This window comes from Rhizobium sp. CG5, from assembly GCF_023701945.1.
GTDB lineage: Bacteria > Pseudomonadota > Alphaproteobacteria > Rhizobiales > Rhizobiaceae > Allorhizobium.
On the sequence record NZ_JABAEF010000011.1, the window covers coordinates 171,098 to 213,969 of the forward strand.

The following is a 42,872-nucleotide window of genomic DNA, read 5'->3' on the forward strand; positions in this document are numbered from 1 at the left end:
GCACATGATGTCGGCGCGGCCGGTCTTGATCGATTCCACAGTTGCCGACCAAGCCATGATGTTCGGCTCGACACCGAGGCCGAGCTTTTCGGCAATAGCGACAACCATTTCGGCATCGCTGCCAGTGATCTTTCCATCCTTGAAGCCCGTCACAGGCATGGTTCCACTCATGGCGATGGTGATCACGCCTTCCTTAACTGTCTTAAGCTTGGGCTTTTCCAACGCGAATGCGCGGGTGCCGATCATCGAACCGGCAGCGAGGCCTGCGCCATAGGTAAGTAAACGACGGCGGGACAAAGTGAATTGGGAAGGCGCATCGAACATGACTGAACTCCTGGTGCGAGGAACTAGTGATTGCTGCGAATTTTCATTTTACGTCATCATATTTCAATATAATGATTTTGATGTCAACGTTGAGTATCGCGCTATTTCACAGATGAAGCTGCTGAAAACCCTCACTTTTTAGATACTTATGCTGCAAAATAAGGCGGTGATAAAAAAATATGCAGGGGGCCTAAATTTTTGTCGCATTCAAGGATTGCGCGATTGCGGCGCGTAAGCTAACGCTGAGGCCAACAATAAAATGAAATCTTGACGCCGGATTGAATATGATCCGGCTGCGTAGAAGAGCCGGATATACGCATGGGGTCCTCCGCTGCATGGTCTTTGTCACCGGGCGACGCTCGCAAAATGGGCGAGCGCCTCCGCAAATTGCGTGGTGAGCGAGAACTGACAATCCTTGATCTCGCCACCAAGGCAGGCTTATCGGTCGGCATCATCAGCCAGATCGAACGAGGGCTCTCGAATCCCTCCATGAAGACGTTGCAGCGTTTGCGGATTGCGCTTGGAGTAAACCTTTGGGAACTCTTGAGCGCCAATGAGCCCACAACTGACAATGATCCCGTCTATGTACGGCGCAAATCCGATCGTCTGCGCGTGATCATGAACGAAAGCGGGTTGACCAAGGAACTGCTGTCTCCTCAGCCGGATGAGAACCTCCGCTTCATGATCGTGACGATGCCGCCGGGCAGCGAGACCCAGGACGTGCTGATCGGCCAGGGACAGAAGGGTGGCTTCGTGATGACCGGCGAGGTCACGCTGAAGGTCGGCGACACCGTGTCCGTCCTGAGCGAGGGTGACAGTTTTCAATTCAAGAGCGTCCTCCCGCACCAACTCTACAATCGCTCGGACGGCGAAGTGACGCTCATGTGGATCATGAGCGTGCTCGATACGCATCTCTGAGAGCATATCAATGCAGATTTATCGAAAGACAGCAGGACTGAAAGGATAACCCATGTCTCCCCCCGTACAGAAGGTTGTCAGCGACGAACGTCTACCGGCTTCCGCAGATGTCGTGATCATCGGCGGCGGCATCGCGGGCGCGTCAGCTGCATATGCATTGGCCCAGAAGGGCCATTCCGTGGCGCTGCTCGAAAAGGGCGTGATCTGCGGCGAACAGTCGAGCCGCAATTGGGGATGGTGCCGCCAGCAGAACCGTGACTTCAGAGAACTGGACCTCGCCCGGCACAGTCTGGAGATCTGGAACAGGCTGAGTGGCGAACTCGGTGTCGATGTCAGCTTTCGCCAGGCCGGTCTGATCTATGTCACCAAATCTCAATCCGATATGGCACAATGGGGCGAATGGATTGAGAAGGCGCGTAACTATAACGTGCACAGCCGCCTGCTGACGGCGACCGAAGCCAAAAAGATGACGCCGGGCAGCGTCGGTGACTGGATCGGCGGCGTTCATTCCCCGAGCGATGGTCACGCCGAGCCGTCTACCGCAGGCCCCGCCATTGCAGAAGGCGCACGGAGACACGGCGCCACGCTGCATCAGAATTGTGCCGCACGTGGTCTTGAAACCAGCGGCGGGCGCGTCTCGGCGGTGGTCACCGAAAAGGGTGTCATTCGCGCCAATGCGGTCCTGCTGGCCGGCGGCGCATGGTCGTCGTTGTTTTGCCGTCACGAAGGTCTCGGTCTCCAGCAGGCTTGCGTGCGCTCTACGTCCTTCTTTACCGCTCCGACAGCGAACGTCACCGAAGGCGGGCTTTCCATGGACGACGTCACGATCCGACGTCGGCTGGACGGCGGCTACACGGTCGGCCTCAGCGGACGCGGAACCGTTGAAATTTCCCCGCAGGGTTTGCGCTACGCAAAGCCGTTCTGGCCGATGTTCAAGGAGCGCCGCGCCAAGCTGAAGTTTGCGATCGGCCGTTCGTTCTTTGAGGGACCGGAGGCCTTCATGCGCTGGACGAACGACCGCCCTTCCCCCTTTGAGCGCATCCGTACATTGGATCCCTCCGCGGATCCCGCGCTCGTGGACAAGGGGGTGCAATTCCTCCGCAAGGCCTACCCTGAACTCGCCGACCTGAAAGTGATGCAAAGCTGGGGCGGCCTGATCGATTGCACACCGGATGCAATTCCGGTCATCTCGGCTGTCGAATCCATGCCCGGCCTCTATCTGTCGACCGGCTATTCCGGCCATGGCTTTGGCATTGGACCAGGCGCTGGCCGGCTCGCGGCCGATCTGATTGCCGGAGACACACCGATTGTCGACCCACATCCATTTCGATACAGCCGCATGATAGACGGCACAAATCTCGGCGCGCCGGGAATGATGTGAGCCAATCGGTACGATTGGAGGCCGCGGAAAACGCCTTGACGCGTCCTCCTCCACCACATCCTTCATTGGCTTGTGAACCGATATCGGTTTTGGATCGCAAGGCGGCTTGAGCGTCCTGTCTGCGCATAGGCGACGGTCAGCGACAAAGGCTGCAGCGTAGCGAAACGTTCACCTGATCCGGACAGGTCACCCGATTGACTGCGAGGCAAGGGCGAAGAGCGCGGCGCTTTCCTCGCCTGCTTGGCCGTAGTCGACACCCTCGCCAAGCGTCATGGTCGTGACGGTATCAAAGACCGGCAGGCCACATTGCTGGATAAAGCTTGAGAAGGGACCGGATTCGATATGGGTGTCGATACGCAGGAAACGACCGATATGCGCGTCCACGTGCGGCCGCGCAACCGCAATCGCGTCGTCCACAGAGAAGGCAGCGATCGGACCCAGGACATGGCCTCGCCCGAAAGCGCGACTCATCGAATAGGCACGCAACTCCTCGCCCCGAAACAGTCCATAGCAAAGTGAATCCTCGAAAAGACGGATTAGGTGAAGGGGACGAGGAACGGCAAAGCCTGGCGTATCGAATGCGATCACCGCATCAAGGTCGCCTGCATGGAGCGGCCTAAGCGCGTGACCGTCAGCCAGATCGTCCGTTCTTTCCGGTGTGTGCGCCCTTCCCTGGCACTGAAAGACGGTCCGCTGCGCCACAAAATCCAGCGAACGATACAGCCGGCGCGCTGCCCGCGTTGCATTCAGCCGGAACCTGGTGCCCGGGCACCCGGCCAAGACACGCTGCATCAGCCATTTCGCCGTTCCGTTCGTCTGCAGCCGCGGCGACGTGATCAGCATTCCAAGGGTCGCGAAACTCTCGCCGTGCGGGAACCACATGGCCGAACCCATGACTCGGCCGATCTCATCAAGAGCGACGACACCATGTCCGAGTTCCCTCAGACATTGCCAGTCTTCTGCCCGATGCGGCCAGCCGACGGCCATGGACAAGGCATGCAACTGCCCAAGATCGACATCGACAATGTCGGCGATGCGCATCTGGAATGCATCGACATGCAACGTCTCCGGCATCTTCAAATCTATCATCCGCCTCTCCGCTGCCACATGATCCATCCATCGGTGGCACAACGACATCTGTTGAAAGCATCCTAGCCGGCCATTGCAGAACATTCCGCTTCTACGGCTGCCTCCTACACAAGAAATTACCGTATGGCGGCTGCTTTCGGCAGCCATTGGTCTCGTTCACCCCTAATCTTGCAAATCGGAACAGAATCAAGGTCCGAAGCAGGGACCAAAAGCCGCACAAGGGACAACGTAACGGAATGAATGCCACCGACATCCTGACAGCGCTGGTGAGCTTCCCATCGGTCGTCGGCACGCCCAATTCTTCCATCGTAGAATGGATCAGCGCCTATCTCCAGGGCTTCGGCATTCCAGTGCATATTCTTCCCGGACCGGAAGGCGATAGGGCCAATCTCTTCGCCTCTATCGGCCCTTCGGATCAAGCCGGTTATATCCTGTCCGGTCATATGGATGTGGTCCCCGCGCAAGAGACCGGCTGGACCGGTCATCCCTTCACCCTGCGGCGCGAGGGAGAACGGCTTTATGGCCGCGGCAGCACTGATATGAAGGGGTTTCTTGCCGCTGTGCTGGCATCCGTCCCCGCACTTGCCGCCTCGCCCCTTGCCCGGCCCATCCATCTCGCCTTTTCCTATGATGAAGAAGCCGGCTGTCGCGGCGTGCCCCATCTTCTTGCCCGGTTGCCGGAGCTTTGCGCAGCCCCTCTGGGCGCGGTGATCGGCGAGCCCAGCGGCATGCGGCCGATCCTCGCACATAAGGGGAAGGCCGCCGCCCGTATCACGCTTCGGGGCCGCTCCGGTCACTCCTCCCGGCCGGATCTAGGCCTCAATGCGGTGCATGCCATGGCGAGCGTGCTGCAGACAGCGGTATCGACCGCCGACGACATTGCCAACGGACCGTTCGACCGGACCTTCGAACCACCCTATTCCTCGTTGCAGGCCGGCCTGATCCAGGGCGGCCAGGCGCTGAACATCATTCCCGATTTCTGCACACTGGATGTCGAGGCACGCGCCATCTCCGGAGTGGATCCCGCGACCTTGCTGACGCCGGTCCGCTGCGCAGCCGAGGCATTGCGGGCATCCGGGATCGGCGTCGAATGGGAAGACCTGAGCGCCTATCCCGCCCTCTCCCTGGCGCGGCAGACGGCGCTTGCCGACCTCTTGGCGGAACTCACCGGCCAGGAGCCTCTGGCCGCCGTCAGCTACGGCACGGAAGCAGGCCTCTTTCAGGCAGCCGGCATCGACGCCATTATCTGCGGCCCGGGCGATATCGGCCGCGCCCACAAACCCGACGAATACATCCTGGCGGGTGAGCTTTCGTCCTGCCAGTCGATGATCGAGGCGCTCGGCAAGCGCTGCTTTGCATGAATTTTCGACCGATAGCGAATGGATCCCCGCCCATGACCTTCCTCTTTCACTCCGATGCCCGCCGCGGCGCCATCTTCCAGGAGGCGTTTGCACACGATCTGCCGGATCTACCTTTTTCCATGGACCCCGGCGCTGTCGATCCGGAATCGGTGCGTTACCTGATCACATGGACCGTTCCGCAAGACCTGCAACGCTACCGCAATCTCGAGGTGCTGTTTTCCATCGGCGCCGGCGTCGATCAGTTTCACATTGCCGACGTGCCCCCTCATGTGAAGGTCGTCCGCATGGTGGAAGAAGGCATCGTGCGGATGATGCAGGAATATGTGACGCTTGCCGTGCTCTCGCTTCATCGCGACCTGCCTGCCTATTTGATACAGCAGCGAACCGAACTCTGGAAGCCTCTTGCCGCTGTGCAGGCACCCGAGCGCCGTGTCGGCGTGCTCGGACTTGGCATGCTCGGCCAGGCCGTGCTCGAGCGGCTGAAGCCCTTCGGTTTCCAGCTTGCCGGCTGGAGCCGCACGCAGCGCCAGATCGAAGGCGTGACATGCCAAGCCGGAGACGCAGGCCTGAAGAAGATGCTGTCGGCAACCGACATTCTGATCTGCCTGTTGCCCCTGACCGACGAAACGCGCGGTTTCCTCGATGCGGATCTCTTCGCCCGCCTGCCTGAAGGGGCAGGCCTCGTTCATACCGGACGGGGACCACAACTCAACCACGAAGACCTCCTGGCAGCCCTCGATAGTGGTCGGCTCTCCGGTGCCGTGATCGATGTGACGGATCCCGAGCCGCTTCCGCCAGGCCATGCGTTCTGGAGCCACCCCCGCATCCTGCTGACCCCCCATGTGGCCAGTGTCACGCAACCGCAGACCGCCGCCCGCGCCGTCATCGACAACATCAAGCGCCTGCGCTCCGGTCTCGATCCGGTCGGCCTTGTCGATCGCCGTCGCGGATACTGAAGTTTCAACCCGAAAGGAAAACCATGTCGCTTCTGAAAACCATTGAACCCAGCCCTTCCTTTGCCCCGCGCGAAGCCCTGCCGACGCCAGAACGGCTGATCTCCGGGACCCCAAGTTTCAAGACCTGGGCCCAGGACGCTGCCCGCGACGAGACGATCCATACCGGCGTGTGGGAGGCCACCCCGGGCCTTACCCACTCGATCAAAGGCGAGACATTCGAGTTCTGCCATATCCTTTCTGGCCTGGTGGAAATCACGCCGGAAGGCGGCGAGCCGGTGACCTACAAGGCCGGCGACAGCTTTGTCATGAAACCCGGTTTCGTTGGAACCTGGCGGACGATCGAAACGGTCCGCAAGATCTATGTGACGGCCTGAAATGCTGGCAGCGGCGACCATCCCGTCCGCTGCTGCCACGACCAGGCGCCGAACAATAAGCTGCGCGACGATTGTAAAACGGGGTTTTCAGCCGTGGCTCCGGCCGTGATCGGAGCAAGCTACTCCTGCGGATCCGGTAGCGTCGCATCACAGCGATCCGAGGTAATCCGAATGACCCTGAGTTTCGATCCAGACAGCCTGTCCCTTCCCATCGGGCATTTCATCGGGGATAGCCTCATCGAGGCCGATGGCGTCATCCCCATGCAACGGCCCTCCGATGGCAAGGCCTATGCCGGTTGCCCGCTGGCCGACGCCGACATGGTCGATCGTGCGGTCGAGACCGCCAAGGCCGCATTGAAGACAAGTAACTGGGGCGGTGTCCGCCCGCGCGAGCGGCTGAACGTGATGCACCGCTGGGCCGATATGATCCAGCAGGAAGCGACGGCGCTTGCCAGATTGGAGGCGCTGTCCTCGACCCGGCCGGTCGGCCATCTCGTTGACGGGGATATCGCCATATCCGCCGAGCAGATCCGCTTCTTCGCCGAGTTCGCCGACAAGGAAGGCAGCGATCTCGTGCCGACCGATGACGGCAATCTCGGCATGATCCTCACCGAACCTTATGGCGTGGTCGGCGCGATCACGCCATGGAATTTCCCCATCTCCATGGCCGTCTGGAAGCTCGGCCCGGCCCTTGCCGCCGGCAATGCCGTGGTCCTGAAACCCTCCGAGATGACGCCGTTTTCCGCCATCTATCTGGCGGAACTTGCCGTGCGCGCCGGCCTGCCGGCCGGGTTGATCAATGTCGTGCTCGGAGACGGCCAGGTGACCGGCAATGCCATCACCGGCCATCCCGACATCGCCAAGGTCAGCTTCACCGGCTCGACGCGCGCAGGTTCCGCGATCATGGAAAACGTCGCCCGCACCGGAATCAAACCCATGACCCTGGAACTCGGCGGCAAGAGTCCGCAGCTTGTCTTCGCCGATGCCGATCTCGACAAAGCGGCGGCGGCGATCTCCACCAGCATCATCAGCAATGCCGGCCAGGCCTGCGTCGCCGGTTCGCGCCTGATCGTCGAGGAAAGCGTTGCCGCCCCGCTCACCGAAGCGATCCTGCGTCACATGAATGGCGTTCATCCCGTGCCGACCTGGAATGCCAGCGCCCGCTATTCGCCGATCATCTCGGACAAGCAGCGCCAGCGCATCCAGTCGATCGTCTCGGCCACGGTGGCGGCCGGTGGCGAATGCCTGGCCGGCGGCGCGCCCATGGATGCCTCCGGCTACTTCTATGCGCCGACTCTGATTGCCGGGGTCGACGCAACCTCGCCGGCCGTGACCGAAGAGATCTTCGGCCCTGTGCTGACACTCCAGACTTTCCTCGACGAGGAGGAGGCGCTGGCACTGGCCGAGCATCCCACCTATGGGCTGGCCGCCGGCCTCTTCACCCGCGATCTCTCCCGGGCGATCCGGATCACCCGTCGCCTTCAGGCCGGCACGATCTGGGTCAACCGTTACGGCCGCTCGCGCGACCATATCCTGCCGACCGGCGGCTACAAGCAATCGGGCATCGGCAAGGATCTCGGCCGCGAAGCCTTCCACGCCAACCGCAAGAGCAAGAGCGTCTTGATCAGCCTTTGAGGACACAACCGCAATGAAAACCCATAATATTGCCCTCATTCCCGGCGACGGCATCGGAGGCGATGTCACGGCGGCTGCCTGGTCCGTGCTGCAGAAAGCCGCCGGTGCAGCCGGCTTTGGCCTCGAAGGCACCGAGTTCCCGTGGTCCTGCACTTTCTACAGAGAGACCGGCGCGATGATGCCGCAGGACGGTATCGAGACGCTGCGCAGTTTCGACGCCATACTGCTCGGCGCGGTCGGCTGGCCGCAGCAGGTGCCGGATTCGGTTTCGCTGCACGGCCTCCTGCTGCCGATCCGCAAGAGCTTCGTGCAATATGCCAATATCCGCCCCCATCGCCTGCTGCCGGGGGTTCAGGGTCCGCTGAAGGCGGACGCCTTCGACATCCTCTGCATCCGTGAGAACACGGAGGGCGAATATTCCGGCGCCGGCGGCCGCATCCATCAGGGCACAGCCAATGAAGTGGCGGTCGAAACCTCGATCTTCACCCGCACGGGCGTCGAGCGCATTCTGCGTTTCGCCTTCGAACAGGCGCGCAACCGTCGCGGCAAGCTCGCCTCCGTCACCAAGTCGAACGCACAGAAATACTCGATGGTCTTCTGGGACGAGGTCACCCATCAACTCGCGGCCGAGTATCCGGATATCGAGGTCACCAGCTATCACATCGACGCAATGGCCGCGCGCATGGTCATGGCGCCGGAGACCCTCGACGTCGTCGTCGCGTCCAATCTCTTCGGCGATATCCTGACCGACCTCGGCGCCGCCATCCAGGGCGGTTTGGGCTTTGCCGCGTCCGCCAACATCAATCCGGACAGAAGCGCACCCTCGATGTTCGAGCCGGTGCATGGTTCTGCGCCCGACATTGCTCATCTCGGCATCGCCAACCCGATCGCCACCATCTGGTCTGGAGCGATGATGCTCGACCACCTGGGCGAAACCGACGCTGCCGCTGCCATCATGGCGGCCGTCGAGCGCACCACCGCAAGCGGCATGGGCACCATTCCGGGCAAGGACCGGACAGAGGCGATTACCACCGCCGTTCTTGCAGCACTATGATCCAGTTGGGACAGGACAGAAAAATGCAGACCTTGAAAGAACCGGGTCTTTTCCGGCAACACGCTTTGATTGGTGGCCAGTGGACGCCGGCAGTGTCAGGCAACACGATCGACGTGATCGATCCAGCCAGCCAAACCGTGGTCGGCACCGTGCCGGACATGGGCTCTGGCGAGACACGCGCGGCCATCGAGGCGGCCTCCGCCGCCTATGGACCTTGGAAGAAGAAGACCCATGCCGAACGGGCCACCCTGCTCGAAGCCTGGCATGCACTGATGCTTGAGCACATCGAGGACCTTGCGCTGATCCTGACGACGGAACAGGGCAAGCCATTGGACGAGGCCCGCGGCGAAATCCGTTACGGCGCCTCCTTCGTCAAATGGTTCGCCGAGGAAGCCCGGCGCATCGAGGGCCACACCATCCCGTCGCCCACGCCGGACCGGCGGATCGTCGTCCTGAAGGAGCCGGTGGGCGTCTGCGGCATCATCACGCCCTGGAACTTCCCCAATGCGATGATCACCCGCAAGGTCGCGCCTGCCCTTGCCGCCGGCTGTACCGTGGTCATCAAGCCTTCCGAATTCACGCCCTATTCGGCGCTGGCAATCGGCTGGCTTGCAGAAAAGGCCGGCATTCCGGCCGGCGTTGTCAATATCGTCACCGGCATGCCAACCGACATCGGCAACGAGATCATGGCGAACGAAGCGGTCCGCAAGATCTCCTTCACCGGTTCAACCAGGGTCGGTTCGCTGCTGATGCGCGGTGCCGCCGATAGCGTGAAGCGGCTTTCGCTGGAACTTGGCGGCAATGCGCCATTCATCGTCTTCGACGACGCCGACCTTGATCTGGCCGTCGAAGGTGCGATCGCCTCGAAATTCCGCAATGGCGGGCAGACCTGCGTCTGCGCCAACCGCCTGCTCGTGCAGGCCGGTGTCTATGAGACCTTTGCAGAAAAACTCAGCAGCCGTGTCAACGCGATGAAGGTCGGACCCGGCACCGAATCCGGCGTTTCGATCGGGCCAATGATCAACCAGGCCGCCATTGCCAAGATCAACCGCCATGTCGAAGACGCGCTGGCCAAGGGCGCGACGATTGTCACGACCCGCACGGACATGCCGGCCGGCGAACAATATGCCGCCCCCATGGTCCTCACCGGTGCCACGACGGACATGCAGCTTGCCAGCGAAGAGACCTTTGGCCCGGTGGCGCCGCTCTTCCGCTTCGAAACCGAGGAAGAGGCGCTGACCATCGCCAATGGCACGCCCTTTGGCCTTGCCGCCTATTTCTACACCGAGAACCTGAAACGCGCCTGGCGCGTCGGCGAGGCGCTGGAATTCGGTATGGTTGGCCTCAACACCGGTGCCATCTCCACCGAAGTCGCACCGTTCGGCGGTGTCAAACAGTCCGGCCTCGGCCGCGAAGGCGCCAGGGCCGGCATCGACGAATATCTGGAAATGAAGTCTTTCCACATCGGCGGGCTCGCCTGAACCTTCCGCGATCTGCAGGCATAAAAGGGGAGTTGCCAGAACAACTCCCCTTTTTTTGTCTGCCAGCCGGAAACCGGTATGCGCTACTGGAACCGGTCGAGCGCCTTGTAATAAAGCCCCACCAGCGGCAGGAACCACGGCGTCCCGAAATGGCCCGGAACCGCCGGCCAGTCGAGGCCCTTGAGCGGATTGCGATCCGGCCGGCCGAGCATGGCATCGGCCATCGTCATGCCGAGATGGGTGGAAAGCTGTGCGCCATGGCCGGAATAGCCCATCGCGTACCACACTCCATCCTGATAGCCTGCCCGCGGAAAACGGTCCTTGGTCATATCGACCAACCCGCCCCAGCAATAGTCGATCTCGACCTTGGCGAGCTGCGGAAAGAGCCGGACGAGGCTTTCGCGCAGGATCGCGCCGCCCTTGGCGTCGGATCGCTGGTCGGACGTGGCCGAGAAACGCGCCCTGCCGCCGAAGATCAGCCGGTTGTCCGGCGATAGACGCCAGTAATTGCCGATATTCATCGAATTCACGCAGGTGCGGTTGCCCGGCATGGTCGCCGCAACCTCCGCATCCGTCAGCGGTCGGGTGGCGATGATGAAGCTGGCGACCGGGATGATGCGACGCCGGAAGTACCCGAAATTCGGGCTGGTATAGGCGCCGGTGGCAACCAGAACCTGATCTGCCGTCACAATGCCTCTTGCCGTCTTCAGAACATGCCGACCGCCCGTCTGGGTATGCTCCGTGACCGCCGCCTTCTCGGCAATGACCGCACCGCTGCGGCTGGCCGCCCCGGCCAGGCCGACAACATAACGCCCCATATGCATCATCGCGCTCTTCTTCGACAGCATCGCGCCCTGGAAGGGCGATCCGACCTCACGCTTGAGGTCGGCGGACGAAAGCAGCGCGGTGTCGGCATCCACTTCGGCATGCACCGCCTCGAAATTCTTCGCGATGCTGTCGAAATGCGACGGCTTGGAGGCAAGCTTCAGCTTGCCTGCCCGGCGAAAATTGCAGTCGATGCCCTCTTCGGCAATGATGGCCTCCAGGGTGTCGATCGAGGCATCCAGTGCCTGGTAGAGCGCAATGGCGCGCTCCTTGCCGATCTCCGCCTTCGCCGCCAGATAGCTGTGCGCCAGGCCGTTGTTGAGATGGCCGCCGTTGCGTCCCGACGCGCCGTAACCCACGGTTACCGCCTCCAGCACGATCACCTTCGTCCCGGCCTTGGCAAGCTGCCGCGCTGCGCCAAGCCCGGTAAAGCCGCCGCCGATCACCGCAACGTCGTAGTGACCCTCGATCGGGCCCTCGACGGCGCCCGTGAACCCGGGTGCCGTATCGTGCCAGTAAGACAGATATTTCATGGGTTTGTCTTTCCTTAGAGCCCGACGACGCCAGGCAGGTCGAAGATGCCGGCGATCTCCACATAGCCGTAGTAGGGATTGGCGGGTTCATGGCCACGGTTGACCCAGACCTTGTTCTTGATTCCCAGGTCATGGGCGGACATCAGATCGTAGCGGAAGGAGGACGAGCAATGCAGAATGTCTTCCGGACCGCAGCCGAGCATGTCGAACATGTATTCGAATGCCTGGAAGCGTGGCTTGTAGGCCTGGGCCTGTTCGGCCGTATAGACGGCATGGAAGGGCGCCCCGAGTTTCTCCACATTGGACATGATCTGGGAGTTCATGGCATTGGACAGGATGACCAGCGGAATTTCCTTGGCAACCTTGGCAAGGCCCGCCGGCACATCGGCATGCGGTCCCCAGGTTGGCACCCGTTCATAGACCGCTCTGGCATCCTCTTCCGTGAAAGCGATACCATTGCGCTTGCAGGATCGCTCCAGGGAATTGTGAACGACATCCGCGTAGGGCTTCCAGTCGCCCATGATCTCGTCCAGGCGGTAGGCGGAAAAATTCTTGATGAACTCCAGCATCTTCGGCTCATCCATGCGGCTTCCATAGAGGTCGCGCGCCGCTTCCGCCATCTGGAAATTGATCAGAGTACCGTGGCAGTCGAAGGTGATGAATTTCGGGCGGAAGGTCGTCATGCGCGTCGTCCTCGATAGGCGGCCTTGGAGCCGGTCTGATGATGGCAAGATCATAGGTCGGCTTATGGCACCAGCGCCGACTGAATTGGGGGATTTGAAAGCAGAAAGTTCCGTATCACCCTGCCCGAATGGTATTTGGTTGCGCAGGGCGGCCACGATCGCACGGGATGAGGCGCCGTTCCAGCCATGCCTGCGGCGACCCCACGGCATAAGATGCGGCGGGCAGCTGCGGCTACGGTTGAAGATATCGCGGCTTGCGCCGCCTTCAGACAATCTTCCGGCGCATTGCCCGTAACATTTGGGATCAGAAAATGAAGGTATTGCCCCATGCAGTCGATCGACATTACCATCGTACCCATTGGACAGGAACATCTCGACGGTGCCGTCCGGCTGTCCCGCCAGGCCGGCTGGCCGCATCGGCTGGAAGACTGGCGGTTGGCGATTGACCTGAGCGAAGGCTTCGTCGCAATCGCTGACGGGCGGGAGGTTGCCGGCACCATCCTGATGACGCCCTATGGCAAAGAGTGCGCCACGATCAACATGGTGATCGTTGACGAGGGCATGCGCGGACGCGGCGTTGGGCGGCGGCTTATGGAGGCGGCGATGGGGCTTGCCGGTGGCCGGCCGCTGCGCCTTGTCGCAACGGCTGATGGACTGCCCCTTTATGAACGGCTGGGCTTCCGGGAAACGGGAAGCATCGTCCAGCATCAGGGCATTGCAGTGGCCATCGCAGCGCCTGAAAACACACACGTCGCCGTCGCAGGCGACCTTCCTGCCATTATAGACCTCGACAGGCAGGCCTATGGCGCCGACCGCACTGCGCTCATCCGCAAGCTTGCCGATGTCGGCACGCTTGCCCTGATCCGCCGCGGCGACAGCGTTTCGGCCTTTGCCGCCATGCGCAGCTTCGGCCGGGGCGAGGTGATTGGCCCCGTCGTCGCGCCACATCTCGATGACGCCAAGGCGCTTGTTTCCCACTTCATCAGCCGCCGGCAAGGCGCTTACCTGCGCGTCGACACCGGCGCTGGCACTGGCCTTGCTCCCTGGCTTGCCGATCACGGCCTCGCCCCTGTCGGCGGCGGCATCGCCATGGCGCGACCTGTCGCTATCCCACACGCCGCACCGGCGGTCACCACCTTTGCCCTTGCCAATCAGGCCCTCGGCTGACCCGGAGATGACAATGTTCAACAATTCCCTCATCGAGCTTGATCGCGCCCACCTCATCCATCCGGTCGCCTCCTATCGCGGCCATGAGCAGCAAGGTGTTCGCGTTCTCGCCTCCGCCAAGGGTGCGACGGTGACCGACGCATCCGGCCATCAGCTTGTCGACGGATTTGCAGGCCTGTGGTGCGTCAATGCCGGCTACGGCCATGATTCGATCGTCGAGGCGGCGGCACGCCAGATGCGGGAACTGCCCTATGCGACAGCCTATTTCGGCCTCGGCAGCGAACCGGCGATCCGTCTTGCGTCCGAACTCGCCGACCGCGCCCCCGGTGACCTCAACCACATCTACTTCACCCTCGGCGGTTCGGACGCCGTCGACAGCACGATCCGTTTCATCCGCTATTACTGGATCGCCAAAGGGCAGCCGCAGCGCGATCAGTTCATCTCGATCGAGCAGGGCTATCATGGTTCCTCCACGGTCGGCGCCGGCCTGACAGCCCTCCCCAATTTTCACGCCGGATTCGGCATTCCGTTCCACTGGCAGCATAAAATTCCATCCCCCTATCCCTATCGCAATCCCGTGGGCGAGGATGCACAGACGATTATTGAGGCGTCGCTTGCAGCCCTGCGCGCCAAGATCGAGGCCATTGGCCCGGACCGGGTCGCAGCGTTTTATGCCGAGCCGATCCAGGGTTCCGGCGGCGTCATCGTGCCCCCGAAAGGCTGGATCAAGGCCATGCGTGACCTGTGCCGCGAACTCGATATTCTCTTTGTCGCCGACGAAGTCATCACCGGTTTTGGCCGTACCGGTCCGCTGTTTGCCTGTTCGGAGGACGACATCGTTCCCGATTTCATGACGACGGCCAAGGGCCTGACCTCCGGTTATGTACCAATGGGTGCAGTGTTCATGGCCGACCATGTCTATCAGGTGATTGCCGATGGCGCCGGCGCCTCTGCCGTCGGCCACGGTTACACCTATTCGGCCCATCCCGTCAGCGCTGCCGTTGGCCTCGAGGTGCTCAGGCTCTATGAAAACGGCCTGCTGGAAAACGGCGTGAAAGCCGGCGCGCGGCTGATGGCGGGCCTTGAGGCCCTGCGGGATCATCCCCTGGTCGGCGACGTGCGCGGCCGGGGCATGCTGGCGGCGATCGAACTTGTGTCTAACAAGAAGACGAAGACGCCCCTTCCCGTCGAAGCCCAGCCGGCACGGCGCATCTTCGAGCGGGCCTGGGACAACGGGCTGATCATCCGTGCTTTCGCCAATGGCGTGCTGGGTTATGCCCCGCCGCTCTGCTGCAGTGATGACGATATCGACGCCATTCTCGAACGAACCGTCGAGACCCTCGACCAGACACTGGAGGATCCGGATGTCCGCCGGGCGTTGAAGGACTGAGGGGGCCAAGCAGGTACTCGCGAAATATCGCAAAACCCTGCATTTTAAAATTTTGTGCCGCGCCATGGCATCAATGGCCGTTGCGAGATCGTCGTGATGCGTGGCGGTCGCAAGTCGAGGCGATCACGCCGGCACAGCTGACGGCACCGCATCATCCCTACTCGAAGTGGCTCGACGCGCTTGAGCTCGATCTGGAACTGGTGAAGACTTACAGCCACAATTGACCACGGCGGTGGGGCCACAGATCACCGCCCCTGCCTAAAGTGGGAACAGGCTGGTCAAGGGCATATGAGCTTTGACGATCGGCGATTTCAGCACGACGAAGCTGAAATACTTGTCGATGCCGATATCCATGTCGGTCAGCCGTTCCATGATCCCCTGGTATTCGCCGATGCCGGCGGTGACGAACTTGATGAGATAGTCGTAGCCGCCCGACACCAGATGGCATTCGATCACCTGGTCGATCTTCTCCACGACGGCGAGGAACCGGGCAAAATCGATCTGCCGGTGGTTCTTCAAGGTGATTTCGGTAAAAACTGTCAGGGTCTGACCAAGCTTGCCGACATTGATCTGCGCCGAATACCCCTCGATGAAGCCTTCCTGCTGGAGCTTCTTGACGCGCATCAGGCACGGGCTGGGAGAGAGATTCACCAAGTCGGCCAGCTCGACATTCGTGATGCGGCCATTCTTCTGCAGCTCATAGAGAATCTTGATGTCAATCCTGTCGAGTTTCATCTGCCTGTCTCTCCGAAAAGCGCCGAACGGCCGGCGGAATTATATGCTGCAGAAATTCTTGACCGAGCTTAACACCATGGCGGAGCTTGTCTATTTCATTCTGCCCAGAAGCCCTCCGCACGATCGTCGGCATTCACGCACTGCTACGGTATCTTCTGCTGTGCAACAGGTTTGTGCAGCACCCCTTGGTGTGGTCGAGCCGCTATGCTGATGAGCGACCAGGAGACCGATAGCCATGCCAGCACCGCTCACGCTTGTGGAAAGCCCCGATGTCCTCCCCCGTTCGGCCGATGCCGTGATCATCGGCGCCGGCATCGTCGGGGTCTTTGCCGCCTATTATCTTGCCAAAAGGGGCCTGAAAGTCGTCCTGCTGGAGAAGGGGCGCGTCGGAGCCGAACAGTCGAGCCGCAATTGGGGCTGGTGCCGCCAGCAGAACCGCGACGCCCGCGAACTGCCCATGGCAACCAAGAGCATCGATCTCTGGGAACAATTCTCAACAGAAAGCGGCGAAGACACCGGCTTTCGCCGTTGCGGCCTGCTCTATCTGAGCAATAGCGAGGAAGAGCTGGCCGGCTGGGCGCGGTGGCGGGATTACGCCCGCACCGTCGGCGTAACAACCCATATGCTGGACAGCGTCGCTGCCGCCGAGCGAGGGGTGGCGACCGGCCGCGCCTGGAAAGGCGGCGTCTTTTCACCAAGCGACGGCACCGCGGATCCGTCCCGCGCCGCGCCTGCCGTCGCTCGCGCAATCCTCAAGCTTGGCGGAACCGTACTCCAGAACTGCGCCGCGCGCGGCATCGAGACGGAGGGCGGGCGACTGTCCGCCGTCGTCACCGAGCACGGGACGATCCGCACCGCCACGGCAATCCTGTCCGGTGGGGCCTGGGCGTCATCCTTCTGCCGCCAGCTGGGCATCCGGTTTCCCCAGGCGTCGATCCGATCATCGATCCTTTCCGTCGCGCCCGGCGAAGGCGTGCTTCCCGATGCGCTGCATACGGCCCGCGTCTCGGCGACCCGCCGCGGCGATGGCGGATATACGCTTGCGATCAGCGGCCGGGGCCGGGTGGATCCGACCGCCCAGCAAATCCGCTTTGCCGCTCAATTCCTGCCGATATTCATTCGCCGCTGGCGTTCCCTGTCGCCTGGCAGCCTTGAGGGCGTGCGCAGCGGTCACGAGAGCCTGACGCGCTGGCGGCTCGACCGTCCGACGCCGATGGAGCAAACGCGGATCCTCGACCCGGCCGTCGATCAGGGTACGATCCGCATCACCTACGAACGCGCCGCGGAACTGCTGCCGGCATTGAAGGGCCGCCGCATCACGGCGAGTTGGGCCGGTTACGTCGACTCGACGCCGGATGGCGTGCCGGCCATCGGCGAGACCCCGGCGGTGCCCGGCTTCATCCTGGCTGCAGGTTTCAGCGGTCACGGCTTCGGCATCGGCCCCGGCGCCGGTCATCTGCTCGCCGATATCGTCACGGGATCGGACCCGCTGGTCGATCCCCGCCCCTATCATCCGAACCGCTTCTCGCAATCCGCATGGGGCAACGTCGCAGACTTTTGAAATGCCCCTGCCGCCCATGGGCCAGAAAGCCCGGACGCGCAATGCAAGCACGCCAACTCGAAATCTTCTGTATGGTCATGCGCTGCGGGCCGGGCGGATCGCCGCCCAGATGCTCAACATCTCGCAGCCGGCATTGAGCCAGATCGTCAATCATGCCGAAGTCCAACTCGGTTTCAAGCTGATCACCCGTGTCCGGGGAAGCGGTTCCGAGGCGGGAAGCCGAAGAACTCTATCCCGGTTCGGCACGCTTGTTTGCAGAGGTAGCAGCACTGAGGCGGCGCACGATGGACACGCGCCGTTCTGGTGATTGCGTTTTCTCCTGAGCTACCACAGATGTTGATTGCACTGAGAGGTCGCTCGGGCCAGCTCTCAGTGAAAATCGACTATCGGCCGCCGAAGCCCGCTTGCGCCGCCTGGCCACAGTCTACGGTTGCCTCCGTCATCGTGGCGTTGCCGTGTAGAACCTGTCCCCTGGCGAATCTCTCCAAGCCTGCGCAAAGATTGCAACATCAAAATCTGGGATCAAACATCAGGGTGGCAACTCTGTCTAATTCCGGTAAATCATTTGAAAGGCAAAAGGCAGGGCGTCGACTTCTGATTGACTCACCGTCCAACCAATCAAGGAACAAGCTTCCCGTGAAAAGATCAAGTTCAACGTTTAACCTGGCGCCCGCAAAGTCGGAAGAAAACTCGTCGATTGGTTTGGACAGAAAACAGCCGCAAAAGATGAAACCTGTCGATAGGGAAAGCCTTCAGCAACAGAGCTATCAGGCATTGCGAGACGCTTTGATGAAAGGCCGATTTATGCCGGGCGATACCGTAAGCCTTCGAAATCTGGCACAGGAACTCGGCACCAGCCCCATGCCGGTTCGGGAAGCCGTGCAGCACCTGATGGCGGAGGGCGCGCTTGTCCTTAGACCGAACAGAACCTTTGCCGTGCCTGACATGACGCGCGAAATCCTTGCGGAATTGAAACAGCTACGGGTCATTCTTGAGGGATCTGTAGCACAGGCCGCCGGACCGCTGATCGGGGCGCCCGAATTGTCCCGCCTTTACGAACTCCAAGGACAGATGCGGGCGGCTTTGGCCATCGGAGACTCAAAGCGTTATCTTGTCAACAATCAGGATTTCCATTTCACGCTTTACCGCAGCTCCGGAATGAGCATTGCAGTCAATATTATCGAGACATTGTGGCTCCGGATCGGTCCAAGCTTCAACTTGCTGATGTCAGGAGACCGTGCTGCCGATCGCGACAAGAAACAGGCCGCGTCGCTGACTGATCACCACGAGGCTGCATTGGCGGCCATCGCCGCCGGAAATCCATCGGCACTGAGAAGTGCCATTGAGCAGGACATCATTCAGGGAATGGATTTTATCATCGAATGCATGCCGGCCTGATCGGCCAGGCATGCATGAGGTCACCGTTCAATGCGTCGGAGCGGCTCGCTTAATGGGACAATATGCGAGATAGAAATGACTTTGTCCGCTCGTGTTTCGGGCTGTCGAAGAAAGTGTCTGGATCCGCTTCTTCAAGAATTTTGCCATCGCTGATAAATGCAACCCGGTTTGCGACACGCCGGGCAAAGCCCATTTCATGGGTCACACAGATCATCGTCATACCTTCCTTTGCCAGGTCGACGATCACATCCAGTACCTCGGTCACCATTTCGGGATCCAGAGCAGACGTTGGTTCGTCAAACAGCATCAGCCTTGGCTTCATGCATAGCGCTCGAGCAATGGCCACGCGCTGTTGTTGGCCGCCTGACAGATGCATAGGGTATTTCCGAGCCTGATCTGCGATCTGAACGCGGTCGAGCAGCTCAAAAGCCAATTTCTCCGCAGCCGATTGAGACAGCTTCCGGGCGATCATTGGCGCCAGTGTACAGTTCTCAAGGACTGTAAGATGCGGGAAGAGATTGAAGGATTGAAACACCATGCCGACCTCGCGGCGGATCGTGTCAACATTGTCTGGATTATCGTCGAGAGGGACACCATCGACAACAATGCTGCCCGACTGGAATTTTTCCAGCCGGTTAATGCAGCGGATCAATGTTGATTTTCCGGACCCCGATGGCCCGCAAATCACCACGCGCTCGCCCGCACGGACGGAAAAATTCACCTTTTTCAGGACTTCATACGTTCCATAGAATTTCGATAACTCGCGGATATCAACCATCTCTCTTTTGCTGACCGGCGCGGATAACTCTTTTGATATTATTGTCATTTCTGCCTCGGAATTGTGCCTGCGCCTAAGAGTTCAAAGTCGGACGGGGTCGATAGGATCTTTTAACTTGCCTATTTTGAAATACCTTTCGACCCAGCGCACCAGCCAGGTCGCCGGATAACTGATCGCAAGATAAATCAACGCAACGATCGTAAAAATTTCGAAATGCTTGAAAGTGGAAGATGCAAGCAATTGTCCCGCCCGCATCAATTCTGTCAGCGCAATGACCGAGACCAGAGCGGAGTCTTTGAACAGTGAGACGAAATAGTTTCCGACAGATGGAATGACGAGGCGAACTGCCTGCGGCAATACCACCCTCGTCATGGTCTCGCGCGCAGGAATTCCGAGCGACCACGCCGCCTCCCGCTGCCCCGGTGGCACCGCCACGATCCCGGACCGAAAGACCTCGCTGAGATAGGCGGCATAGTTCATGCTCAAAGCGATGACCCCGGCCGTGAAAGAATCCAGCGTGATACCTGCGAGCGGCAAAACATAGTAGATGTAGAATATTTGGAGCAACAGCGGCGTTCCCCGGATCAGATCCACGAAAAGTGTCGCCGGAAGGGTCAGCAGTTTGCTCGATGACGATCGAACAACAGCAAGGACAAGACCGAGAGCCATTGCAAGGACGATCGAAAGCAGGGTTATCTCGATCGTCGTGACGGCGCCCCACAGGAGGCGCGGCATAAATTCGATGGTATCACTAACTGAGAAGTCCATAATCCGGAGTGCTTTCGGTTCACGTTTGCTGAATTCGAGAGATTGTTACAGCACAGAGGCAGTGCGGTGGCATGGCCACGCACACTGCCTGTTCGTCGCTTCGGGACTCAGCCAAAAAAGCATGCGTCGGGATGGACCGGCTCAACCGAGATAGCGGTTCTGTTCCGACAGGCCCCATTTCTTCAATATGGCAAGGTCGGTTCCATCTTCCTTGATCGCTTTCAGGCCCCAATTGAAGGCCTCCAGGAGCGCACCGTCTTCCTTGCGGAACCCAGCCCCGATGATGCCAATTTCCTTTGGCGTATAGTCGCTTACCATCTCAAAGGCGTTCTTGTATTTCTCGTTGCGCGCCAGGGCGAAACCGGCGACGGGAGCATCAACGATTGCCGCATCCAGGCGCCCGGCGCGAAGATCTTCCATCGCACTTGCAGCGTCCGGGTAACTGCTGACCTTGGCGCCGTCGATTTCAGCGAGCCAGTCGAGATAGACCGTTCCAAGATAGCTGCCCACCTTTGCTCCCTTCTTCAAGTCGTCCAGCGAATGGAGAGCCAGCGGATTGCCGACTTGAACCAGCAGAGCCTCCCCGTACTGATACCAGCCGTCAGAGAAGTTGATGACCTTCTTGCGCTTCTCGGTGATGTACATGGCGTCGGCTATGACATCCATCCTGGACGCAAGGAGGCTTGGAATGAGGCCATCGAAATCGACCTGGGTCGTTTCATGGTTGGCAATTCCAAGTTTCTCCAGGACAGCAAGCATCATTTCCGCATCGATGCCGACGATCTCGCCGGTTGCCGGATCAATGAAGCAATATGGCTGATCGTTCGAAGTGCCGAAGCTCAAGCGTTGCGCCGCCTTGATACGATCAAACGATCCGTCGGTCTTCGTAACGGACAGAACGGGCGTTGCAGACAGACGCGAAGCGATCAAGGCAGTCGTCAGAGCGGTAGCACCGGCGAGAAGCGTTCTACGAGATATCGGGCTATTCATCATTCCATTCTCCAGCTTCACCACGACCCATCACGTCGTGGCATTTGGTTGCTTTAAAACCGCTTCGCGCTCAGCGATCGCGTTGTGAACATGCACAAATATTACCCACGCATTAGAAATAGGCAATACCTAATTGTGATCTCATATCACGATTTTTATCTGATGCAATTGGAATGGCGATGGCGAAAATCCATAAGTCTGGAAATGACGGATCGGATGCGCAGATATACAAGACTTGCTTGAAGATACAGAGGGAATCGCCTCCTTTTGCCGATGGCAGAATTCCACAGCCATGACATTCCGCAATCAATTTTCGTCTTGATAATTTCCTCTATTGATATATGTGATCACAGTCAATATTACCCTGAAAATCCATTGCGGTGCGTTTCCGTCCTGACTGGGGATCGGCGCAATGCAGCCGAAGGGATCGTCCGTAAACTCATCGCTTTTCATGTGCACAAGCCTGAAAGCAGCGATCTCCAACAAGCGAGGAGCTTCAAAATTGGGCATTCGTAACGATGTCATCATGGGGGGCCGCCTTGACGACTCTCAGGCTTTTGACAGCGATTATCAGCATTTCCCGTCCGCGCCGAGCGAAGCCTATTTCCGGGCCGCCACCGCAATCCTGGCAACGCGGCCGAGCTCGTTTGAAGCCGAGCGAAGTGCCGAACTTTTGAAACACCACTACGGCTTAACAGGATCGATTTCGACATTGTCGTCAGAAGTGGAACGCACCGAGGCGATAGCGCTTTCGGATGGCCGCCGGCTGATCCTCAAAACATCGACACAGCCAGAGGCAATCGACAGTTTTCGCTTTCAGTCCGCGGCCATAGCCGCGGTGCAAGGATCCAGCGGGTTCGTCACGCCTCAAATCCTGCGCACGAGCAATGAGGCCCTCCTCTTTCAGGAAGAGGGTGTCTGCGGATATCTCCAGAACTTTGTAGAGGGGATTCCGTTGCATCAGGCGAGCCTAACGCCTGACCTGCTTTTGCGCACAGGCGCCGCACTTGGCCGGTTGAACCTCGCTCTTGGGGTGATTGATGTGCCCGCGACCCATCGCCCGGTTCTTTGGCATATCGGCTGCTGGCCGAGACTTTTGGAACTGGAGCAATACCTGCCGTCTGGCCTCGTTGCGGATAACGTGCGGCGTGCGATGAGCAACTATATCGAGTTCATTGAACCCCAGTTATTAAACCTTGCGTGGCAGATTACCCATAATGATCCAAGCCCATTCAATACGCTGGTGACTGAAAATGGATTGGGTTTCATTGACTTCGGCGATGGCTGTTGGGGACCACGGATTCAAGATCTCGCGGTTGCTGCAAGCCACATGGTTTTCGATCCAATGCACGCTTTGGGCGGGGCAGAATATCTGATTGCCGGATATGCGTCGGTAATTCCCCTTTCCGAACAGGAGGCACGGCTCCTTGTCGGGCTGATGCGGGCGCGACAAAGCGCGCTAATCTTGATCAATTACTGGCGATCCCATCTTTTCCCTGACGAGGCCCAGTACATTAAAAAAAATGTCGCACGCGCCGAGCGGGGCCTGTCTATTCTCGCACCTCTGGCAGCCCTGGAGGCCGATGCCGCAGTCCGCCGAGCTGCGAAACTATCATCCTCATAGCGGGATATCCCCGCGGTACAATTAACCAAGCATGAACCGACAATTCGCGATCGCTTCGCAGATTTGTCACGGCACTCTCAAGCAGGCGGAAACACATGTCTACAGATCTAATGCCAAATCGTTACACACCGGGGGAAGCGGATGTTCCCTTGCGCGAGTCCGAGTTGATTGCGCGTCGCGACAGTGTCCTTGGAGCCTCCTACAGGCTCCAGTATCGCCGACCAGTGCATTTCGTTCGCGGCGAAGGCATGTGGCTATATGACCCTGATGGCCGAGCCTATCTGGATTTCTACAACAATGTGCCCTCTCTCGGCCACTGCCATCCAGAGGTCAACGCTGCCATGGCTGAGCAGGCAGGCCGGATCAGCGCCAACACGCGTTATCTCGAACCAAAGCTTGTCGACTATGCCGAGCGTTTGATTGCAACTTTTCCCGCAGAGTTGAACCGGGTCGTCTTCACATGCACGGGAAGCGAATCGAACGACCTCGCCCTGCGCATTGCCAAGCTTGCGAGCGGCAACGAAGGCGTGATCGTTTCGTCTTACGCGTATCATGGCACCAGCGCGGCGACAGCATCGGTGTCGCCCAATCTTGGCGATGCGGTCAAACTCAGTCCGCTCGTACGCATGGTGGACCTTCCCGGGCCGGCAGGCGTGCCTGAATCACAAGCCGCCGATTTCTTCGAAGCACAGGTTCGCGCCGCCGTTGTCGATCTAAACCGTCGCGGCATTGGCGTTGCTGCCTTGCTAATCGACAGCATTTTCTCCAGCGACGGCGTCTGGGTCGATCCTCCCGGCTTCATCGCCAGCGGCATCGCGGCGGTGCGGGAAGCAGGCGGCCTCCTGATCGCCGACGAAGTCCAACCCGGTTTCGGACGAACCGGCGCTCATATGTGGGGCTTCGAGCGACACAGCATAGTTCCGGACCTAGTTACCCTTGGCAAGCCTATGGGCAACGGTTTTCCGATTGGTGCTGTCATCGGGCGGAAATCACCGATGGACCAGTTTGGTGCGACAGCGCGATACTCGAATACATTCGCGGGCAACACCGTGGGAATAGCCACGGCTGACGCGGTACTGAACATTCTGCAGCGCGACAAGATCCCGCAGCATGCACTTGCCATGGGCGAGCGCCTACGAACCGGGCTGGAGAAGCTTGCCACTCAGCCCTATGGCATTTGCGGCATTCGCAACGCAGGTCTGTTTTTCGGCATCGACCTCGGCCTGGAAGGTGCAACGGCACCGAGCCGGCGTGCCATGGCGTTGAATGTCGTAAATGCGATGCGCGACGACGGCGTACTTGTCAGCACGACAGGCGCCAATGAAGACGCCCTGAAAGTGCGCCCTCCTCTCGTCTGCCAGGCCGAACACGTAGACCGGTTCCTTGAAGCCTTGGAGCACGCACTCGGTGGGCTGGCAAGGTAATGCATGGCACCCGAAATGACGACGTGTGGATTGCATTGGTCAGCTTCGCCTGCAAAGCCGGAAAACGTTGCAATCCCTGCGGCCGCTGACCTCAGCCGGATCATTGGATAGACAATACGCGAATGTTCTCCGGAACTTAATCGCCGCGCACCGACTAACATGGCATGATCAAAAAGAGATTTCCTTGAAAACTCTTCATATCCCATTGATCCCTCGAGACGGCATCGGGGGCTGTGTCTTGAATGCCTTCATAGACGCTGGCAATTTCAGACAGAATTTCGCTGGTCCTGTGCTTTCTAAAAGGAAACCGGCGGGATGATGTCGTCCTTGTGGGCGGCTGGCCTGCGGAGGTCCCGGATTCGGTTTCATTGCAATGCCAAAAATGCAGAAACAGACGTGTCAGGAGCCAGATCGACCAGGCCCACAGGTGCTATACCTGCACGAAGCCATTTCACGTTCTCGATCGTTGTCAGCGCAGCCGATGCCGGCTGCGTGATGGCTGCGATGTGAGGCGTGATCACGATGCGCGGATGGCCCCAAAGCAGACTGTCGGCCGGAAGTGGCTCCGGATCGACAACGTCGAGAAAGGCACCCGACAATTGCCCGCTGTCCAGCGCTTCCATCAGCGCGTCGGGAACAAGTTGTCGGCCGCGGCCGACATGGACAAGAGACGCGCCAGGCCGAAGGCTCCGGAAAAGGTCGCGATTGAGGAGTCCGGCCGTGTCCTCGGTCAAGGGTAGCAAGCATCTGCGCGAGCATGTCACGCAAGCCCTCTTGCCCTTGATAGCCGGCCACGCCTTCGATCGCGCGCCCGGACCGGCTCCATCCCGAGAGTTTGAACCCGAAGTCTCGCAGCTTGCAAAGTGCAGCATGGCCGAGAACGCCGGTTCCCAGGATCGAGACGCTGCGGTCGGCGGCTTGTGCCTGAGGAACGATCTCCTGCCACACATGTTGACGCTGCTGGTCGATGTAAAGATGCAGGTTGCGATGGAGCGACAGCACTGCCATCACAACATATTCCACCACCATCCGGGTAATGCCCTCGTCGACCATGCGCACGAGTTTGACATTTTGGGGTATGACGGCGCCGGCAAACTGGTCGATGCCGGCACCGATGCAGAACACCGCCTCGAGGTTCTGGTAGCGAACTAGGTCTGCAGGCGGGTTCCATGTCATGATGAAGCGGACGGCGGCGGCGGGCACGCTCTCCGCATCCATGCAGAAAAGCACATCGGGAAGATGCTCTGCAAAAGCGTCAGCAAAGACTGCCCCCTTGTGGCATCACAGAGAAACAGGAACACTATTGTTGAACTCAGCTCTTCTTGCGTTCGCGGAGCATCTTCCTGTCATGTCGTTCGTACATCGAATAGACGAGCGGTATGAACCAGGGACGACCATTGTAGAAAGGCACGGCTTTGGGCGGCGGATCGAAGTCGAACGCGGAGCGCGACTGTTCACGATCGCCCAGAATCTTGAACGCGGCCTTCTGGCCCAGCCACCTGCCCCACACGATGCCGGACCCGCAATATCCCGTCGCATAGACCGTATGGCCGGATGAGAACATGCGCGGCACCATGTCGCGGTGCATAGCGACATAGCCGAACCAGCTGTGGGTCAGCCCCACGCCAGCGAGTTCAGGGAACAATCGCGCGAGTTCTGTCTGCAGATGCACCGTTGGCGCGATCGGATCGCCTTCGGTCGTGCCGTCTCGGCCACCGAACAGGATGCGCGTTCCATCGGGAGACGGACGATAGTAGTAGCTGAGCTTTCGCATGTCTCCATGCATCATGCGCGCAGGCATGACCCGGTCCATGACATCCGGGCTTAGCTGCTCCGTCGCGATGATACGGCTTCGGACCGGCACCAGACGCTTGCGAAGCCACGGATCGAACCCGTCGGTGTAACCATCGGTGCAGACAAGAAGTTTGCGGGCGAACACCTCGCCGCGCGCTGTCTGCACACGAACACCTCCACGCTCCGTCGACGATCCGAGAACAGCGGTGTTTTCGTGAAGCAGCGCACCGGCCGAACTTGCAACCTCAATCATGCCGGCCAAGAGCTTTGCCGGTTGCAGGCCACCGATATCTTTGCGCACCAGCCCCGCGACATAGAGGTCCGTGCCGATGTAGTTCTTCACCTCCGACCCGTCGACCGTAAACGCTTCGATCCCCAGTGTCCGGTGAAGGAACTCGGCGTGCCGACGAAGCTCTTCGGCCTCATCGACCGTCATGGCCCCGTCGAACAGACCCGAGAGGTGAAAATCGCAATCGATATTTTCCTCTTTCAAGAACCGCCAGAGATCCTCGCGTGCGGCTTTGCCCTCATGGGCGATGCCGCTTGCCCGGGCCTCGCCGAAACGCTTGACGAGCTCTTTGCGCCCGGGGCGGATACTGCCGCTCGCCATTCCGCCATTGCGACCGGAAGCGGCATGGCCAAGTGCCTGTCGATCGAAGAGCTGGACATGCTGCCCCGCTCTGGCCAGTTCGATCGCTGCAGACAAGCCGGTATAGCCACCGCCAACAATCACCACGTCGCACGTCGGATCGATGCCCCGAACCGGTTGCGGAGGAATAATGCAATCTTCCCACCAGTACGGCGTTGATTTAACCGATGGCTCAGGCAATTTGCTCATGAAGGTGTACCGTGATGTGTTGAAAACAGGGTAGGTCCGGACTAGTCGCGGCAGATCCAAAGCTTGCGCGTCGTCTCGATCACCTTCCACGTCCCGGTGAAACCGGGATGCATCACGAAGGCATCGCCAGCCACGATGCGACGCGGTTCGCCGCCATCTTCGATTAGTTCCGACACGCCGGACAGAATGACGCAGAATTCGAAGGTTTCGCCTTTGATCGAGCGGTACGCGCCGGGTGTTGCCTCCCACACGCCCGAGCGGATGACGCCATCGGCCGTTTGTGCGATATCCCAGGTCAGGAACTGCGGATTGCCCTCGACGAGCCTGTCCGGCGCAGGCTCGCCTTTGCGCGGTTCAGGCAGGTTGTTCTGGTCGACGAAAGTAAGGTTGGACATCAAGAGTTCCTTTCAAGGTCAGGGGTCATCTCTGGAACGACAGGCGGCGTTCGAGAAGTTTTAAGGCCGTCAATGCGACGATGTTGATGGTGAGATAGAAGGCGGCCGTGATGATGAAGATATCCATGATTGCGAATGTCTCGCTCATCAGGCGCTTGGCATAGCCGGTTATCTCCAGAACGGTGATCGTTGACGCCAAGCTCGTTTCCTTGACAATGATCGCCACCTCGCTGCTGTAAGCCGGCAGGGCCTGGCGAAATGCCAGGGGGAATTTCACGCGCGTGAAGGTATGCCAGGGCGACATTCCACAGGCTTCCGCTGCCTCGATGACGCCCTTGGGAAGCGAGAGGAAGGCGGTGCGGAAAATTTCGGCCGTGTAGGCGCCGGTGTTCAGGACCACGGCGAGGATCGCTGCGTGCAGGCCATCGCCGATCAGCCACCAGATGACCGGATTGTGGCGGATGAAGCTGATCTGGGCCAGGCCGTAGTAAATCACGAAGATCTGAACGAGCATCGGCGTGCCGCGGAAGGCTGCGCAATAGATATCACACAACCTGCGAAGCGCTCCCTTCTTCGATCCTCGGCCGATTCCGACGAGAATGCCGAGAGGCAGACCCAGAACCACGCCAAAGACCGCAATCAGGAGAGTCGTCTTGGCGCCGACGAGCAGAAACGGTATGGCGTAGCTGATGATGCCCGCATCCATGTCAACGCCCTCCGAAGCCACGGTTCAGCGCATGTTCCGCTCTGGAGAACGCCATCTGGCTGATGATCGTCATGCAGAAGAACATCGCTGCGGCGATGCCGTAGAAGAGAAGCGATGATCTGGTGATGCCTGCGGCGATGGCAGCCGTTCTCATCAGCTCCTGCAGGCCGATGACCGATATCAGGGATGTATCCTTGATGGTCATCTGCCAGACATTGTTGATCCCGCCGAGCGCAAGCCTGAGCGCGAGGGGAAAGGTGATGCGAAAGAACGTGACTTTGCCGGGAAGGGCCAGTGACCGCGCGGCTTCGAGCAGGCCATAGGGAACAGCCTGAAGGGCGCCCCGCATGACTTCGATGGAATAGGCGCAGGAGATGACTGCGATCGCTATGACCCCCACGATCAGCGGGAAGACATTTTCTGCAGCGGCTTGATAACCAAAGGCTCCGGCGACGGCTCTTACCGAGTCAAGCGATCCAAAGAAGAGCAGGTAGATCACCAACAGTCCGGGAACGCCGCGAATGACCACCGTGTAGGTGTCGATAAGTTGCGATATGATCAGGACTTTGCGCCATCTCAGGACCGCGAGCGGAGCGGCGACCAGAAAACCCGTCAGCATGCCAAGCATGCCGATCAAAATCGTCACGGCGGCGCCCCTCAGCAAAGCGAGCGCCCAGCCCTGCTCAACCATCAATTTCCAAAAATCGCTCAGCATGGACACCATCTCTCTTACCTGCCCCGGATCGCTCCGAGGCAGGTCGCCTTTGTCAAAGGATCACTTCTTGCAAGGGATGGTATAGTCGTCCTGGAACCAGGTCATCGATGCCTCTTTGACCTTGCCGTCATCGATCATCTTGCAAAGGGCAGCATCGACCTTTGCCTTCAGCTCCGAATTGCCCTTGCGCATCCCAACGCCCATCCCTTGGCCCAGAGTTTCAGGATCATCGATTGCCATGACCTTGACGTCGATCTTTGTGAAGTTTGCGCCATCGGGTGTTGCCAGGAAATCCATCCAAGTCGGCGAGTCGCTATAGGCAGCGTCAATGCGCCCGCTGGAAAGATCGGCGAGCTGCTGCGTTGTTGCGTCGTAGGTCTTCAGGTCTGCAGAAGGGATATTCTTCTGGACGAATTTTGCATAGGTCGTTCCTGTCACGACGCCAACGCTCTTGCCGTCCAATGCCTTTTCAATGTCCGTCAACGTCTTCAGGCCGGCCAGAGGGGAATCCTTGGCCACAACGAAGTATTGGGGTGTCGTGGCATAGGGGATGGAGTAGTCGATCTTCTTCGCGCGCTCGGCCGTAATGCTCAGCCCCGAGATGATGACATCGAAGCGATCACTGTCCATCGAAGGAACGAGCGAGCTGAACGTCTGCACCACGAATTTGCACTTCATCTGCAGCTCGGAGCAGATGCCGTTTGCGATATCTGCGTCAAAGCCGGTAACGTTTCCGTTCGGATCGGCCATGCTGAATTTCGGTGCATCGCCTTCAGTGCCGATACGCAGCACGCCCTCCTCGGCAGAGGCTGTGGTTGCGATGACTGCGACAAGAAGACTGGATGCGATAGCTGCGTTCATGAATTTGCGGATGATCATTGATATTACCCCTTTTATGGTTGTTTAGGCCTGCCTTCAGGCATTGGCCGGCATGACGCTGGATAAGAACCGCTCCACCGCGTCCGTCGCGGGATTTCGAAACAGTTCGTCCGGCGTATCGTCCTGCTCCAGGCGGCCCTTTTGCAGGAATATCATTCGGTTCGACACCTCGCGGGCAAACCGCATTTCATGGGTGACAAGCAGGATTGTGGCCCCCTCCTCGGCAAGCGTGCGTATGACTTTCAGAACCTCCCCGACGAGTTCGGGATCAAGCGCGGAGGTCGGCTCGTCGAACAGCATGAGCTTCGGTCGCATCGCCAGGACGCGCGCAATCGCCACGCGCTGTTGCTGGCCGCCGGAAAGCTGGTGCGGATAGCGCTCGTGAAAGCTCGACATGCCTACTTTCGATAGCGCGGAACCGGCCACTTCCGCGGCGACCTTCGCGTCGAGCTTCAGCACGTAAATCAGCGCCTCCATGACATTGCCAAGAACGGTCCGATGCGGCCAGAGATTGAAGTTCTGGAATACCATCCCGATCTGGCGCCGGAACAGCCGGATGTTGCTGGCGTTGACGATCGTGCTCTCGCCCTCGGCATTCAGGCCGACGGAGATGGCATCGCCGAGAAAGTCTACTTGGCCGGATGTCGGCGTCTCGAGAAAGTTAATGCAGCGCAACGCAGTGCTCTTGCCACAGCCCGAGGGTCCAATGAGCGAGATGACCTCGCCTTCTCTCATCCCGAAGGTGATGCCGTCCAAGACCTTTGTAGGGCCAAATGCCTTGACGAGATCTCTGACCTTCAGGACCTGTTTCATGATTGAGCACCTTGCAAACGAGTGGCCATGTCTTAACCAGACACAGCGCCTTGCGCGTCCAGTTCCCTCAGGACCTCGTCGACGGCCGCCTTCGTAATATCGATCATCTCGTCGATTTCCGCTTCCGTCATGACCAGCGGGGGCGCAAAGCCCAGAATGTCGCCATGCGGCATGGCACGGGCTATGAGATTGCGGTTGCGCGCGGCCTGTGAAACACGGGCACCGACTTTCAGGCCGGGATCGAAAGCAGCCTTGCTTCCCCGATCCGACACGAATTCGAGGGCAGCCATCATGCCGACGCCGCGGACTTCGCCGACGATCGGGTTCTGTTCGAACTCGGCCTTCAGCCTCTTCATCAGATAGGCGCCCTTTATGGCCGATTGTCCCGCGAGGTCCTCCCTCTCGACAATGTCGAGGACCGCATTTGCCGCAGCGGCGCCGATCGGATGACCGGAATAGGTGTAACCATGAGAGAAGGAACCGACACGGGGGGTCGCCTCTTCCATCACCTCGTAAACCTTCTGCGAAACGATCGAGGCCGAAAGCGGCACATAGGCCGAGGTCAGACCCTTCGCCACGGTCACCAGATCCGGCTCCATGCCATAGAGATCAGAGCCGAACATGGCACCGGTGCGGCCAAATCCGCAGATCACTTCGTCAGCGATCAGCAGGATGTCATATTTCTGCAGCACCGCCTGGATCTTGGCCCAGTAGCCGGCGGGCGGCGGGGTAATGCCGCCAGTCCCCAGTACCGGCTCGGCGATGAATGCGCCGACGGTATCGGGCCCCTCTGCAAGGATTAGTGCCTCGAGTTCGTCGGCACGCCGCTGGGAGAAGACTTCTTCCGTTTCACCCGGCAATGCGCCGCGATAGAAATGCGGGACCCCAGTTCGCAGGATGCCGGATATCGGTAGGTCCATATGGTCGTGATAGAAGCTGAGGCCTGTCATCGATCCGGAGACGACGGAACATCCATGGTAGCCGCGCTCGCGCGAGATGATTTTCTTCTTCTTCGGCTTGCCGCGAAGATTGTTATAGTACCAGACGATTTTGGCCTGCGTTTCGTTAGCATCAGAGCCGGACAGCCCGTAGAAAACCTTGGACATGTTGCCGGGCGCCATTCTGACCAGCCGGTCGGAAAGTCGGGCGAGCTCCTCGGTCGTGTGCGCCGCGTAAGAATGATAATAGGCGAGCTTGTAGGCTTGGCGGGCGATCGCTTCGGCGACTTCGGTGCGGCCATAGCCGACGTTCACGCAGTAGAGCCCTGCGAAACCGTCAATATACTCCCTGCCCGTCGCATCCTGAATGCGGACGCCTTTTCCCGTTTCGATGATCGTTGGATCGATATCGCCGGCGGCGTAATCTTTCAGGTATGTGAAGGGATGAAGGACCGTCCTGCGATCCATTTCTGTGATTTCAGCAATGTTTGTCATCGTTATTTCCTTACGCGGCCAGGCCGCCGAAGCAGACATACTTAAGTTCCGTGAATTCCTGCAGGCCGTGGCGGGAGCCTTCCGGACCAAGCCCCGATTGCTTCCAGCCTCCGAAAGGAATCGGGGCGCCGGTGAAGGATCCCGTGTTGACCCCCACCATCCCGTATTCGAGCGCATCCGACAGGCCCATCGCCAAGCCGGCTTGTGGGCTTGTGCGCCGGTATCGTCTCGCCATAGGTCCGTTTGCCTTCTGCAGCGAACCATTGAAGCCGATTCCATGCCCAATCTCGGTTTCGGCGAGCGGCTTGCCCTGCCCGGCGGTCAGGATCAACGCCAGGTCCCGGCTATGATGGCGAAAGAGTTCCGCCCATCGCACGAGCAGCTTTCCGTGCTCGCGGGCAAGCATGTCCCGCCAGGTTCCGAAGGCCTGCTCGACAGCGCTGATCGCCTGGTCGAGCATGCTTGCTTCGCAATCGCCGACTTCGGCAATCATGTCGCCTGCTGCCGGGTCGAAAACAGCTTTCCCAGCGACGGTGTCTTGCCACGTGCCACCGACATATGGCTGCAAACGCAAGAGAGACGCGTCCTTGAGACTTGTCAGTGCGCTTTGTGCGGTCATCACCTTGTTCAAAATCCAACTCGCGACCACGTCTCGATAAGGGCAAGATTAGGTGCATTGCAGCGCATTATTTATATGGCTTTCATTGAATGCACGCAGCTTTCCTGATATTTTTATGCATAAAACGAAGAAATAATGCGAGAGATTGAATGCAGCTGGATCGCCTGGACGCCCGCCTTCTTAACATCGTACAGACCCATAATCGTCACAGCACGCAAGAGTTGGGGGAAATGGTGGGTTTATCTGCCACCGCTGTGCAGCGGCGCCTCAAACGGCTGCGCGAGGATGGCGTGATTGAGGCCGATGTTTCGATCGTGAAGCCCAAGGCAATCGGCCGACCAATTGCCATGCTGGTCCTGGTCTCGCTTGAACGAGAACGGGCAGACATCGTGGATCGCTTCAAACAGTCTATTCGCCATACCCCTGAGGTGATGAACGGCTATTATGTCACCGGAGATTCCGATTTCGTTCTCATCGTTACAGCCCAGAGCATGGAGGATTATGAAGGCTTTACCCGCAAATTCTTCTATGAAAACCCCGACATCAAAGGCTTCAAGACGATGGTCGTCATGGATCGCGTGAAGGTCGGCTTCTCGGTGCCAATCGACTTTGACGATTTCAGCTGAAGCGACCATATGAGCTCCGGCGCCTTTCCAGCAACGATCCCTGTTAGGCAACGCCTTGAACGGATTTGAACCGACGACAATCTTATAGCTGGCCACATGCACAATAAAGATTCTCGAATATTTATGCGCGGCAGAGCACCACAGACTTGATGTTTTGTCCCTTATGGGTTGCATAATGTGATGTTCACGATTAGACGCACCGCGTGATTATGCGGACTGGATCAAAAAGCTAAAAGACTTCCGCGCCCAAGCTCGAATTGCAGACCGTATTGATCGCCTAGCCGCAGGAGATCCTGGCGATGTAAAGCCGGTGGGCGACGGCGTGAGCGAACTCCGCATTGACTACGGGCCCGGCTATCGGGTCTATTTTGTCCGGGACGGATCGGTCGTTTATGTTCTTCTCTGTGGCGGCGACAAGAGTAACCAAGACAAAGACATTCGATTGGCCAAAAAGCTAGCGCAGCAATTGAAGGAGTGACCGCATGCCACTTGAGACATTCGAGTACGACTCCGCCGAGTTCCTTGGAAGTGAGGAAGCTATTACGGAATATCTTTTAGCTGCCAGCGAAGATGGCGACGCAAACCATATCGCTCGCGCTCTCGGTGTTGTTGCGCGCGCGCGCGGCATGTCGGATCTTTCTCGGAACACCGGGCTTACCCGACCTGCTCTCTACCGGGCATTGAGTGGGGATGGCAACCCAGAGTTTGGGACGATCGCAAAAGTAGCTGACGCACTTGGTTACAGGCTAAATCTTGTACTGAAATCCGACGGCGGGCCTGTCGCCACTGCTAAGTGACCGGCAAACTCAAGCCTCCGATGGCCCGGTCCTTTTGTCCGTAGCAGATCGAGGCAGCGCATCTCATAACGTTTTAACGCTTTGAACGGATGTGAACCGCGCCACCGTCGACATTTAAGATGGTGCCGAAGCCCAGCCGGCCCAAGAAGTTGCGTGTCCGGAATGGGGGCCGGCAGGAGGCGGCAGGAAGCGAAAACGCTAAAAGCAGGCGCCCAGAGCGTGGCGATGGCATCCTTAAAAAGCGCTTCACGTCGATCTGGCTCGTCACCGTTCCAAAAAACCCACCGATTGTACGACGACTTCTCTATAGCTCACTCGTCGTCGAGTTCGCATTCATTCGAGGCATCATACTTGCAAATGTGATCCGATGGATGCCGGTTTGCCCACTTCGAGTGGTGCCAAGCTGAGTGTCCTCACTCGTGAAACCGCTCCTGCCAGTCCTTGGGCCCGACGCCCAATCTGCGCTGAAACACCCGCCGCATGGTCTCCGGGGAGCCGAAACCGCATTTGCGAGCGGCGGCTTCGACGGAAAATCCGGTCTCCAGTAGCCCTTGCGCCCGTTCCAGCCGGATGATCTCGACCGCGTCGGCGGGTGTGCGGCCTGTCCGTTGCCGGTAATGGCGGGCGAAAGATCGAAGGCTCATTCCCGCCTGATCCGCCAGCGTGTCTAGCGTCAGCGGACGGGTCAGATTGGCCGAGATCCAGGCGTGAAGATCAGCGAACCTGTCGTCGGCGGTCTGGAGTCTCAACGGCGCGCTGAATTGCGACTGGCCGCCGGGTCGTTTGAGAAAAACCACCAGTTCGCGGGCGACGGCGAGCGCAAGTGTGCGGCCGTGATCCTCTTCAACCATCGCCAAAGCGAGGTCTATCCCGGCCGTCACGCCCGCCGAGGTCCAGATCTTACCATCGCGCAAAAAGATCGGGTCGCGTTCGAGGCGGACCTGCGGAAACCGCCCGGCGAATTCGTCATAGCGATCCCAATGCGTCACGGCGCGGCGGCCATCCAGCAAGCCCGCCTCCGCCAGTAGAAACGCACCGCTGCAAACTGACGCCATGCGTCGGGCATGGATCGCGCGATCACGAACCCAGTCGATCAAGGCCGGGCGGCTGCATGCGACATTGACCCCGCTGCCGCCGACAGCAATGGCGGTGTCGGGCGCCGGCCGCTCTTCCGAAAGGAGCGCGCACCGCAGCGCGATCCCCGAATTGCAGGTCACCTCCGCCATTTCCGCGACCAAGGCGATATCGTAGAGGGCTCCCATTTCGTGGTGGGCGCTTCTGTGCGCCATTTCATTGGCCGATGCGAAGACCTGTGCAGGACCTGTCGCATCGAGCACCTGGGCATCTGGAAAGACAAGGATTTCAATCCGGCGCGAAATGGCGGTTGGCATCAGCATGGCATTTGGCATGAAACGAGGGATAATTGGCATTCATGCCAAATCATTTCCTGTCATGGTCTCGGGGTCAAGACAGGAGAAAAAATAGTGTCCATCCGCTTCGGTATTCTTTGCTTTCCCAATGTTCAGCAACTCGATCTGACTGGCCCCTACGAGGTTTTCGGCTCTGCCCGCGATGCGCGGGTCGATCTGGTCTGGAAAAACAAGGCGCCTGTTCGGGCTTCGACGGGCCTGTGGCTCACGCCCGACCTGACCTTTGAAGAGGCGCCCGCGTTTGATGTCATCTGCGTGCCGGGCGGCGGCGGCGTGAACCCGCTTCTGACAGACGAAGAAACGCTCGACTTCGTACGAGCGCAGGCGAAGACGGCGCGCTTCGTCACCTCTGTCTGCACCGGAACGCTGGTCCTGGGCCAAGCCGGACTGCTCGCAGGAAAGCGCGCGGCGACGCATTGGAACGCAATTGATTTTCTCCCACGGTTCGGGGCGACCGCAGTCAAGGCGCGCGTGGTTCGCGACGGCAATCTGATCACCGCCGGTGGTGTCACGTCAGGGATCGATTTCGGCCTGTCTGTCATCGCGGAATTAATGGGGCAGGATGAGGCGGAGACGATCCAGCTCTCGCTGGAATACGCCCCGGCCCCGCCCTTTGACGCCGGATTGCCGGCGCGGGCGCGCCCGGAGATTCTTGCGGCGGCCCGTCAACGCATGGTGCGGTCCAGGGAAGAGCGAGAGGCGCTGCTTTCGCTTGCATCCAAGGCAAACCAAAAGTAGTTGGGACCAACTTTTCCTTCGCCATGGCGTCCGAAACAATCACGCATCGGAATTTCTTCGGCGCCTCCCGGAATAAGACGCCGCACAGCGAGCGATTCGAGCGCATAGATTAGAGTTGTCGTTTGGCGCTCGGATATCGTGTCCAGCACCGGATAGGCAAGCAATGGCCCTTGAAAAAAACGTGGCAGCAAAGCTCCTAAGCATTCTCGTCGGCGCTCAGAAGCTTTGGTTGCAGAGCAAGCGCTCTCGCAATGCAGAAATTGATAGAAAACGGAGAAGGCCGCTTCTTCTCATTTCACTCTGATCAGCTCACTCTGATCAGCTCGGCAAGGAGTCTCGCGCACGGGTCGGACCAGATGCAATAACGGAGAGCGGATATATCGCGGTAAACTGTCCGTTCTCGACATCCACTGTCCGGCAATCCACGCCATAGACTGCGGCAATCATAGCCGGCGTCAGGATATCGCGCGTTGCACCGAATGAATGCATGGCACCTCCTGCCAAAACCAGCGTGCTGTCGGCGTAACGCGTGGCGAGGTTCATATCGTGCAGAATGGCCAGCGTCACGATCTGGTGTTGCCTCGTATAGGCCAGAACTGCATCCAGCATCTGCAACTGATTGGCCAGATCCAGCGCAGAGGTCGGCTCGTCCAGCAGGAGCAGTCTAGGTTTGCGCACGAGCGCCAGGGCAAGAGAAATCATCTGCCGTTCGCCGCCAGAAAGCCAGGCCGGATGGCTGTTGGCAAAGTGTGACAGGCCCAGCATCTCGAGGGTTTCCTCGGCAAGACGAAAGCTGTCATGGGTGGCCCGCCAGGAATGCCGCCCGCCGTTCTGCGCCAAAAGCAGCAGTTCGAAGACGCTCAACTGGACAGTCAGGTGGCTGACGTCCTGGGCGACATAGCCAACCAAGCGGGACCGCAGGGCAGGCTTTACCGACAGAAGGTCCGTTTTGTCTATCGTGGCCCGCCCCGATGCCGGCCGAAGCGCGCACAGGCCTTTCATGAAGGTCGACTTGCCCGCGCCGTTCGGCCCCATCACCGCGAGCACTTCACCGGCCCTCGCCTCGATCCTTACGTTGCGGACAATCGCCTTGCGACCGATCGAAACACCGTAGTCGTGCAGCTTCAAGGTCATCGCGGATCTCCCTTGGTCTGGCGGAGCACGAGAAATATGAAGAACGGCAGTCCGGTGAGCGACGTCACCATGCCGAGCGGCAAAACAGCACCCGGCACGATGATCTTGGTCGCGAGCGACGCCATGGTAGCAAACACCGCGCCGACGGCAATCGTCGCTGCGATCGTGAACCGGTGATCCTCGCCGACCAGCATGCGCGCCACATGCGGCGCCACCAGGCCGATGAAGCCAATGATGCCGACCACCGCCGTGACGGCGCCTGCCAGCATGGCAGCAATCGTCAGCATCAGGATACGCAGGAAACGGACGTTGACGCCGTAGACGGTTGCCTGTTCACCAAAGCTGCGCAACGTGGTGAGCGACCAGGCATGAAAGAGCACCACCGGCAGCGTGACGGCGCAGATCGCGCCAGCAATCCCGACTTTCAGCCAGGTGGCACGCTGTAGCGACCCCATCAGCCAGAAGACGATGCTCTGGAGCTGATCGACACTGGCCATGTACTGCACCAGGGACAGCAGCGAACTGAAGACGAAATGCAGAGCAATACCGAGCAGCGTGATGGACTGGACGCTTGCGCCACCCCGCGACAGGCCTAGCACCAGGCCGGCGGCCAGGAGTGCAAACAGGAATGCGTTGACCGCGGTAATCAACTCGGGCGGCAACCAGGGCATGATGGTGGTGATCGACACGCTGAACCCGAGAGACAGTGCTGCGCCAAAGCCAGCGGCCGACGAGACGCCCAGGGTAAAGGGTTCAGCCAGCGGATTATCGAGGATGGTTTGCATCAGCAGACCGGACAAGGACAGGCTGATGCCCGTGATAAGGGCCATCAGCGTCATCGGCATGCGCAGTTCCCACACGACAAATCGAGCACTGGCCTCGGCCGAGCCGGGGAACAGCAAAACATTGACGACCTCGTTCAGCGACAAGGTGCCCGATCCAACCAGGATATCGATGACGAACACGCAGAGCGCCATCAGCGCCAAGGCCAATAGAATGAGCAGGCGACGGATGACAGAGTTGCCATAGTCTGTCGCTGCCGGTTGCAACCGTTGGCGTTCTAACTCAGTCTCGGAAATCGCTGTCATCATAAAACTGCCGTCGTATACAAATTGAGGTGACGGATCGCCCGCTTTGCCGGTAGGGCGATCCATCTTGTTGAAAATCGGCGCTGTTTGATATTCCAGCTTATTTGACGGTCGGCGCCTTTGCACCAAACGTGACCGGCAGGTCGGCTGGAAGGCCTGTGAACTTCGAAATCAGGGTGTGCAGGTTGGCGTCGGGATCCAGGGCCTTCAGCTGTTCCGGATAGAATGCCTTGGCCATATATTCGACGGCATAGATGTTCCAGGCGCTGGCATAAAGCTGGTGATAGAGCCCGAAGACGCGGCCATCCTTGACGGCCTTGATGTGCTCGAAGCCCTTGCGCTGTTCGAGCACGGCGAGCGCAGCCTCAATCTTCTTCGGATCGCTGTTGATCCCGAATGGCGGTGATACCGATCCATCGTTGGAAAATGGCGAGCCGGTCATGACGAAGACGTCAGGCGCCTTTGCAATCACGGTTTCGAGGGTGACGTCGCCGGTGCGGCCTTTGACGAGTTCGCTGCCGAGATTGACGCCGCCGGCCGCTGTCGCCAACTTGCCCCAATAGACGTCGCCATGGGTAAAGCAGCAGGAATCAATGCCCTTCTGACCGGCCTTGGCCTCCACGAAGACGCTTGGCTTTGGCTGACCGGCAATCGCCGTATTGATGGCGGCGATATGCGAAGCGTAGAAGTCGGTAAACTCCTTGGCTTCCTTTTCGCGATTGAACACTGTTCCGATCAGCTGAACGGTTTTGGGGACATTGACGACCGGCTCCATTTCCGTATCGACAAGAATGATCGGAATGCCGAGTGTCTTCAGTCGATTGAAAAGGTCCGCATCTTCCAGAGCCTGGCGTACGCGAACCTGGAAAATCAGAAGATCCGGCTTGCTGACGGCCAGCTGCTCCAGATTGACCTGGCCTTCATCGCCGAACTTCATGTCGATCGGCCTGGCCGAACTTTCGGGCCACGCCTTTTGAAACGCGGCCCAGGTCTGCGGGTCCGAGCGGATCAGAATGTTGTTCCAGGCTACCATGCGTTTGAAGGGGTCTTCCCGATCAAGCAGCGCCAAAGCGAACAGATCGCGGCCGTCCTGAACGACGACCCGCTGCGGCTCCGCCTTGATCTCGACGCTGCGGCCCGAGACGTCCGTGACCGTAATTGGGTATTGCGTTGCCTGGGCGGCGGCAAGCGTCAGGGCAAATGTGGCAGCCAGGCCAAGCGACCGCAGGAAATGGTTTCTGATTCTCATTCGGGAGTCCTTTGATGAACAAATTCAAAGAAAACGCCCCTCCCGACCACATGGACACCACGTGCGAAACTGCCTAAATCTAGGCAATTACCGATTTCCAAAGGTCTTTTGTCCGAAAAACATGACAACGTCAATCAACATTTAATGCTGTGCTGCAGCGGGCATCGTTTGCCTCTGTGCATTGAAACCGCTACCAATTCATCAGGGCGCATAATGAAATACGGGACGCCTTGAACCAATTCGAACCTAAGGCACACCAAACCCCACAGCTCCATCCGTGGCGCTACAAATCTTATTCGTGCACCAATGCAGATCTCCGTCAGCTTCGCCGCAAAACATGTCACCCCTTAAATCATTGGTATTGTTTCATTGAGTAAAGTCCTGGGACGTTTAAACGTCTCTCCGAATTGAATGCACGCGAATTACCAGCATCTGAGTTGTTAAGAGAAAACGAAGAGTGCCATGCGTTTCACTGAAATGTTAAACCCTTACGCATTTGTTGGATCCGAAATCGTATCGGAGCACCAAATCGTTGCCACTATTCGAGAGCTCTATAGTAGCAAGCCTCATATTGCTGCCACGTTGGGAATATGCCTTGCTGCTTTAAGCGGCGCATCTTCTGGGTCTGTCCGGCTGTGTCTTTTGGCGGCATCCATCGCGGTGGGGTGCCTTCTATTTCGCATTTTTATTGAATTTCGTTTCATTACTCGGCCACCGGGGGCTTTCGAAAGGAAATGGATCCGCCTCTTCGTCACCGGCTCATTGATGTCGGGGGTTGGTTGGGGGTTTTCCGGAGCGTTGTTGCTTTGCAGCAGTTCGCCAACCACGCAAATCATCATCATGGGTGTTGTGTGCGCGATCGTCCAAGGGGCGGCCGGCCGCGCTTACATGATGCCGGGCACCGCGTTCTTGAACATCATCTCTGTCCTTGGACAAATAAGCATTGCGGCGCTGATGGGCGGCAACCCTATCTTAGCTGTCTTGGCATTGGTGTACTTCTGGATTCTATCGTCATTTATTGTCCAGATGGTAAAAAATCGTATGATTCAATTGCACGCTGAACATAGGGCGACCCAACTGCTGGAGGAAATCACCGAGAAAAATGAACTCCTTCGGATCTCGAACGAAAAACTCGCGGCGACAGCTTTCGAGGATTCGTTGACTGGATTAGCAAACAGGCGGAAATTCGACATCGCGATTGTAGAAGCTCTTGCAAACGCGAAGCGTGACAATAGGGACATCTCCCTGATGATCATTGACGTAGATCATTTCAAAGCCTTCAACGATAACTACGGGCATCAAGCTGGCGACCAGTGTCTACAGATCCTCTCAAATGCAATCAGCTTATGCATACCGGATGACGGCCTTGTTGCACGCTATGGCGGCGAGGAATTCGTGGTCCTTTTGCCCAACTACGATCAGGCAAGCGCGGTTATTTTGGCTGAACGGACACGGCTCGCCGTTCAGTTTGCCGGACTCAGCAACCTTCCGAAATCTCCCCCTCACCAAACCATTAGTATCGGATTGATCTCTTGCCGACCTGATTTGGGCCTAACTCCCGAAGAATTATTATCAGGGGCAGATGCGGCTCTCTATGATGCGAAGCGAAAAGGTAGAAATTGCCTGCGCATAACACGGCAGTTGCGGGGCGTTGATGCAACGTTCAACGACAGGTCATCATTCGGTCTTTGATGGCATTGGTGCACGAATAAGATTTCAACGTTTCCTGTCTATTCAGCTGATATCCCCACCAGCTTGATTGATGCCGCATAAGCACGCTGGCCGCCGCCATCGCATCGCTAAGATGAAGTTCAAGGGTAAGCGGGTAGGCCATCCCACGTAGCGCGGTATCGAAAGATCGCTCATTTTCGGCATGAATCATGCGGAGAAACCTATGAGCGACAGTGTGAATCAGGCTCGTGCCTCCCCTGCCGACGGTTCAACCGAACAGGGTGGCGACAGGTTGAAGTACCTCGGCCGCGGCGTCTGCATTATAGGCCGCCGATTGCGGCAGGAGGATCGAGTGGGTCTCGGCATGTGGCAGATCGAACGTTCCGCCCAGCGTGTGACAGAGCTTGTGGTGGGATTCAGATTGCAGGTGAATTGCATGCTCATTCCATTCGCTTCCTTACCTCGACCACGCCGTTGCCTCCTTGAGGCTTCGGAGACCGGATGTCCGACTGTCTCGACACATCCGGCTTGCCGCTCAATAATGAGGCCGGCATCATGCGTTCCAGCACGCTGCCGGCCGGAACGGGCAGCTATTGCGTTGCAGATGGCATCGGCAGGGCCTCAACCGCCGGGCGGCGTCCCAGGATCCAGACGAAGATCACCGATGCGAGCAACGGCAGGGACAGCAGCAGGCAGAACTCCAGGCGCGACCATCCCGCCTGAATGAGAACGCCGGCGATGAAGGGGCCTGCAATGGCGCCCAGTCTGCTCAGGCCAAGGGCAAGGGCAAGGCCCGTGCCCGTAGCCCTACATGCCGGTGAAAAGACCGTGGTAACCAGCGCATAAAGAACAGCGATCGACCCGAAGAGACAGAAGCCAATGAGCGCAAGCACCAGGAAAATCGCCGTCGGCTCCGCAGGCACCACGCCGAGCGCCGCGACACAGACGCCGAAGCACAGGAACATGCCGATCGCGATGGGCTTCAGCAGGAAGTGTGCCGCCAGATAGCCGACAGACACGCAGCCCACGGCGCCAGCAATGTTCATGATCATCGATCCTGAAAGACCGGCGGAATCGGTGAAGCCCATGTTGACAAGATGCTTCGGGTCCAGCTCTGCGCAAAGAAGACGGTGATCATCGTTGCGAAGAACGCGGCGCATATCGACACCGTATCCCGAAGGCCCTGCCTTGTCACCAGTTCGCGCCAGCCGGACTTGTCGGCGGCAACCGTGCGCTGGGGAAGTTCCGCAATCGCCGGAGCGCCCAGACGCTTGCGTAGCGCATTGATCTGACCGAGCGAAGAGGCTTCGTGCCTGGAAGAGAGATATTCAAGTGATTCCGGCAGGAAGGCCCAGACCAGGCCGATGTAAACTAGGACCGATCGACATTCAGGATTCCCAAATCACTTAATCGCTGATTCATAGAGCGCCGTGTTGAGCACGGAGGGCTGTCATGGTGGTGAAACGGTATGAGTTGAGCGAGGCGCAATGGTCGAGAA

40 protein-coding genes and 5 pseudogenes (1 of these 45 cut by a window edge) are annotated in these 42,872 nt (G+C 59.0%); 21 read left to right on the forward strand and 24 right to left on the reverse strand.

Annotated elements, in window-relative coordinates; translation table 11 throughout:
- Positions 1-324, reverse strand: partial view of a substrate-binding periplasmic protein gene (locus tag HGO38_RS18825; RefSeq protein ID WP_250957447.1) — the beginning only. 624 nt of this gene lie to the left of the window's left edge; only the first 324 of its 948 coding nucleotides appear in the window; it begins with the start codon at positions 322-324; the stop codon falls past the left edge of the window.
- Positions 325-690: 366 nt separating this feature from the next.
- Between HGO38_RS18825 and HGO38_RS18830 the strand changes: the two genes are divergently transcribed.
- Entirely contained in the window at positions 691-1,242 is a 552-nt protein-coding gene (locus HGO38_RS18830) for a cupin domain-containing protein (RefSeq protein WP_250957448.1), read from the forward strand.
- Between the two features lie 52 nt (positions 1,243-1,294).
- Positions 1,295-2,623, forward strand: a complete 1,329-nt coding sequence (locus HGO38_RS18835; RefSeq protein ID WP_250957449.1) for an NAD(P)/FAD-dependent oxidoreductase — start codon at positions 1,295-1,297, stop codon at positions 2,621-2,623.
- 186 nt (positions 2,624-2,809) lie between these two features.
- Here the strand turns inward: HGO38_RS18835 and HGO38_RS18840 are convergent, their stop codons facing one another.
- Positions 2,810-3,709, reverse strand: a complete 900-nt coding sequence (locus HGO38_RS18840; RefSeq protein WP_250957488.1) for a GNAT family N-acetyltransferase — start codon at positions 3,707-3,709, stop codon at positions 2,810-2,812.
- A 239-nt stretch (positions 3,710-3,948) separates the two neighbouring features.
- Between HGO38_RS18840 and argE the strand changes: the two genes are divergently transcribed.
- The 6 genes from argE to HGO38_RS18870 all read left to right on the forward strand — a co-directional run bounded on the left by argE (position 3,949) and on the right by HGO38_RS18870 (position 10,573).
- Positions 3,949-5,073: an acetylornithine deacetylase gene (argE, locus tag HGO38_RS18845; protein WP_250957450.1), complete on the forward strand. Its 1,125-nt coding sequence runs from the start codon at positions 3,949-3,951 to the stop codon at positions 5,071-5,073.
- A 32-nt stretch (positions 5,074-5,105) separates the two neighbouring features.
- Complete coding sequence (locus tag HGO38_RS18850) at positions 5,106-6,029, forward strand: 2-hydroxyacid dehydrogenase (RefSeq protein WP_250957451.1); 924 nt, start codon at positions 5,106-5,108, stop codon at positions 6,027-6,029.
- Positions 6,030-6,052: 23 nt separating this feature from the next.
- A complete protein-coding gene (locus tag HGO38_RS18855) occupies positions 6,053-6,403 on the forward strand; it encodes a cupin domain-containing protein (protein WP_250957452.1) in 351 nt (116 codons plus the stop codon).
- A gap of 171 nt (positions 6,404-6,574) precedes the next feature.
- A complete protein-coding gene (locus tag HGO38_RS18860; RefSeq protein ID WP_250957453.1) occupies positions 6,575-8,038 on the forward strand; it encodes an aldehyde dehydrogenase family protein in 1,464 nt (487 codons plus the stop codon).
- 13 nt (positions 8,039-8,051) lie between these two features.
- Positions 8,052-9,092, forward strand: a complete 1,041-nt coding sequence (locus HGO38_RS18865) for a tartrate dehydrogenase (protein WP_250957454.1) — start codon at positions 8,052-8,054, stop codon at positions 9,090-9,092.
- A 23-nt stretch (positions 9,093-9,115) separates the two neighbouring features.
- Positions 9,116-10,573, forward strand: coding sequence for an NAD-dependent succinate-semialdehyde dehydrogenase (locus HGO38_RS18870; protein ID WP_250957455.1), 1,458 nt, complete (start codon positions 9,116-9,118; stop codon positions 10,571-10,573).
- A gap of 83 nt (positions 10,574-10,656) precedes the next feature.
- On the opposite strand, the gene HGO38_RS18875 is transcribed toward HGO38_RS18870, so the two are convergent.
- Positions 10,657-11,931, reverse strand: coding sequence for an NAD(P)/FAD-dependent oxidoreductase (locus HGO38_RS18875; protein WP_250957456.1), 1,275 nt, complete (start codon positions 11,929-11,931; stop codon positions 10,657-10,659).
- Positions 11,932-11,945: 14 nt separating this feature from the next.
- Positions 11,946-12,614 (reverse strand): haloacid dehalogenase type II, encoded by a 669-nt coding sequence (locus HGO38_RS18880; protein WP_250957457.1) that lies wholly within the window; start codon positions 12,612-12,614, stop codon positions 11,946-11,948.
- Between the two features lie 327 nt (positions 12,615-12,941).
- Between HGO38_RS18880 and HGO38_RS18885 the strand changes: the two genes are divergently transcribed.
- The 3 genes from HGO38_RS18885 (at position 12,942) to HGO38_RS18895 (ending at position 15,395) form a co-directional block, all read left to right on the forward strand.
- On the forward strand, positions 12,942-13,781 hold the full coding sequence (locus tag HGO38_RS18885; RefSeq protein WP_250957458.1) for a GNAT family N-acetyltransferase: 840 nt from the start codon (positions 12,942-12,944) through the stop codon (positions 13,779-13,781).
- A gap of 13 nt (positions 13,782-13,794) precedes the next feature.
- Positions 13,795-15,171, forward strand: a complete 1,377-nt coding sequence (locus tag HGO38_RS18890) for an aspartate aminotransferase family protein (RefSeq protein ID WP_250957459.1) — start codon at positions 13,795-13,797, stop codon at positions 15,169-15,171.
- A gap of 80 nt (positions 15,172-15,251) precedes the next feature.
- On the forward strand, positions 15,252-15,395 hold the full coding sequence (locus HGO38_RS18895; protein WP_250957494.1) for a hypothetical protein: 144 nt from the start codon (positions 15,252-15,254) through the stop codon (positions 15,393-15,395).
- 34 nt (positions 15,396-15,429) lie between these two features.
- Here HGO38_RS18895 and HGO38_RS18900 read toward each other — a convergent pair whose 3' ends face one another.
- Positions 15,430-15,906, reverse strand: a complete 477-nt coding sequence (locus HGO38_RS18900) for an Lrp/AsnC family transcriptional regulator (RefSeq protein ID WP_250957460.1) — start codon at positions 15,904-15,906, stop codon at positions 15,430-15,432.
- Between the two features lie 235 nt (positions 15,907-16,141).
- Between HGO38_RS18900 and HGO38_RS18905 the strand changes: the two genes are divergently transcribed.
- The 3 genes from HGO38_RS18905 (at position 16,142) to HGO38_RS18915 (ending at position 18,865) form a co-directional block, all read left to right on the forward strand.
- Entirely contained in the window at positions 16,142-17,467 is a 1,326-nt protein-coding gene (locus HGO38_RS18905) for an NAD(P)/FAD-dependent oxidoreductase (RefSeq protein ID WP_250957461.1), read from the forward strand.
- A 1-nt stretch (position 17,468) separates the two neighbouring features.
- Positions 17,469-17,774 carry a helix-turn-helix domain-containing protein gene (locus tag HGO38_RS18910; RefSeq protein WP_250957462.1) on the forward strand — a complete coding sequence of 102 codons (306 nt, stop codon included), beginning with the start codon at positions 17,469-17,471 and terminating at the stop codon, positions 17,772-17,774.
- A 329-nt stretch (positions 17,775-18,103) separates the two neighbouring features.
- The gene (locus tag HGO38_RS18915; RefSeq protein ID WP_250957463.1) at positions 18,104-18,865 is read left to right on the forward strand and encodes a GntR family transcriptional regulator; all 762 of its coding nucleotides are present in this window, start codon (positions 18,104-18,106) and stop codon (positions 18,863-18,865) included.
- A 49-nt stretch (positions 18,866-18,914) separates the two neighbouring features.
- On the opposite strand, the gene HGO38_RS18920 is transcribed toward HGO38_RS18915, so the two are convergent.
- The 3 genes from HGO38_RS18920 to HGO38_RS18930 all read right to left on the reverse strand — a co-directional run bounded on the left by HGO38_RS18920 (position 18,915) and on the right by HGO38_RS18930 (position 21,404).
- Entirely contained in the window at positions 18,915-19,643 is a 729-nt protein-coding gene (locus tag HGO38_RS18920) for an amino acid ABC transporter ATP-binding protein (protein ID WP_250957464.1), read from the reverse strand.
- A gap of 81 nt (positions 19,644-19,724) precedes the next feature.
- Positions 19,725-20,411 carry an amino acid ABC transporter permease gene (locus tag HGO38_RS18925; RefSeq protein ID WP_250957465.1) on the reverse strand — a complete coding sequence of 229 codons (687 nt, stop codon included), beginning with the start codon at positions 20,409-20,411 and terminating at the stop codon, positions 19,725-19,727.
- A 141-nt stretch (positions 20,412-20,552) separates the two neighbouring features.
- Complete coding sequence (locus HGO38_RS18930) at positions 20,553-21,404, reverse strand: ABC transporter substrate-binding protein (RefSeq protein WP_250957466.1); 852 nt, start codon at positions 21,402-21,404, stop codon at positions 20,553-20,555.
- A 499-nt stretch (positions 21,405-21,903) separates the two neighbouring features.
- Between HGO38_RS18930 and HGO38_RS18935 the strand changes: the two genes are divergently transcribed.
- Together HGO38_RS18935 and HGO38_RS18940 are read left to right on the forward strand one after the other, a co-directional pair.
- A complete protein-coding gene (locus tag HGO38_RS18935) occupies positions 21,904-23,025 on the forward strand; it encodes a phosphotransferase enzyme family protein (protein ID WP_250957467.1) in 1,122 nt (373 codons plus the stop codon).
- Positions 23,026-23,120: 95 nt separating this feature from the next.
- The gene (locus HGO38_RS18940; RefSeq protein ID WP_250957468.1) at positions 23,121-24,449 is read left to right on the forward strand and encodes an aspartate aminotransferase family protein; all 1,329 of its coding nucleotides are present in this window, start codon (positions 23,121-23,123) and stop codon (positions 24,447-24,449) included.
- Positions 24,450-24,814: 365 nt separating this feature from the next.
- Here the strand turns inward: HGO38_RS18940 and HGO38_RS18945 are convergent.
- From HGO38_RS18945 to HGO38_RS31270, 10 genes and pseudogenes are all read right to left on the reverse strand, one after another.
- Positions 24,815-25,753 (reverse strand): annotated as a pseudogene (locus HGO38_RS18945) (2-hydroxyacid dehydrogenase).
- A gap of 8 nt (positions 25,754-25,761) precedes the next feature.
- Positions 25,762-27,081, reverse strand: a complete 1,320-nt coding sequence (locus HGO38_RS18950; protein ID WP_250957469.1) for an NAD(P)/FAD-dependent oxidoreductase — start codon at positions 27,079-27,081, stop codon at positions 25,762-25,764.
- 41 nt (positions 27,082-27,122) lie between these two features.
- Positions 27,123-27,476: a cupin domain-containing protein gene (locus tag HGO38_RS18955; RefSeq protein ID WP_250957470.1), complete on the reverse strand. Its 354-nt coding sequence runs from the start codon at positions 27,474-27,476 to the stop codon at positions 27,123-27,125.
- Positions 27,477-27,501: 25 nt separating this feature from the next.
- Positions 27,502-28,182, reverse strand: a complete 681-nt coding sequence (locus HGO38_RS18960) for an ABC transporter permease (protein WP_250957471.1) — start codon at positions 28,180-28,182, stop codon at positions 27,502-27,504.
- Position 28,183: 1 nt separating this feature from the next.
- Positions 28,184-28,897: an ABC transporter permease subunit gene (locus HGO38_RS18965; RefSeq protein ID WP_250957489.1), complete on the reverse strand. Its 714-nt coding sequence runs from the start codon at positions 28,895-28,897 to the stop codon at positions 28,184-28,186.
- Positions 28,898-28,957: 60 nt separating this feature from the next.
- Positions 28,958-29,758, reverse strand: coding sequence for a transporter substrate-binding domain-containing protein (locus tag HGO38_RS18970; RefSeq protein WP_502941598.1), 801 nt, complete (start codon positions 29,756-29,758; stop codon positions 28,958-28,960).
- 54 nt (positions 29,759-29,812) lie between these two features.
- Positions 29,813-30,589, reverse strand: coding sequence for an amino acid ABC transporter ATP-binding protein (locus HGO38_RS18975; protein ID WP_250957473.1), 777 nt, complete (start codon positions 30,587-30,589; stop codon positions 29,813-29,815).
- Between the two features lie 32 nt (positions 30,590-30,621).
- Complete coding sequence (locus HGO38_RS18980) at positions 30,622-32,022, reverse strand: aspartate aminotransferase family protein (protein WP_250957474.1); 1,401 nt, start codon at positions 32,020-32,022, stop codon at positions 30,622-30,624.
- A 10-nt stretch (positions 32,023-32,032) separates the two neighbouring features.
- Positions 32,033-32,221: pseudogene (locus tag HGO38_RS31265) on the reverse strand (aldehyde dehydrogenase family protein); the annotation flags it as partial.
- A gap of 99 nt (positions 32,222-32,320) precedes the next feature.
- A pseudogene (locus HGO38_RS31270) lies at positions 32,321-32,641 on the reverse strand (aldehyde dehydrogenase family protein); the annotation flags it as partial.
- A 149-nt stretch (positions 32,642-32,790) separates the two neighbouring features.
- Between HGO38_RS31270 and HGO38_RS18990 the strand changes: the two are divergent.
- From HGO38_RS18990 to HGO38_RS19000, 3 genes and pseudogenes are all read left to right on the forward strand, one after another.
- Positions 32,791-33,267, forward strand: a complete 477-nt coding sequence (locus tag HGO38_RS18990; RefSeq protein WP_250957475.1) for an Lrp/AsnC family transcriptional regulator — start codon at positions 32,791-32,793, stop codon at positions 33,265-33,267.
- Positions 33,268-33,447: 180 nt separating this feature from the next.
- Positions 33,448-33,745 (forward strand): annotated as a pseudogene (locus HGO38_RS18995) (type II toxin-antitoxin system RelE/ParE family toxin).
- Between the two features lie 4 nt (positions 33,746-33,749).
- The gene (locus tag HGO38_RS19000; RefSeq protein WP_156538374.1) at positions 33,750-34,064 is read left to right on the forward strand and encodes an addiction module antidote protein; all 315 of its coding nucleotides are present in this window, start codon (positions 33,750-33,752) and stop codon (positions 34,062-34,064) included.
- Between the two features lie 413 nt (positions 34,065-34,477).
- Here the strand turns inward: HGO38_RS19000 and HGO38_RS19005 are convergent, their stop codons facing one another.
- Complete coding sequence (locus tag HGO38_RS19005; RefSeq protein WP_502941599.1) at positions 34,478-35,461, reverse strand: GlxA family transcriptional regulator; 984 nt, start codon at positions 35,459-35,461, stop codon at positions 34,478-34,480.
- An 87-nt stretch (positions 35,462-35,548) separates the two neighbouring features.
- Between HGO38_RS19005 and HGO38_RS19010 the strand changes: the two genes are divergently transcribed.
- Positions 35,549-36,232 (forward strand): DJ-1/PfpI family protein, encoded by a 684-nt coding sequence (locus HGO38_RS19010; protein ID WP_250957477.1) that lies wholly within the window; start codon positions 35,549-35,551, stop codon positions 36,230-36,232.
- A 318-nt stretch (positions 36,233-36,550) separates the two neighbouring features.
- Here the strand turns inward: HGO38_RS19010 and HGO38_RS19015 are convergent, their stop codons facing one another.
- The 3 genes from HGO38_RS19015 to HGO38_RS19025 are packed head-to-tail and all read right to left on the reverse strand — an operon-like array spanning position 36,551 to position 39,703.
- Positions 36,551-37,360: an ABC transporter ATP-binding protein gene (locus HGO38_RS19015; RefSeq protein ID WP_250957478.1), complete on the reverse strand. Its 810-nt coding sequence runs from the start codon at positions 37,358-37,360 to the stop codon at positions 36,551-36,553.
- 2 nt (positions 37,361-37,362) lie between these two features.
- Positions 37,363-38,580 (reverse strand): FecCD family ABC transporter permease, encoded by a 1,218-nt coding sequence (locus HGO38_RS19020; RefSeq protein WP_250957492.1) that lies wholly within the window; start codon positions 38,578-38,580, stop codon positions 37,363-37,365.
- A complete protein-coding gene (locus HGO38_RS19025; RefSeq protein WP_250957479.1) occupies positions 38,555-39,703 on the reverse strand; it encodes an ABC transporter substrate-binding protein in 1,149 nt (382 codons plus the stop codon). The genes HGO38_RS19020 and HGO38_RS19025 overlap by 26 nt, the downstream gene beginning before the upstream one ends.
- A 462-nt stretch (positions 39,704-40,165) precedes the next feature.
- Here HGO38_RS19025 and HGO38_RS19030 point away from each other — a divergent pair, with 462 nt between their 5' ends.
- Positions 40,166-41,395 (forward strand): GGDEF domain-containing protein, encoded by a 1,230-nt coding sequence (locus HGO38_RS19030; protein WP_250957480.1) that lies wholly within the window; start codon positions 40,166-40,168, stop codon positions 41,393-41,395.
- Positions 41,396-41,645: 250 nt separating this feature from the next.
- On the opposite strand, the pseudogene HGO38_RS19035 reads toward HGO38_RS19030, so the two are convergent.
- Together HGO38_RS19035 and HGO38_RS19040 are read right to left on the reverse strand one after the other, a co-directional pair.
- Positions 41,646-41,786 (reverse strand): annotated as a pseudogene (locus HGO38_RS19035) (maleylacetate reductase); the annotation flags it as partial.
- 178 nt (positions 41,787-41,964) lie between these two features.
- Complete coding sequence (locus HGO38_RS19040) at positions 41,965-42,420, reverse strand: MFS transporter (RefSeq protein ID WP_250957481.1); 456 nt, start codon at positions 42,418-42,420, stop codon at positions 41,965-41,967.
- Between the last annotated feature and the right edge of the window lie 452 nt (positions 42,421-42,872).

Bases quoted from the DNA above. Each gene is read 5' to 3' on its own strand.
- HGO38_RS18830 (WP_250957448.1), top strand. From the start codon at position 691: ATGGGCGAGCGCCTCCGCAAATTGCGTGGTGAGCGAGAACTGACAATC.
- HGO38_RS18835 (WP_250957449.1), top strand. From the start codon at position 1,295: ATGTCTCCCCCCGTACAGAAGGTTGTCAGCGACGAACGTCTACCGGCT.
- argE (WP_250957450.1), top strand. From the start codon at position 3,949: ATGAATGCCACCGACATCCTGACAGCGCTGGTGAGCTTCCCATCGGTC.
- HGO38_RS18850 (WP_250957451.1), top strand. From the start codon at position 5,106: ATGACCTTCCTCTTTCACTCCGATGCCCGCCGCGGCGCCATCTTCCAG.
- HGO38_RS18855 (WP_250957452.1), top strand. From the start codon at position 6,053: ATGTCGCTTCTGAAAACCATTGAACCCAGCCCTTCCTTTGCCCCGCGC.
- HGO38_RS18860 (WP_250957453.1), top strand. From the start codon at position 6,575: ATGACCCTGAGTTTCGATCCAGACAGCCTGTCCCTTCCCATCGGGCAT.
- HGO38_RS18865 (WP_250957454.1), top strand. From the start codon at position 8,052: ATGAAAACCCATAATATTGCCCTCATTCCCGGCGACGGCATCGGAGGC.
- HGO38_RS18870 (WP_250957455.1), top strand. From the start codon at position 9,116: ATGCAGACCTTGAAAGAACCGGGTCTTTTCCGGCAACACGCTTTGATT.
- HGO38_RS18875 (WP_250957456.1), bottom strand. From the start codon at position 11,931: ATGAAATATCTGTCTTACTGGCACGATACGGCACCCGGGTTCACGGGC.
- HGO38_RS18880 (WP_250957457.1), bottom strand. From the start codon at position 12,614: ATGACGACCTTCCGCCCGAAATTCATCACCTTCGACTGCCACGGTACT.
- HGO38_RS18885 (WP_250957458.1), top strand. From the start codon at position 12,942: ATGCAGTCGATCGACATTACCATCGTACCCATTGGACAGGAACATCTC.
- HGO38_RS18890 (WP_250957459.1), top strand. From the start codon at position 13,795: ATGTTCAACAATTCCCTCATCGAGCTTGATCGCGCCCACCTCATCCAT.
- HGO38_RS18900 (WP_250957460.1), bottom strand. From the start codon at position 15,906: ATGAAACTCGACAGGATTGACATCAAGATTCTCTATGAGCTGCAGAAG.
- HGO38_RS18905 (WP_250957461.1), top strand. From the start codon at position 16,142: ATGCCAGCACCGCTCACGCTTGTGGAAAGCCCCGATGTCCTCCCCCGT.
- HGO38_RS18910 (WP_250957462.1), top strand. From the start codon at position 17,469: ATGCCCCTGCCGCCCATGGGCCAGAAAGCCCGGACGCGCAATGCAAGC.
- HGO38_RS18920 (WP_250957464.1), bottom strand. From the start codon at position 19,643: ATGGTTGATATCCGCGAGTTATCGAAATTCTATGGAACGTATGAAGTC.
- HGO38_RS18925 (WP_250957465.1), bottom strand. From the start codon at position 20,411: ATGGACTTCTCAGTTAGTGATACCATCGAATTTATGCCGCGCCTCCTG.
- HGO38_RS18930 (WP_250957466.1), bottom strand. From the start codon at position 21,404: ATGATGAATAGCCCGATATCTCGTAGAACGCTTCTCGCCGGTGCTACC.
- HGO38_RS18940 (WP_250957468.1), top strand. From the start codon at position 23,121: ATGTCTACAGATCTAATGCCAAATCGTTACACACCGGGGGAAGCGGAT.
- HGO38_RS18950 (WP_250957469.1), bottom strand. From the start codon at position 27,081: ATGAGCAAATTGCCTGAGCCATCGGTTAAATCAACGCCGTACTGGTGG.
- HGO38_RS18955 (WP_250957470.1), bottom strand. From the start codon at position 27,476: ATGTCCAACCTTACTTTCGTCGACCAGAACAACCTGCCTGAACCGCGC.
- HGO38_RS18960 (WP_250957471.1), bottom strand. From the start codon at position 28,182: ATGGATGCGGGCATCATCAGCTACGCCATACCGTTTCTGCTCGTCGGC.
- HGO38_RS18965 (WP_250957489.1), bottom strand. From the start codon at position 28,897: ATGCTGAGCGATTTTTGGAAATTGATGGTTGAGCAGGGCTGGGCGCTC.
- HGO38_RS18970 (WP_502941598.1), bottom strand. From the start codon at position 29,758: ATGAACGCAGCTATCGCATCCAGTCTTCTTGTCGCAGTCATCGCAACC.
- HGO38_RS18975 (WP_250957473.1), bottom strand. From the start codon at position 30,589: ATGAAACAGGTCCTGAAGGTCAGAGATCTCGTCAAGGCATTTGGCCCT.
- HGO38_RS18980 (WP_250957474.1), bottom strand. From the start codon at position 32,022: ATGACAAACATTGCTGAAATCACAGAAATGGATCGCAGGACGGTCCTT.
- HGO38_RS18990 (WP_250957475.1), top strand. From the start codon at position 32,791: ATGCAGCTGGATCGCCTGGACGCCCGCCTTCTTAACATCGTACAGACC.
- HGO38_RS19000 (WP_156538374.1), top strand. From the start codon at position 33,750: ATGCCACTTGAGACATTCGAGTACGACTCCGCCGAGTTCCTTGGAAGT.
- HGO38_RS19005 (WP_502941599.1), bottom strand. From the start codon at position 35,461: ATGCTGATGCCAACCGCCATTTCGCGCCGGATTGAAATCCTTGTCTTT.
- HGO38_RS19025 (WP_250957479.1), bottom strand. From the start codon at position 39,703: ATGAGAATCAGAAACCATTTCCTGCGGTCGCTTGGCCTGGCTGCCACA.
- HGO38_RS19030 (WP_250957480.1), top strand. From the start codon at position 40,166: ATGCGTTTCACTGAAATGTTAAACCCTTACGCATTTGTTGGATCCGAA.
- HGO38_RS19040 (WP_250957481.1), bottom strand. From the start codon at position 42,420: ATGAACATTGCTGGCGCCGTGGGCTGCGTGTCTGTCGGCTATCTGGCG.